Raw genomic sequence first — 57,671 nt, 5'->3', positions numbered from 1 at the left:
TACTAAAGCGACAGCAATACCTAAAAGAGTTTCTAAAAATCTGTGCCAAGCATATATCCAAGGTTGTTGACTATGGCTCAAAATTACGATCGCTGATACATAGCCTGCTAATTTAGCAGCTTCCTGAAATTTCCAGGTGTAAGCCAGAAATATAGTAATAAATACACATATTCCCAAAGACCAGAAATTACTACCCAACAAAATCACGAAGAATGCACCAGCAATAGCACCAATCGCCGTACCTATCAATCGCTGAACGCCCAATTTTAGGGTGCTACCTTGGGTTGATGACATGACGATAATAGCGGCAATGACGGCATAAAAGGGGTAATCCCACTGCAATCTTTGAGCAATTACCAAAGAAACTGTTGAGGCGATGGCGATTTTAAAGGCCATTCGGCTTTGCAGAGTTAATGACAACCCTTGAGGCGTAACAGCCCAAGTTTGCAAATTGAAGAGAATTCTGGAAAAAAGCGATCGCGGTTGATGTTTGATTGGTCTAACCACAGGCGGAGGGTTATCTGGATGTTTTACCATTCCCGTCGGGATAATAATAGCTGATTGTAAGAAATCTAGCGCAAATTGAGTTCTTACTTGTGATTTTTCTTTTTCTTCCAGATTTAGTGGGGAGTGGTGAGTGCTGAGTGGTGAGTGCTGAGTGATGAGTGGTGAGTGCTAAGTGATGAGTGCTGAGTGATGAGTGCTGAGTGGGGAGTGAAATAAATTTTACTCAGCACTACTCAAAATCAGGCTAAAACAGTGGGTTTTGGCGGACTAACTTGTAGTTTTTTGAACATTGATTCCCTTGCTTGCATCGCTAAAGTATCTTCTAAAGGCTGTAAAGTAATTAGCTGCTGATACTTTAGTCGCAATGCTGTTTGAATTAGCCAGTCAGCCACAAAGGGGTTTTTTGGTAATAGTGGCCCGTGGGAATATGTGGCTATGGCATTTTGATAAAACGCGCCTTCTGTTCCATCTTCGCCGTTATTTCCTAAGCCATATATCACTTTTCCTAAAGCTTCAACTTTACCTAATTTAGTGCGTCCGCCGTGATTTTCAAATCCGACTAAATAGGGTTTAGTTCCTGTCATCTCTTCCAAATCTTTGGCGAGTCGGCTGGCTGTAACTTCTATTACTAAGTTACCAATACAACGCTTGGTATTTTCCCCAGGATGAACAGAGACTAAATCGAGAATTCCTAACCCTTCAATACGTTGTCCAATTCCAGGTTCGTAATAATGTCCTAAAAGTTGGGGTGAACCGCAAGTAAATACTCCTGGTGTACCATTTTCGATTTTCTCGCGGATGGCTTCAGCTTTCGCGCCTTGCAAGTCACGCATCACAATTTCTTGTTGTCTATCTTGCGCGCCACCACCTACTATGACATCTACAGATTTAATCTCATCTGCTGTGGCGTTTTGGTCGAGGGGTAATACTTTCACACTATATCCCCGCCATTGGGCGCGACGTTCTATAGTAATCACATTACCGCGATCGCCATAGGTACTCATTAATGTAGGATATAGCCAACCGATTGTTAATTCTAGATTCATAGGGACTGGGGATTGGGGATTGGGGACACTTCGACAAGCTCAGTGCTTCGCTGGGGACTGGGGACTGGGAATTATGGGATCAGGTTTTTTCCTAATACCTAATCCCTAATACCCAGTCCCTAATTTAAAGGATTTTTCTACCTGTGAGAACTTCTCGCACTTCTAGCATGGCTGAGTAAGTGGGGAGGATGTGCAGGGTTTCATTCGGGGGTGTGTGTTCTAAGGCTGTGGCGATCGCTTGCTTTAAGTCTTCTTCGACAATTAAATTTATATTACTTTGGGGCGTTTTTTCGCTGTAACGCAGACGTAAAGCCATATCATAGACGCGATCGCCACTCACTATTAATGTACCGCCACGTTCGACTAGTTTTTCTGTGTCTACGTCCCAAATCCAGGATACATCTGTACCATCGGGGGTGCGATCGTTTAATACCATTAATGTGGTTTTATCGGTGCTTTGGGTGACGACACGAATCGTTTCATTTGTACCGACGGGATTTTTTGATAATAAAATTCTGACACGTTTACCATCAATTACTAAATCTTCTGCACGACCGAAAGCAGCTTGAAAGTTATTAATAGTATTGCGAATTGTATTTTCATCTACACCTAATTCTTTAGCGGCAGTGGCGGCTGCTAAAGTATTGTATTTGTTATATAAACCAACTAAAATTTGTTGCCATTCGCTACTAACTAAGGCTGGTTGACTCTTAGTAAACCCACAACTAGGACAAGTGAAATCGCCTAAGTGAGATAAATACACACCTTGGTAATCTAAAGAATGTCCACATCTGGGACAATATATAGAATCAACAGCATGGGGAATAGCTTCTAAATAATGTTGTGGTTCATTTAAGCCAAAAAATAAGACTTTTTGGGGTAACTGTTGACCGAGATGGGATAAAGTGGGGTCATCAGCATTAGGAATAACAACTGTTTCCGGCGGGAGAGTTGCAATAACTTTTGTCCAGCGTTTACTAATAGTATCAACTTCACCATATCTATCAAGTTGATCCCGAAATAAATTCAAACATAAAATAGCTTTTGGTTGGAGTGGTGTTAATACCTTGGGGACAATATTCTCATCTACCTCCAAAATTGCATAGTCAACATCAAGCGTTCCCACCAAATTGGTACTTTCCAGAAAAGCCGTCATCAAACCATTTTCCAGATTTGCACCCGTGGAGTTATGACAAACGCGGAAGCCTTTATTTTCTAATATCGTGCGTAACAACAACGCCGTAGTAGTTTTACCATTAGTCCCAGCAATGATAATCACGCCATTTTTAACTTGCTGGCTCAACAATTGTAACAGCCTGGGTTCAATACGGCGCGCGATCGCCCCTGGTAATACACTAGCAGCACCCAACCGCAGCGATCGCACCCCAAAGGTGACACTTTTCGCCACCAACACCGCAAACCCTAAACGCACTCTATCTATAAGTTTTATCTTATTACCCACATCTATAACCCTAAATCTTTAGTCAATAGTCAATAGTCAATGGTCAATAGTCATTAGTCAATAGTCAATAGTCATTAGTCAATAGTCATTAGTCATTAGTTTTTGCTACCTTGTCCACCTTGTCCCCAATACCCAGTCCCCAATCCCCAATACCCAGTCCCCAGTCCCCAATCCCCAATCCCCAGCCCCCATTCCCCACAGATCCCACTAGGAGTTATCTTAAAAAATGGTGGACAGCCATAATTACGGCACGTAGCAGGTAAATATGGTACAGAAGTTAAATATACTCTTAACTCTGTTCCGCGTTCCCCGTTCCCTGTTTTATATATCCAGCCCTGGTTGCCTTATTCAGCACACCTAACGATAAATAGTAGCTTGCAAGGTGCTTTTTGATGATTAGTATCAAGTTTCCTGTTTTACATAAAAAAATTGCTGACTGGCGGTGGTTGGTTTCCAAATGTCTGTCATTGCTGATTTGTTTGTTAATTATCGGTATGCAGCCAGCTTGGGCTGGTATTAACGATGATAATTATGATGGCAATATGTTTGTGGTGTATGCGGGTAATGGTTCGTTAGTACCTCCCAGACAAACCCTCGCCCAGTCTTTAGCTGAACATAAACCGACGGTGTTGGCTTTTTATGTGGATGATAGCCGCGACTGTAAGGAATATGCGATCGTGATTTCAAGGGTACAAGAATTTTACGGTCAAGCCGCTGAGATTATGCCCATTAGCGTTGATACCATCCCCAACAAAAAAAGCTATGACCCCACAGAACCAGGATATTACTACACTGGAGGTGTACCGCAAGTTGTAGTTTTAAATCAGTCGGGTAAGGTAGTTTTAAATAAACAGGGTCAAGTACCTTTTGAAGAGATAGATGATAGACTGCGAGAAGTGTTTGATTTACTACCTCGTACCGAGTCAGTGCAGTTGAAACGGCGATCGTTCAATGAGTTCAGTAGTGAGTTAGCTAAATAACAATGAGGGTAGACCAAATTGGTCTGCCCTGAATTTTAGTGCCATTTGTTACTGCATTTTTCATCCTGTAAAAGCTATGTTGAAATTTAGTCCATAGTTCAAAGTCAAAAGTCAAAGGTCAAAAGCAGTAACTAATGACTAATGACTAATGACTGATAACTAATGACCAATGACTAGTAGAGTGGTTGCTGATGTCAAAGGTTTATACTACTGATGAGCTAATTGAAATTTTGGCAGCTGAACGCCAAGCTTGCCTTAAAGGAGAACGTCTAAAATTGGAAGTTAATGTATCTGGTAATCCTGTAATCGATCAGTTTATCAGAACAGAGGGACTGCAAAAATTCACAGCCTATCAAGATTTTAAAGCGGCTATTCACAATTATCAGCAGGAATATCAAGTTTCTGGGATTGTTTGGCGCGAGATGACAGTCAAAGGTAAAACCTTGCGTTACCCAGAAGTGGATACTCAATTAATTGCGCTAGCTAGTGATTTAGAAATTATCAAATCAGCCAAAGATACTATTCTGAATTTTTGGGATGAAGTCACTGCACAGATGGACTTATATTTGAGTTTTAACAACAGCAAACAATATCAAAAAATCACTACATCTGATGTGGAAAGAATAGCTCAAAGAACGGAATGGGCTAGTTTGTGGAAATGGGAAAACCCTAATTTTTTAGAAATGATATTACAGATGGGATGGGGTAAACCAGAAGAAGCTAGTTATAAACGTGGTAGACCACAATCAGGTAGTGAATTTATTCATGCAGTCAACCCTGGTAATCAGCCAATTGGTTGATATGTAGAGTTCCCACTTATTATTATCCTACTCCCCGTAACCGTTACCAGTGACTTTACCTCGGAAAACAATGTATTGGTAAAGGTTATAGAACAACATCACCGGAATTAAAAAGCCGATGAAGATGATCATAATTACCAACGAACTAGGGTCAGCCGCCGCTTCATAAATGGTAATTTGTGGGGGAATAATGTAAGGAAAAACAATCAAACCTAAACCGATAAATGACAACACAAATAATAGAATCGTCCAAATAAAAGGCGCGCGTTCTTCTTTGCGATTCAGACTATTCAAAAGTTGCCAAACTAACCAAACTCCTAAAATTGGAATTACAGCAAAAATATAAACTAGTGGTTGTTGAAATAAACGCACTCTAGCATTTTCATAAATAAATGGTGTGCTAACTGTAATGAAAACTGCACCTATTAAAGTAGTCCATGCAGCAATTTTAGCGGTTTTGTAATGCGTTTCTTGTAATTCTCCTGTGGTTTTCCAGACAAGATAGGTAGAACCAATCAACACATAACCTTGAATCAAAGTTAATGCTACCAATACCGATGGTAAACTGAACCAGTCCCAGGTACTACCAATAAAGTGTCCTGTCTCATCAACTTTAATACCTTTGAGTACCGCACCCAAAGCAAAACCTTGTCCCAGTGCGGCGGTAAAACTTCCTGCACCAAAGGCGAAATTCCAAAACAGTTTGCGTCTAGATAATTCCCGAAATTCAAACGCCACACCCCGAAAAATAAACCCAAATACCATCACCAAAATAGGGATATACAAGGCGTTTAAAATTGTGCCGTAAGCCAAGGGAAATGCACCAAACAAACCCCCACCCATGAGAACTAACCAAGTTTCATTAGCATCCCAAATGTTACTTAAACTAGTCATCAGAATTCCCCGACGTTCATCATCGGAAGATGTGAGAGATAAAATCCCCACGCCTAAATCAAAGCCATCTAGCATGACGTAGAGAAAGAGAAATAAAGCTAAGATGACAAACCAAATTTGTGGAAGAAAATATTGAAGTGTTTCCATAATTAGTCAATAGTCAATAGTCAATAGTCAATAGTCATTAGGTAAAAGATTCTACCTTGTCTACCTTATCTCCCCTGCCCCCTGCCCCCTGCCCTCTACCTCCTCAGTCTCCTACTGCTGCGCCTCCACGGGACGTTCATCGGGGACAAACTCTCCAGGGGTGGTATCAACTGCGGGTTTGGTGACTTCTGTTCCTGGGATGGGTAATTCTAAATTCGGCCCTGTGCGGATGATACGACTACCAAAGTACATGGCTGTAATAAATAAGATGGTATAAACTACAGCAAAACCAGTCAGTGAAACTAATACATTACTTGCAGGTAAACGGGAAGCAGAATCAACTGTGCGAATCTGTCCGTATAGTGTCCAGGGTTGTCTACCTACACAACGCACAATCCACCCAGATTCTACAGCGATGTATCCTAACGGTGCAGCTAATACCCACGCTCGCATTAACCAACGCTGTTGACTAATATTTGTGGCTGCAAGTTTACCACGCAACCATTGCAGGGTACTAAATAACATTAACCCCGCAAAGAAAAAGCCAATACCAATCATGGTACGAAAAGCGTAGTAAATTAAACCTATCATGTGGGGGCGATCGCTTGCTTTCCACTCTTTCAAACCGCGCACAGGTTCGGAAAGGTTCTGCTTAAATTCCAATATGTAACCCAGTGCGTTGGGAATAGTGATTTCCCAATCATTTTTCTCAGCTTTTTCGTTGGGTATTGCTAGTAAACTCCAGTCTGCGGGTTGTCCGGCTGGTGTGCTGTTCCACTGGGCTTCCATTGCGGCGAGTTTTGTGGGTTGATAGTGATAGACTTGTTCGCCGCTTAGGTGTCCGATGTATATTTGTAATGGGGCAACTGCGATCGCAGCTGCTAAGGCAATCTTCAAAGACTTAGCAAAAAACTCCGCGTGGCGTTGCTGAAGAATATACCAAGCACTAATTCCTCCAATCACAAATAAAGATGTCTCCAGTGTGGCAAAAAACATATGCAGCACACTGTTGACCATAAAAGGATTTAAAATGGCTTGAAAATAATCATGAACAATAAACTTACCGTCCACTAATTCCCCGCCGGCTGGAGTTTGCATCCAAGAATTAGCCGTCAAAATCCAAACCGTGGAAAGATTCGCACCCACAGCCACCAAAATAGTAGAAAGATAGTGAATGGCAGGATTTACTCTTTCCCATCCAAATAACATAATTCCTAAAAAAGCCGCTTCTAGCATAAACGCCCAAGAAGCTTCAAAACCAATCACACTCCCAAAAAAGTTACCGACAGCTTCCGAAAAAGGGGCCCAATTTGTCCCAAACTGAAACTCCATCGGGATACCAGTCGCGACACCGATACCAAAATTCAGCACGTAAAATTTTGACCAAAAGCGCGCATGAAGATAATAGTCAGGATTTTTCGTTTTGAGCCAAATCCCTTCCACAATTACTAAATAAATTCCCATCCCCGTAGTCAGGACAGGCCAAAGCATATGAAAAATTGCAGTTAAGGCAAATTGCATCCGTGATAACACCACGGAATCAGATAAAAATTCCATGCTTTATTCCCCTCATTGTGAAAGATTCAGCGTCTTTACAGGTATCAAAAGTTTATACAAATTGTAATTTTATATTGATTTCCGTAAGGATTATTTAAGCATGGAAAGAATTAATTTTCATCAAAATTACTCTTATATAAAAATCATTGATTACAGATAAATTAGGACTTTTTATTAAGAAGAAATTATGATAAGTAGCCCCGTAAATTTCTTTTGTATTTACTTGGTAAACTTTATTTAGTGAATATTACATCTACCTATAGATAGGGAAATTGTGTCTAAATTTTGGGTTGATTGATGATATTTGTCAAAAGACAATTAGTCAAACTTCACAAAAAAAGTCTTGGATTATCTCAATAAATAGAAACCCAAGACCAAATCAAGATTAAAAATAAATTATGAGGCGGTAATTAACTAACTAAATCAGGAAATACTTCCTGCACCGCCGGATGTACTAAACGATGATTCTGCACGTTCAAACCTTTAGCTAAGGCGGGGTTCACGTCTAATGCTTTGAGTCCCAAATTAGCCAACTGCACCACATAAGGTAGTGTACTGTTATTTAAGGCTTGGGTGGCTGTCCAAGGGACTGCTCCTGGCATATTGGGAACGCCATAATGCACTACGCCTTCCTCAATGTATACAGGGTTGGTGTGGGATGTAGCGTGTAATGTTTCTACACAACCGCCTTGGTCAACTGCAACGTCAACTATCACCGAACCTGGGTGCATTTGTCCCACTAACTCGCGGCTAACTAAAATTGGTGCTTTGCGTCCTAATACCAGCACTGCGCCGACAACTAAATCTGCGGCTTTGACTGCTGCTTCAATGTGAGCAGAGCTACTGTAAAGTAATTCTACTCTCGAACCAAAGATTGTTTCTAAGTAAGATAAACGCTCCACATTCACATCTAATATTTGTACCGCCGCACCCATACCAACGGCGATTCTGGCGGCTTCTGTACCCACGACACCACCACCTAAAATTACTACTTTTCCTGGTTTCACCCCAGGAACACCACCCAAAAGCACGCCTCTACCACCTTGTTGACGTTCTAAGTAGCGCGCGCCAAATTGTACGGCTAGCCTACCGGCAATGATACTCATGGGGGTGAGCAGAGGGAGTCTGTTTGCGCCAGGTAACTCTACGGTTTCGTAGGCGATCGCACAAGTGCCAGAATCAATTAAATTCTCTGTTAATTTGCGATCGGCTGCTAAATGCAGATAAGTAAACAAAATCTGCTCTTTTCGCAAAAATTTATATTCACTAGATAATGGTTCTTTGACCTTCACCACTAATTCCCGATTCCACACAGCATCAGCTGTAGAAACAATTTCCGCCCCTGCGCTTTGATAATCTGCATCTGTAAACCCAGCACCACTACCTGCTTGAGTTTCCACAAAAATGCTGTGACCGTTTTCTCGCAAAACCCTGACACTAGAAGGACTCAAGCCAACGCGAAACTCTTGATCCTTAGTCTCTTTGGGAACGCCGATTTCCATACAACGCCTCTGCCTGATTTTTGATTTAATTTAGCCTGCCAGCCTCAAACTGACACTTCCGTATTGAAGATAGCTATTTACATAATTAGTTTTCCCTATTTAATTTCCCCAAACCGCACACTATTTATCCCTTGACGATTGCTTGATTGTTTCTACAATATATAAAGAATAATTACGAATTGTTAACGAGCGATCGCACAACTGTTTAAGTTATCCTTACTCAAGTTCTGCCATTAGCTCAAAACTGATTATTAAGTCCCGTTTGCCGAAAAGAGGTTTTTGTCATATGTCACAAGTACAACCCACAGTCAGCCCCAAACTAGAAGAGCCAAAATTTGGTTTTAACGAATATGCTGAACGCTTGAATGGCCGAGCCGCCATGATTGGTTTTCTGTTGATGGTGGTAATTGAATACGTCACTAATCAAGGTGTACTTTCTTGGCTTGGTCTTAAGTAGTTCTTAGTGTAGAAGTTGTAAGCTAGTAATTAGAAGAGTTGAAACCAGCTGGAACTTCTAGCTGGTTTTTACTGTATTAACTAATAACGGAATACTTAACCCAAATTACCCTCATTAATTTACGAGGCACACTAGAGAGTGTGAGTAATTGCTTCTATTGGCAAATACTTGCTGCAAGGGAGGTAATCACTACACGTAACTGATAACCTTAAAAAATTATAATCTTTTTCAGAATCCTTTTCTGGAGAAGAGTAATTTGCAGATGAGGTATTGTAGTGAGAACATCGGAAATAAATTAGTTGGGAATTCGTTGTTTCGTCAACAAGACTCAATGTAGAGGTGCGTAGTTCACCCAGTACGAGTCAATGCGTACAAAGCTAGTTAAGTAGATTTTGTCTATAAAACGAGTAACTATATTTTAAGTCAGTCAACAAAAGGTAATCTGGATAAACCAAGCTGTGATGAACGCTGTATTACCTCGTTTTTTAAAGTCAGCCTACCGTAGAGAACCCATCGTCAGCATCTTGATAACTATGGGTGTAGTCGATGCCTTAATTGGTGGTTTTGATGATAGTTGGTCATTATTTGCTGTAGGTTTAGGCACAGCAGGCGTAGCACTCGCCTTTAAGTTGTGGCGTAATAGTCAGCAACAACCTCCTCTACCAGAAGAGCCTGTTGTACAACACTACTTACCACCACGTTCATCTAATTCCACTTTGCCTATGCTAACGGTGAATAAGAAAAAACCGCCCTATTAGGGAGTGGTGATTGCTGAGTGGTGAGTGCTGTTAGCGGAAGCGGGGCGTTAGCCCTTGCTGTTAGCGGAATAGCGGCGTTTAGCCGGTGCTGAGTTGGGATAGGTGGTATGGGTTTAAAGTTCAAGGAGATTAACAAGCGGAATTTTGAATCCAAAATCCAAAATCCAAAATCCAAAATTGCTTGTGATTGGTGTATTTGAGCAGGTGAGGGAAAATAGTGAGGAGTCAGAGAAAAAACGACCTGTATTTGATTTTGGCATTTGTGGCGGCGATCGCAGTGCCGATAAATCTTTGGACAGGGTTAAAAATTGATTCGGCTCATGCTAACCCAACTGTCAATACCCCAGAAGCAACGGGAGCATTTACCAATCCCGTTCTCCTTCAAAGGATCATGGCACATCAAAGCAGTGTGAACTCTGTCACCTTTAGTCCAGATAGTAAAATGCTGGTGAGTGGCGGTGCTTACAATGATGGAATTGTCAGGATGTGGAATCCTATCACCGGCAAAAAAATCAGGAGTATCACCAAAGCTCAAACAACTACGGTAGAATCCCTGGTGATTTCCCCTGATGGACAAACTTTAGTAAGTTGTGGTAGTGATAACACAATTAATCTGTGGAATCTCAAAACTAATAAATTTACCCGTTCCTTTGTGGGACATAGTGCTAGTGTTTTATCCTTAGCTGTATCTCCCGATAGCAAAGTGCTAGTCAGTGGTGCTTTGGATGGGATTCGGATGTGGGATTTACTACAGCAACGTCCACTAGCGACATTAGTCAGATTCGATAATACAATTCATGCAGTGGCTATGAATCCCGATGGTCAAACCATCGCCAGTGGTGACAAAAAAGGAGTCATTAAACTGTGGGATTTAAGCACAGGGAAGTTAATCAGGGGATTTATCGCTCACAAGGATGTAGTTACAGGTATTGCGTACACCCCTGATGGACAGAATTTAGTCACATCCAGCCGCGATCGCACTGTTAAAGTCTGGAATCTCACCTCTGGCAAATTAGTTTACACCCTCACAGGACATAACAACTGGGTAAATGCGATCGCTGTTCATCCCAACGGACAAATTTTAGCTAGTGCTGGTAGAGACGGGATCAAAATCTGGGATTTATCTACAGGTGAGTTATTAAATACACTAATTGGACATAGTGATTGGGTAAGTGCGATCGCTTTTAGTCGTGACGGACAAATGCTAGCTAGCGGCGGATTTGACGGAGTAGTCAGCGTTTGGGGTAATCCCTCCCTGGCGGTGCGGAGGAGATAGGAAGCAGGGGTGCAGGGGTGCAGGGGAGAAGTAATGAGTAATGAGTAATAAGTAATGAGTAATGAGTAATGAGTAATGAGTAATGAGTAATGAGTAATGAGTAATGACTATTGACTATTGACTATTGACCATTGACCATTGACTTTTTGAATTTTGTATTGCTTACAATGACTATGGATGCTGGATAATGGGAAAGCTTTGACATTTACCAGTAAATCTAGCTTGGAACAACAGAACTAATAACTATGCGAACTCACTATTGCGGCGAACTCCGAAAAGAAGATATTGGAGATACTGTTACCTTGTATGGATGGGTAGACCGTCGCCGCGATCATGGGGGTGTGATATTTTTAGATTTACGCGATCGCTCTGGAACAGTCCAGATTGTCAGCGATCCGCAACGCACCCCAGATTCCTACGAACAGGCTAACTCTCTACGTAATGAATACGTTGTGGAAATTACAGGCAGAGTCACACAACGTCCAGAAGAATCACTGAATAGCCGTATTCCTACCGGCGAAGTGGAAATTTACGCTGATCACATTAAACTGCTGAATGCTGTAAGGAAGCAGTTACCTTTTCAAGTTTCTAGCGCGGACACGGAAAGCGTGCGAGAAGACTTGCGGCTAAAATATCGTTACTTGGATTTACGACGCGATCGCATGGCGCGGAATATGCAGTTACGTCATCAAGTCGTGAAAGCTATGCGCCGCTATCTAGAAGACATAGAGGGTTTTATGGAAGTAGAAACCCCTGTGCTGACTCGTTCTACCCCAGAAGGTGCAAGAGATTACATTTTACCTAGTCGCGTGAATGAGGGTGAATGGTTTGCACTACCCCAGTCTCCACAATTATTTAAACAAATATTGATGGTATCGGGTATGGATAGATACTATCAGATCGCCCGTTGCTTCCGCGATGAAGACCTACGCGCCGACAGACAGCCAGAATTTACTCAGTTGGACATGGAAATGAGTTTCATGTCCCAGGAAGAGATTATTGCTCTTAACGAAAAGTTAGTTAGTTATATCTTCAAAATCGTCAAAGGGATCGAATTACATACCCCCTTCCCCCGTCTCACCTACGCTGAGGCGATGGAACGTTACGGTAGTGATAAACCAGATACCCGCTACGGTTTAGAATTAGTCAACGTTTCCGATGTGCTGAAAGACTCTGGTTTTAAAGTCTTTCGGGATGCGATCGCCTCTGGTGGTATCGTGAAAATTCTCCCCATCCCCAACGGTAACGAGCAAATTTCTAACGTCCGCATCAAACCAGGTGGCGATTTATTCAAAGAAGCCAGTGAAGCTGGTGCAAAAGGTCTAGCTTATATTCGGGTGCGAGAAAACGGCGAAATTGACACCATAGGCGCGATTAAAGACAACCTGTCTGAAGAACAAAAACAGGAAATCTTACAACGTACAGGCGCGCAAGCAGGACATTTATTACTGTTTGGTGCAGGTGATGTGGTGACTGTCAATAAGACTTTAGATAGATTACGTCAAGTCGTCGCCAAGGAATTCAACTTAATTGATCCCGAAAAAATCAATCTTCTCTGGATTGTGGATTTCCCGATGTTTGAGTGGAATGCCGACGAAAAACGTCTAGAAGCATTACACCACCCCTTTACCGCACCCCATCCCGATGATTTGCAAGACTTAAAAACCGCCCGCGCCCAAGCCTATGATTTAGTCTTTAACGGCTTTGAAGTCGGCGGGGGTAGTTTGCGGATTTACCAACGGGACATTCAAGAACAGGTGTTTGAAGCGATTGGGTTGTCTCCAGAAGAAGCACAAAATAAATTTGGTTTCCTCTTAGAAGCCTTTGAATATGGTACACCGCCACATGGTGGCATCGCCTACGGTTTAGACCGATTGGTGATGTTACTAAGTGGTGAAGAATCCATCAGAGATGTCATCGCTTTTCCGAAGACACAGCAGGCTCGTTGTCTGTTAACTGATGCACCTTCTGGTGTAGATGTCAAGCAATTGAAGGAACTGCACGTTGCTTCTACGTACAAACCAAAGGCTTAAGTCAGTAAATAGTTATTCAGTTATCAGTTAACTTTTGACTGATAACTGTTTACCTATCTGTCTAATCGTCGTATAGCTGACACAATTGATAAAATTATTTTCTGGGAAGATTCTTTATATTTACAGTTATGGTTCAAGCAACAGAGCATCTTTATATTGTCAAAGATGAGCATATTCTGGGTGGTGAGCCAATTATCAAGGGAACTCGGACATCAGTCAGAGCGATAGTTGAAACTTGGCGTATGGGTGTTTCTCCAGAAGAAATTCCCCAGGGCTTACCTCACCTGACTTTGGCACAAGTTTTTGATGCGTTGAGTTATTACAGCGATCATCAAGATGAAATTAACGCTTATATTGAACGTAACCGCATCCCTGATGAATTGATTGACCCATTGGTGCGAGATTTATGAGCAATTTGTTCATTCGCTTGTACTTAGATGAAGATGTCAATGTTTTAGTGGCGGATTTGCTCAGAGCAAGAGGTTTTGATGCTTTAACAGTAAGAGATGCAGGACAGCTTCAGGCAAGCGATGAAGAACAGCTGGCTTACGCTGTTAATCAAAGAAGAACCCTAGTTACTCACAACCGCACCGATTTTGAAGAACTAATACAAGTCTATTTTAATAGGGAACAAAGGCACTACGGTGTAATTTATGCTGTCCGTCGCCCACCTCAAGAAATAGCACAACGATTACTAGTAATTTTAAATCAAGTGACAGCAGATGAGATGGAAAATCAAGTCCGTTACATCTGATACATCAAATCGCCAATGTCCTTTACTGCATTCTATCTATAGTGCGGTATTGGATAGCTTCGGCTACATGATGGGCTTTGATGTCGTCTTCAGCCGCTAAATCTGCGATAGTGCGCGCTACTTTGAGAATGCGATCGCTCGCCCTTGCAGATAAGCCTAACTTATTAATCGCAGCTTCTAGTAAACTCCGGCTAGCGTCATCAAGTTTGCACCATTGTGATAAATGACGGCTCTGCATTTGCGCGTTACAAAGTAGATTTCGTTCTTCTCGAAAACGATGAGCAGCGCGATCGCGTGCTTGTTGTACTCTCTCTAGTACAGCCGCAGAATGTTCTCCTGTGGGTTGTTGGGTAATTTCTTCCGGTTTTAAACGGTTTACTGCTACTTGTAAATCAATTCTGTCCATGAGGGGGCCAGAAAGTTTTGCCCAATATTGTTCCCGTTGTCTGGGAGAACAACTGCACTGCTGAATTGTATCGCCGTAGTAGCCACAAGGACAGGGATTGGTGCTGGCGACTAAAGTAAATTGTGCCGGAAAAGTAACTGATTGTCTGGTGCGTGATATGGTAACAAAGCCGTCTTCTAAAGGCTGACGCAGAAATTCCAAGACATCGCGCTTAAACTCCGTGAGTTCGTCCAGAAATAAGACCCCACGGTGAGATAAAGAGATTTCCCCAGGACGAGGGAAACCACCACCACCGACTAAAGACGGCCCTGATGCAGAGTGATGAGGACTACGAAAAGGGCGATCGCGCACTAATGTACCACGATTTTTTAATAAACCAGCCACAGAATGAATTCTCGTCACCTCCAGAGCCTCTGCAAAGCCCAAAGGGGGCATAATTCCTGGTAAACGGCGGGCTAACATCGTTTTGGCCGCTTCCTGGAGGCCCGACAAAAATTAAATTATGCCCTCCAGCCGCCGCAATTTCTAAAGCGCGCCTTGCATGGGCTTGTCCTTTGACATCCTTTAAATCTGCAACACCTTGAACTGTGTGGGGTAAATTCTTTGCTACATCTAACTTGACGGGTTTGTACTTCCCTGGATTGTTCAGTAAATCCACCACTTCCCCCACATTGTTGCAGCCATACACATCTAAACCTTGGACAATTGCAGCTTCTTGAGCATTATCCACAGGCACGACTAAACCCGCAATCCCCATTTTCTCAGCCGCCGCCGCAATGGGTAAAACACCAGCTACAGGGCGTAAACTCCCGTCTAGAGAAACTTCCCCTAGAAAAATATAATCGCCCAATAAATCTGCACTTACTTGCTCAGAAGCCGCCAAAATCCCCACACTAATTGGTAAATCAAAACAAGGGCCTTCCTTACGTAAATCAGCAGGCGTTAAATTAATCACAATTTTTCGCATGGGAAAGGCAAAACCCGCATTTTTCAATGTGGCTTTAACTCTCTCTTTCGACTCCTGAATCGCCGAATCAGGTAGCCCCAAAACCACGATTCCTGGTAAACCACCTGAAACATCCACTTCTACACCGACTTTTACAGCATCGATGCCGACAATTGACGCACTCCAAACTCTAGCAAGCATTGGTTAAATATTTCTTCTATAGACAGTAAACCTTTAGAATCTCTAGCAGATGAGTAATTACAATCGCATGAGTGAAACCACAGAGACAATTTTTAGTAAGATCATCCGTCGGGAAATACCCGCTAACATCGTTTATGAAGATGATTTAGCCCTAGCTTTCACAGATGTTCATCCCCAAGCCCCTACCCATATTCTGGTGATTCCCAAAAAACCGATTCCCAAATTAGCCGATGCTACACCTGGAGATCAGGCTATTTTGGGTCATTTGTTATTAACTGTCAAAGCTGTGGCCGCAGCCGCAGGGCTAAAAGATGGTTATCGCGTAGTCATAAATACGGGTGATGATGGGGGTCAAACTGTTTACCACCTACATCTGCACATTCTCGGTGGACGACAAATGGCCTGGCCTCCTGGTTGATGAATATCTATGAGTCGCGCTTTGTAATCGCTTTAACCTTACTGATAATTAACTTTTAACTTCTCTGTACGGAGAACATAAAACAGCGTCCCTCTTTAACTGGGACGCTTTTCAATTTTTGAATCTATCATAGGACTGATTAATGCCTAGTCAAAATGTATAAATTTTATGAAAACGAAATTAATGTGTAGTATTTCTACTGTTGATTTAGCCTGAAAAACTCACCTAATATTTACCACATCATTTTTTCTTATGTGAGATATTGTGAAATCTATTCTACAGTCATACTTAGACCAAGAAATCTGGATACTGATACGAGACAAATGGTATTTTGCAAAAGTCATCCGAGTTTGGGATGATTTGTTGTGGTTTCAACACAGGACTCACAACAAAGAAACAGAAGAAGATACCTTGTGGGAAATGGTGGTAAAAATCAATGAAGTGATTGCAATTGACAGAATTATCTCAGTTGTCAGCAGAAAACCAGATGTATTCATGTCAAAATTGCTCGAAACTGATCAACCCACAAATCATCATAAAAAAGAGCATGAAAACTAATTAACTACAATCAACTGTTATTCTAGAAAATTCTGTGTGATGTGTGAGAGTCAGATAATTAATAACCCCAGTTTCACAGGGAACTGGGGTTAGTAATTTGGATGAAAAAAAGCGATCGCCTGCTACCAAAAAGAGCATATTTGTAAATTCTCTACTCCATCTCAACACCTTCTCCCTGTAGTTCCACAGGCTCAAACTTAACCTTGTTATATAAATCCTGTAGGGAAATTTCAAAGGGTATAGTTCCCAGAGATATTTTTTCATCTTCCGCGTCATATTCGCGTAGATTCCATTGTTTTTTACCTATTTTAGAAAACTGTTCTACATAGGGCTTGCTGAAAAAGTCCTTTAGTGGAGGTAGGGAACAGGGAACGGGGAACAGGGAACAGTTTTACCCTAATTTTTTCCAATTTTTTTGCCTCCAAAAAATTGGAGATGCAAACTTTTTCAGCCTCATATCCCAATTCTCTTGCACTTTTTTCCCAAAAATAACCGCGAATTGCTTACTAGTAAAGAGTTTTAAAGTTATTCAACAGACCCTACATAGATTTGGGTTTGATCAACTAATAAATATTCCTGAAATGTAGAAATTGTTCGATAAGCCTGAAATTTATCTTCGTGGTCATAACCTTTAGTAGACTCAGATAAAACTTCCACTATCACTTGTGGATTGAGGATCATATCTTGGCGATTAGGGAAAAATTCTGGTTCACCCACTACAATCATCACATCTGGATAAGTATAAATACGTTTCTCTGGTATCCATAGACGCATATCACTATTGAATACCTCGTAGTTTTGCTGTCTAAATGCAAAGTTCAGCACAGCATAAAAATTACCTGCTATACGATTATGATTTACTGTTCCGCCTGCCATTGGAATAATTTGTCCATCAATATATTCACTTTTGTATTCAGCTACTTCTTCGAGGGCTAAATATTCCTCTGGGGTGTAAAATCGCTGTTGGGTGATTTGCATAGTTTTATGAAATAGCGATCGCCGCCAAAAATCTTGATAATCTTACCCAATAGTTTAACGCAGGAAATACTACTCCCTGCCATACCTGATTATGACGAACGCCAACGCCCCTTTTGAGTTGCAGTCTTTAATTTTCAATTTTAAATTTTGAATTGTTAACCCCAAAGTCTTCTACCAGATTTACCCTTTAATTGCTCATGAGTATCTGCTAATAAATTCGGGATATCTAATTTTTCTGGACATCTAGGTAAACAATCACCACATTCTGTACAACGGTTGGCTTTCATTCCCGGAAACCAATGTCCAGCATTTTCAAACATTCCATAACGATATTGACCGTAATCTTTCATGTCATAGGCTACAGCCAAATTTCTTAGGCGTAAGACTTCAGGAATGTTAATGTTTTCAGGACAGGGTAAACAAGCATAACATTGACTACATTTTTGATTTTCTAAAACTTGCTGTTGATGATTTTCTAACTGTTGAAAGGTGAGAATTTCCGTGGATGTTAACTCACCATTACTATCAGCAACTTGTAAAGGTGCTATTAATTCCTCTGGATTAGCTGCGCCTACACTCAGGGTAGTAATGCGTTGGTCACTTAATAAAAATCGATAGTTTAATTCTAAAGGTGAAAATGGCTGACATAAGTCTTTGAGGGTTTGGGGTGGTGTGTAAAGTTTTCCCCCTTTGTCAGCCGGAGAAATAATAAAAAGCCCCATATCTTTCTCAGTGGCTAACTGAATAGCTGGGGCGTTTCTTTGAAAGAAATAGTAATAATGCAGATTGACAAATGCAAATAAATCTGTGTTGATTGCTGCTTGAATTAACTCTAATGAACCGTGGGTGGAAAAGCCAACGTGTCTAACTCTACCGTCAGCGATCGCTTCTGTGATGGCTTGCATACAACCATCTTTGGCTTGCACCATCTCCAGATGTTCCCAAGTATTTAAACCGTGAATTCCGAGACAATCTAGATAATCTATATTCAATCTAGTTAAAGATTCATCAATACACCGACGCATACTATCAGCATCAGCTGTGGGTGGAATTTTGCTGGTGATGTGGACTTGGGAACGCTGGAGAGATAAGCCATTCGCGATCGCTGCACCCAGATACTCCTCACTTTTACCGTAACCTCTGGCTGTTTCTATGTGATTAATTCCCAGTTCTAAAGCCTTGGCTATGGTTTGCTGTGCAGTTGCGACATCAGCCAAGTAACGCATTGTCCCTAGAGAAAAAACCGAAAGGCGTAGATTTGTTTTGCCAAAGCGTCGGTAGTGCATAAATTCACTGCTGAGTGGTGTTAGCGGTAGCGCGGAGTTTAGCCGATACTAAGTTGTGAGTAGAAACCAGATTAATACTGTCTGTAACAAAATCAAAGCTAAAAAAGAAAGAATCAAGCACTAATTTGATCTTCTTTACTCAACACTCAACACTCAGCACTCAGAACTCTTTTAACTTTCGTCATTACCAAACCGCTTGATTAAATCTTCAGGACGAAGATTAGAAATAAATTCTCGGAAAGCTTGTTGTTCGGCTTCATCAGCATCCCGATCCACAGGGATAGACGCATCAGCAATTACTTCTTCCATTACCCAAATAGGGGTATTAGTCCGCAGTGCGACGGCGATCGCATCGCTGGGACGGGCATCAATTTCTTTTTTGACTTCGCCCTGTTGTACAATCAAGACCGCATAAAATGTATCCTTTTGTAAGGAATGAATAATTACCTTTTCTAGAGTCATATTCCAAGCTTCGAGAATATTGACAATCAGATCATGGGTTAAAGGTCGAGGCGGCTTTTGATTTTCCAAAGGCCCCATAATTGCCCTCGCCTGTTCTTGTCCAATATAAATTGGCAACGCCCGCCGATCTGAGGCATCTTTTAACAAAACTATTGGGCTGCGGGTCATGGCATCTAATGCTATGCCAGCGACTTTCATCTCAATCATTGGCCAACCCTCTACAATCTTTTGCGTGATTAATTGTTAAGTGATAAATAATACCCTCGTTTGGGTAGTTAGGAACGGTAATAAACATAGGCATTGTTCTCTATAATTGCCTCTATTAAACTCCGAATTGTCCGTGAACACCAGAGTAAATGAAAGGGGTCTTTATAAACAATAACCTTCTTCACCAAGTATGACTTGTGAAGGATGTCATTGTGTTAATTACCCTATAATAAAAACAGTCAGGAAATATACCCAGAATTTTCGGCATTCTTGTGAGAATTACCAGTGGATTTTCAGGAAAATTAGGCAATAAATAGAGTTAGTTTTGCGAAATAAACAGTGTTTACAGGATTAATTCAATCATTAGGAACAATCAAACCCTTAAGTGGTGATGCGTGGCAAATTACCTGCGTGAGTCAGCCATCGTTAATTATGCAGGATTTAGCCTATGGTGACAGTGTAGCTGTAGATGGTGTTTGCCTGACAGTAGAAGAAATTTTGCCAACAGGCTTCGTGGCTTCAGCTTCCCCAGAAACTCTGCGCCGCACGACTCTAGGCTATGAGCAAACACAACAAGGCTACGTCAACCTAGAAACTTCACTCCGCGTTGGTGGTAAAGTCGGCGGTCATTTTGTTATGGGTCATGTAGACGGTGTAGGTAGCTTGCTAGAGACGAAACAGACAGCAACTTCTTGGGAAATGACTTTCACAGCACCCGAAGCGATCGCTCGTTACATTGTCCCCAAGGGTAGTATCGCTGTCAATGGCGTGAGTCTGACGGTAGCTGCTTATGAAGTGGATTTATCTCAGTTTACCGTCGCCGTGATTCCCCTGACTTACGCTGATACCAATCTTCGCTATCTGATGTCTGGCAGTTTAGTAAATTTAGAAGGCGATATTCTCGGTAAATACGTGGAAAAATTCCTTCACCCCGGCAAGAGTTATCACAAGACCTCAGATGATGCCGGTTTCAATGATATTACACCCGCATTTTTAGCAGAACACGGATATTTGTAAATAGGGGATTGGGCATGGGGCATGGGGCATGGGGCATGGGGCATGGGGCATAGAAAAAACAGAACGCAGGTATAAAATCTACCTTGTCTACCTTGTCTACCTTGTCTACCTTGTCTACCTTGTCCACCTTGTCTACTTGTTCCCAGTCCCCAGTCCCCAGTCCCCAGTCCCCAATCCCCAGTCCCCAATCCCTACTCCCTCCTCAACGCCTGCGCTGTCTGCACGCCTTGCAATAATTGGCTGAGGGCAACTTGCAATTCTACACCGGGGTCAACAGCCACCCATCCGTTTTGTGTGAGGTGACGGACTTCAAAGTGTAGGTGGGGGCCTGTGGAGTTACCGGTGCTACCTACACGCCCAATTACAGTTCCTGGTTCTACCCATTGTCCTGGTTGCACCAAGATTTCTGACATATGACCGTAGAGGGTTTGTTGAGCCGAACTGTGGTTAAGAATGACGGTTAAACCATAGCCACCTACCCAATCAGCTGTCTCTACTTGACCTCTAGCAGCAGCTAAAATGGGAGTACCTGAAGGTGCGCCCAAGTCAGTACCAGCGTGGAAACGGCGATCGCCTGTAATTGGGTGAATCCGCCAGCCAAATATAGATGTTACTGGTGCTGCTGCGGCTAGGGGATATACCATCCCATTGCCACCACGGTAAGCTAATGTGCTGGTGTAGGGAATTTGTGGTAACACTGAAGCTAAGGGAATATCGTAAGCTACATTACTCTCACGGGGGGCAATGTTCCCTTCTGCCATTGGTGGGGGTAATGTCCCAGCACTGGGTGCAATGGGAGTAGCACTGACTTTCGTGGTAGCGAATTCGCTGGGGTTGGGAATAAAACGGTTGGGTTGAAAAGCTGTTTTATTGCTGCTACCTACAGGTACTTGAGAACCACGCCATCTGCTTTGGCTTGGTGTAGTCGCTAAGGTGCGAACGGGGGATGCTGTAGCTAACTGTGCTGTTTGACTGTTTCTAATCCATGTGGGGGCTGATTTAGCTGTGCGCTGGTTAGATGATGGTGTTTGCGCGCAAGCACTACCAGTTACCCCTTGTCCAGAATTCACAACTGTGCGACAACCGCTAGAACGTTCTGTGAGAATTACAGAATTTGGTGCTTGATAAGTTCCAGTTGTATTGGCACTGTAATCATTGGGATCAATATAAGCGTTGTTATAATCCTGCTTGGGTTGCCTAACTGTAACACTGTTATTGTTATCTGATGCGTTGGATGGTTGGGTAACTACTGGTTTTTTATTATTTAATGACGGTTGAGCAACAGTTGGTTTCTGCTCAGATGTAGTTACTTCCCGTTGGGGTTTAACTTTAGCGTTTGGGGTTGGTGTAACTTGAGAAGCTTCTACTTGGGGTTGTGACTTTCTCACACTAAAAACTGGCTCATTTGCCTCATTTTCAATGCTGGGTTGAGATTGTCTAACGGGCTTTGGTGATTGTGAAACTTCTGATTGACGTAGCCTTTGCTGGAGTTTAGTTTGCCGTGCCGAGAATTTTGGCTGTGATGGCGATGCTGCGGGTACAACAACATCTTTTTTCACAGGAATAACTGGTGCTGCTGTTGGTTGGGAAGTTTCAACAGTAGGAACAATGTTATCGATGGATGTTTCTGTTTGAGCTAACACCAAGCCGCCACTGAGGAGGCTAACACCACCTAACCAACACAGACCTTGTGCTGGTAGAGTGTAGGCTAGGCGTTTCTTCGGATTATGGGCAGAGTGATTGCGCTGCGTCATTGTTTCTCTCAGTTGAGTTGTGTCTTATGTGCCTAAAGAGATGATGCCAGTGGTTTGTCTTACCCAAAGAGCGAAATTGTCAACAAACCTGATATGAATCTTAAGAACTACGATAACCCAAACTAATTCTACCGGGTTCTAGATGAATTTCTGGTGTTTTCATATCAGTTATGCAACCTCTTTCTAAGGATACTCGTAAACTCCCTTGAGGTGTTACGCCCACAACATTACCTGCGAGGTCGTTGACGTAAACGCGATCGCCCATGTTCACCAAAAACTCTAAATAACGAGACACAAGTATATTAATTCCTTCTTCCAAAAGGCAGACCACACCAGATTCTATGCCTAATAGCACTTGACAAATTAAGGTTTCTATATCGGGCATTGGGCATTGGGCATTGGGCATTGGGCATTGGGCATTGTATTTTTCTTCCCCTACTCTCCCTGCGCCCCTGCCCCCTGCCTCTCCTGCCTCCCGCAGCCATGACTGTAAATTAATCCCTGTTTCCGGTACAGGATTACTCCAGTTAATCCCGACACCAACTATTGCTTGTGTGATTTGGCCTTGATTCACTTTGGTTTCTGTTAGAATTCCGCCTAATTTTCGTCTTTCTAAAACTAAATCATTCGGCCATTTAATTCCGACATTAATTCCACATTGACGCAATTGATATGTAATCCCCCAAGCGGTAGCTAACGTGAGTTGATAACTAGCATTAGCTGCTATATGGGGATTAATCGCCACAGAAAGATATAGTCCGCCTGTTTGGGAAATCCACTGTCGTCCCCATTGTCCTTTGCCGGCGGTTTGTTGTGTGGCAATCACTACATTACCTGCTGTCGCGCCTTGGCTAATTAACTCCCAAAGCGTTAGATTAGTTGAGGTAACACAGTCATAAATATGTAGAGTAAAAGGTAAATAACCATACTTGCGCTCAGTGGTGAGGGCAGTTAAGATTTTTTGCTGATCAAGTTTGACAGCCATTAGCCTAAAATTCCGTAGTTCAAGTTAGCATGAATTGGCTGATAAGTTTCTGATTAGGTTTGGTTCAAGATGCACACTTGGCATTGGCATGATTGGGAGGGACTACCATACCTAACTTGTAGTCTCTTAAAGAATTGGCAACACGGCTTTTTTACCCAGCAGTTTTGGCCGCGATCGCCCGACGAGTTAACAAAGGTGCTGCACCCAGAAGCATCAGCATATCGTTTGAAACAGGTACATGGCAATACAGTCCTCACCCCCAGGGAAATAGCTACCAATCTGGATGCAGAAGATGAATTAGCCCTGGCAGATGGATTAATGAGTGAAGCACCCTTACAAGCTGTGTGGGTAGCCAGTGCTGATTGTACACCTGTGTTAATTGGAGATATCAAAACTGGACAGGTAGCAGCACTCCATGCAGGTTGGCGGGGAACAGCAAAGAAAATTGTCCCCCAGGCGATCGCCCGGATGCAAGCCCAAGGTAGTCAACTAGCAGACTTGCGGATTGCTATGGGGCCAGCTATTGCTGGAGAAGTTTACCAAGTTTCTGAGGAAGTCGCAGCAGAAATTGGAGCTAGCATCATACCACATGAGGATAACCAAAAAATTGTTCAGACATTACATGATTTGCCCCATTCCCCATTGTTAGCTGATCCTGAACCTGGAAGAGTCAGGGTAGACGTGCGGCGAGTCAATGCTTTGCAAATGGAAAATTTAGGGATTAGTGCAGAACAAATAGCGATCGCACCCTACTGTACTTACCAAACTCCAGATCATTTCTTTTCCTACCGTCGTGAGCAACAGAAAAAAGTACAATGGTCTGGCATTGTCAGTGTTGTTTAAATCACTGAAACAGTGCTGAGTGCTGAGTAGTGAGTTCTGAGTAGTGAGTGCTGAGTGCTGAGTAGAAAGTGAAATTAGTTGCACGGGCTGAACGTCGTGCTACTACTAACAGCACTTTCAAGTCAGCACTCATGAAATTTGCTTGTGCATTATTCTCTTTAACTTTAAAAGCGATATACCACACATTAATAAGAGATAACTTTTAGGATTTTAAAAATGTTAAAACTCTAAGATTATCAGTATATTTACTATCAAATTAACCATCATTGAAATTCCTATTTATTTTTTGAGTATAACTTCCTATAACCTCTCATTAATTGTTAAAAGTTATCTAAAAAAATACCTTCTTTTCCCCTACACCCCTACACCCTTATACCCCTACGCCCCTATTTATTACTCATTGATGTTCCTAGATGCTAAATGGGAATAATACGTCATATAGATAATTGCGTGAGTAAAAATTTGTATGGCAGTTTCATTAGAGACAAGTTTTGTAATTCCAGGCTATCGCTTCGCAGAGCAAATATACATAGGTAGCAAAACCATTGTCTATCGAGCTATTCGGTCAGCAGATGAAACACCAGTCATCATTAAACTGATGCGGAAAGAAAATCCCAATCTCAATGAAATTGCTCAGTTTCATAATCAATACACCATCACCAAAAATCTAGACATTCCAGGGATTATTAAACCCCTAAATATTGAAAATTATGGCGACCACTACGCCATAGTTCTGGAAGATATGGGCGGAATATCTCTATCAGAATGGCGACGACAAAACGGTATTAGTCTAGAGGAATTCTTCTCGATAGCCATCAAAATAGTCACTATCCTAGAAAAAATACATAAAGCCAGAATTATTCACAAAGATATCAAACCTGCCAATATCTTAATTAACCCAGAAACACAAGAAATTAGAATTATAGATTTCAGTATCGCCAGCTTGCTACCAAGGGAAATTCAATTACTGAAAAACCCCAACGTCTTAGAAGGAACACTAGCGTATATATCCCCTGAACAAACCGGTAGGATGAATCGAGGTGTTGACTATCGTAGTGACTTTTATTCTTTGGGAGTAACCTTTTTTGAACTACTCACAGGAGAATTACCTTTTAGTAGCAAAGATCCAATGGAGTTGGTCTACTGTCATATTGCCAAAATCCCACCAAGATTAGGTCACAAAATTGAAATTCCGCAAGCTCTGGCAGATATTGTCATGAAATTAATGGCAAAAAATGCCGAAGACCGTTATCAAAGTGCCTATGGACTAATTCATGATTTAGAAATTTGTCAACAGCAGTGGCAAACTACAAAACAGATTACACAGTTTAATTTAGCAACTAAAGATATTGCTGACTGTTTTCTTATTCCTGAAAAACTCTATGGTCGTCAAACAGCAGTAGAAAATTTGTTAGCTGCTTTTGAGCGTGTTACCCAGGGGAAAACAGAATTGGTATTAGTTGCGGGTGCTTCTGGAGTAGGGAAAACTGCTGTGGTGAATGAGGTACATAAGCCTATTGTTCGCCAACGTAGTTATTTTATTCAAGGTAAGTTTGAACAATTGCAAAGAGATATTCCTTTATTTGCTTTTGTGCAAGCATTTAAAGATTTAATTGGGCAAATTTTAAGTGAATCTGATGCTCAAATTCAGACTTGGAAAACTCAGATTCTATCGGCTTTGGGTGAACAAGCTCAAGTCATTATTGATCTAATTCCAGATTTGGAACTAATTTTGGGTGAACAGCCTGCGGTGACGGTGTTAGCTGGTAGTGCGGCAGAACATCGATTAAATTTATTATTGCAACGATTTATCCAGGTGTTTACAGCCAATGAACGTCCCTTAGTGCTGTTTTTAGATGATTTGCAGTGGGCTGATGCTGCATCTTTAAAGTTACTACAATTATTAATGTCTCCCTCAGAATCAACTTTGAAGGTGTCTGAGTCTCATCTAAGTGAAAATTCTCACTCCGGTTTATTATTAATTGGTACATATCGTGACTATGAGATTATCCCAGGGCATCCTTTAGAACTGACAATTAATGAAATGCTAAAGTCTGGTGATAGCTTACAAATTATGACTTTAGCTACCTTAACATTTGGAGATTTAACTCATCTTGTCACTGACACATTACATTGCCCAGAAAATCTGGCTATTCCTCTCACGCAAGTTATCTTTGCTACTACTCAAGGTAATCCTTTCTTTACTCATCAATTTCTAAAATATCTATATCAAGAAAATATCATTGAGTTTAATCATCATCTTGAATATTGGCATTGTGACATTAGCAAAGTTGAAGCCTTGCAACTAACAGATGATGTAGTTGAATTTATGAAAATTCAATTACTGAAGCTACCACAATCAACACAGAAAGCATTACAACTAGCAGCTTGTATTGGGCATCATTTTGATTTAAAGACTTTAGCAATCGTTTATGAAAAGTCTTTAGCTGAGACTATATCAGATTTACGTGCAGCGAGATTAGAAGGGATGATTTTACTGCAATCTGAAGTTTATCAGTTATTAGAAGTTAATACTGAACCACAGTATCAGTTAGTTAATTCAGAACAGGACGAATCTACAAATTCTCGTTATCAATCATCTCAATGCCAATTTGTTCACGATCGCATCCAACAAGCTGCCTATTCTCTCATTCCAGAGCAGCAAAAATTATCACTACATTTCAAAATAGGCAAATTACTATTAGATCATACTCCTACTAGTAAATTAGAAGACAATATTTTTGGTATTGTCAATCAATTAAACATGGCAATACAGTTAATTGTAGAGCCTAGTGAACGCATTCAACTAGCCGAGATGAATCTCCAAGCTGGACGTAAGGCTCTAATTTCTACAGCCTATCCCTCAGCTAGAAAATATTTAAATACAGGTATTCAATTACTACCTAACCAACGTTGGGATACTGACTATCATCTCACTTTAGCTTTATATGAAACCGCCACCGAAACATCATATCTAGCTGGTGACTTCGAGCAAATGGAAGCATTAGCACAAGTCGTATTATCAAACGCAAAAACCAAAATAGACCAACTGAAAATTTATGATGTCAAGATTAGAAACTATAGTTCTCAAGGTAAAGCACTAGAAGCCATTGAGATGGCGTTAGATTTCTGTCAGGTTTTAGGCGTGAAATTTCCTGAAAATCCTAGCCAATTAGATGTACAAAAGGAAATTCAAAAAATCTACAGTAATTTAGCTCACAGGTGCATTGAAGATTTAATTGATTTACCAGAGATGCAAGATGTTGAAGCATTAGCTTTGATGCGAGTTCTCGCTAGTGCATTTAGTTCTTTTTACCAAGCTTTCCCAGCCCTGATGCCATTGGTATGTTTAAAACAAATAGATTTATCATTACAGTTTGGTAATTCTCCTTTATCAGCATTTGCATACGCCATTTATGGATTTATGCTTTGTGGTGTAGTTGGTGATATTGCATCTGGTTATCAGTTTGGTAAGTTAGCTGTCAATTTAGCTCACAAATGTAATAACAAAGAAGTCAAAGCCAAAAGTATGGGGACTTTTAACTCCCATATTAGTCACTGGCAAATTCATCTGAGAGACACATTAAAGCACTTCTTAGAAACCTATACAGTTGCCCTAGAAACTGGAGATTTAGAATTTGCAGCTTTTTCGCTACAAAATTACGGTTATTCAGCATTTTTCCTGGGTAAAGAACTAGTATGTCTCCAACCAGAATTAGCCAAATATAGCTCTGCAATCAAGCAAATTAATCAAGAAAAAGTATTTTATTGGCAGGAAATTTATCATCAGACAGTCTTGAATTTGCTGGAAAATAGAGAAAATAGCTCTGATTTATTGGGAGAGGTATACGATGAAGTGAAAATGCTGCCCATCCACCTCAAAGATAATGATGGCATAGCTATTTTACACTTGTATTTATGTAAGACTTATCTCTGCTATCTGTTTCAGGACTATAGCAAAGCCTGGGAAAATACCAAAAAAATGGCAGAGTTCTTACATGGTGGTGTAGGGACTTTAAGTTACACTCAATTTCATTTTTATGATTCTCTAGTACGTTTAGCTGTATATATTGATGTAAGCGCATCTGAACAACAGGAAATTTTGGCGCAAGTCAAAGTTAATCAAGAAAAACTCCAGCATTGGGCAAGTTATGCACCGATGAATTATTTACATAAATTTCATTTGGTAGAAGCTGAGTATCATCGCGTATTAGATAATAAAACAGCAGCAATGGATAACTATGAGCGTGCTATAAATTTAGCTAAAGAAAATGATTATATTCATGAAGCAGCTTTAGCTTGTGAATTAGCGGCTCAATTCTATTTAGCATGGGGAAAACAAAGAATAGTACCCAACTATTTAACTGATGCTTATCGCGCTTATCAACGTTGGGGTGCAGTTGCTAAAGTCAAACACCTCCAAAAACGCTATCCCCAACTACTCGCACCGATAATTCAGCAAGAAATGCTTAAAACTCATGTTGTTAGCAAACGAGAACCAATTACTGTCTCTATGCTGACATCTTTGTCTGCAACTAAAACTAGTGAAACCGTGATTAGTTCTCACACTAGTGTTTCTGAGATGCTGGATTTAGGGAGTGTGATTAAAGCCTCACAGTTACTCTCTGGAGAAATTGAATTAGAACAATTACTTTCTACTTTAATGGCTGTGGTGATGGAAAATGCTGGCGCATCAAAAGCAGTATTGATGTTGAGTGAAAGTGAGACAGATTTCCAAGTAACGTCCGTAAGTTCTAGTGCTGAGAGTGGGAATATCTTGACTGATTTCCCCTCAATTAATTTAGAAGATAGTCAAGATATTCCCCTGACTCTAATTAATTATGTCAAACGCACCAAAGAAATATTTGTCAGTGATCATGCAAAAACAGTAGCATTTTTAGCAGGCGATCGCTATATCCAAAACCAACGACCCCAAAGCCTAGTTTGCATTCCCATTATCAATCAAGGTAAGTTACTAGGCATGATGTACCTGGAGAATAATCTTAGCATTGGGGCATTCACACGCGATCGCATTGAAGTCCTCAAACTCATCACCACCCAAGCTGCTATCTCTTTAGAAAATGCTATTCTCTACGAAAATCTCGCCACCGCCAATCAACGTTTAGAAGAACAAAACCACACCCTAGAACAAAAAGTTGCCCAGAGAACTCAAGAATTAGAAGAGAAAAATCAATATTTACAACAAACTTTACTAGAATTACAACGCACCCAAACTCAACTAGTGCAAAGTGAAAAAATGTCCTCCTTGGGACAAATGGTAGCCGGAATTGCCCACGAAATTAATAATCCCATTAACTTTATTCATGGCAATATTAATCATGCCCATGACTATGTACAAGACTTGCTAGATTTAGTCGATATTTATCAACAAGAATATCCCCAACCCTCTGATGTCATCGCTGAAAAATCTCAAGAAATAGATATTAATTTCCTGGTGCAAGACTTGCCCAAAGTGCTTGAGTCCATGAAAATTGGCAGTTCTCGTATTCGTAATATTGTCATAGGGTTACGCAATTTCTCCCGTCTAGATGAATCAGAGATGAAACCCGTAGATATACATGAAGGTATTGAAAGTACCCTCATGATTTTACAGCACAGACTCAAAGAAAAGAGTGATGCACCAGAAATTTTAGTGACAAAAGACTATACTCAATTGCCATTAGTAAATTGTTATGCAGGGCAATTAAATCAAGTCTTTATGAATATCATTAGCAATGCTATTGACGCATTAGAAGATTCCAGATTACCGGTTACTGAAAAAGTCGAAAATCTTCAAATTAACATTAAAACTGAGTTGTTAGCATCAAATACAGTCAGAGTGAGCATTACTGATAATGGTTCTGGGATGACAGAAACAACCAAACAAAAAATATTTGACCCATTTTTCACTACGAAGCCTATCGGTAGCGGCACAGGTTTAGGTTTATCAATTAGCTATCAAGTAGTAGTAGAAAAACACAAAGGCCAGTTAACTTGTAATTCCATACTGGGTCAAGGAACTGAATTTTTAATTGATATTCCCATTCAATAGACCTGTTTTAAAAATGGGAATTGGGGATTGGGTATGGAAAAATTAATTTTTATTGTTTCGTTGAAAGTAAGTAGAACGGTGTAAATAATTCAAGGTTTGTAGTGAGGACTTTAGTCCTCTAATAAGGACTGAAGTCCTTACTACGAACTAGATTCCAATTTTTTTACATGACTTCACATAGTTTGGTTTTTTCAAGTCGTTCTACTTATAGCTCATGGAATCTTGGGCAAAATTCATGATTATAGTGTCCTTATTGGCATCTTTGCGCCTACTCTAAGATTTCCGTATCGATATGCGCGAAACAAAAAAATACACCCCAGTTTATAGGGTGTATATTAGTTATGACAGTAGAATATAAATTTAAAATACTAATGACTAATGACTAATGACTATTGACTAACACCAACCGTTTCACGAGGCTTGATAGTAAAACTATCCACATAAGAACGCCTTCTTAACTTTAAAGTCTGCCTAATTCGTTGATAGTTAGCTGGAGACATAGGTGAGATATTCTTGAGTATTTGTTGCCAAATTGGTGAATTATCTACTATCCCCATATCACTCATCAATTCATCAATATAATGAAAGCTAAACGGGAATATTGATGTACCATGATGTAAGCCATATTCCCATTCTTGCTTTTTCCATTGCCACTCTAAAGCTATTTCTTCTAACATCTTTTGTGGCGTAGGTAAATTGAGATTACCTTGGAAATATTCCAGTAACCACTGAGAATTAATATCTGATGTTAGGGGACAGAATTTGCTGGAGTTGTAACCCACAAAGCCAAGGTTGGAAATATTAGGGTGAATAATATTGCGGTAAAGTTGAAAATTTCCTTGTTTATCTATTAAAGTCTGACGATCATCTGCTGCTAAAAACGGTACATCTTGACGAAATCCTGTACCGAATACCACAATATCCGCAGGTATATGTTCTCCAGTAGCTAACTCTACACCACCAGCAACAAACCGTTTAATTTCAGTTTTTTTCGCTTGAATCTTCCCAGAAGCAACATACTGATAAAAATTAGGAGTTTCTAAAGCGATAGAAGAAACCACCCATTTAGTCAGGGGTTGATCAGGAATCATTCCGTAAGCATCTAACTTCAATTGATAGCGGAGTAATATTTCATTAATACGCCAAAAAGCCCAGACTAATGGCTTACCAATACTGTGTAATAGCCATTCCATACCCTCTAATTTACGATATGGTAGCCAACTTTCAGCAAAGCGCGTTAACAAAACATACTTAATATTTACTTTTCCCAAGAAGAATTTAGGAATCTTCCAAGGTATTTGACGAAACACCATTGTGCATTTCGCAGATACATTAGCAGATAGAGTGGCGATGTCAGTCGCAGATTTACCCAGACCTACTACAACCACCCGTTTACCTTCCACTATCGAGGCGTTATTAAATTCTGTGGTGTGTAATACTTGACCCCCAGCAGCGATAAATTCTTCTTTTCCAGGTAGAGGAGGTTGGTAAGGAATATTAAAAATTCCAGTACACACAACTACAAAATCAAATTCTAACTGTTCCTGTTGAAGTTCTCCAGAAACCTGATCACGAAACCGAATATTAACTAACCATTTTGGTATTTCTGAAGTTTTTCTGGTGACTTGAGTTACTTCCGTTTGAAAACGGATTCTGGGGGTTACACCAAAATATTCGGCATAAGATATTAAGTAATTGCGTGTTTGCTCTGCGGTCGGCCATTCTGGATAGGATGCAGGCATGGGATAATCAGGGAAGGCATAGGTATCGCGGGGGCTTTGAATAGTCAACCCTGGATAGACTCTAGATTTTTCCCACACACCACCTATTCCCGCTTGTGTTTCAAACACAGTAACTTCATAGCCAGTCTCTATAAAGTTTCTTGCTGTGACTAATCCACTAACGCCAGCCCCAATCACACATACTTTCTTTGTTTGCATTATTAGTTTTGTCCTGTATTCAGAGGGAATAGGGAATAGGGAATGGGGAATGGGGAATGGGGAATGGGGAATGGGAAAAAGCTTTACTACTTCCCTGTTCCCTACCCCCACCAAAGAATTTTTTCCGCAAGCCCTAAGCAAATTAGTTACGACCGGAGTAATGTAATTGACCTTCAACGGGCATAGAAATTTTCAGTGGTGGTTTCTCAGGATTTAAAGAGGCTTTTACCCAACCTTCTAAAGCCATAACTTCTAAGCAGAACATTGTATGCTGGATGGCGACGCGGAGATGTTCGGCGGGGAAGCGGTTCTTGAACAAACTAATGAGGTAATGATAAATTTGCTCAATATCAGATGTACGGCTGAGAATATCAATTAATAAACCATAAAGACCAGTAATCGGTAAGCGATCGCCGTTTTCTCTGCGGTAGCATTTTACTCGTGTAATTTCACCGTTGCTATAAACAGCAACAAATTCTTCTTGGGTATCGTCGATGCTTAACTCAAAGACGTTGTAACCGCTAATTTCCCAAGGTAATTCCTCCTTGGAGAAACGCTGTACCATCTGTTTCATCGCCCCTAAGTCAAAGCCACCAATGACAGCTTGACCAACAATATCATTGGTAAAACCACCTTGGGCTAACCAGCGAAAAGCTTCGGCGGGACTGAGATTTAAGCCGGCTTCTTTGGCGATGGTTTGACAGTGGTCATATAAGTCTGTAAATTGACCGTTGGCAGCATACCAGTAATCTGCAAAGCGGATATGCTGTTGGACGCGACGGCGTTGATTATGGTCGTATTGGCTTTTTAACCAATCTGCATCATATTGATTTTGGAGTAGTGCAGATATGGTGTATGCCAATTCCTTACCTCCCACATGGGTAAGAGTTAAACCCGCAGATAAAATCGGATCAGCAAAACCTGCGGCTTCTCCCACTAAAAACCAGTTTTCCCCTGTGGTTCTCTCTGCGAGGAAAGACCAATCTTTCGTAATCTCAATATTACCTCTACTACTAGCATTAGCCAACAGCTTAGAAATTAGTGGTTCATCTTGGAGTGCTTGATGATAAATCTCTGCGGCTGATTTTTTCGCTTGTTTGTAATAGCTAGCTGGACAAACAAAACCAACACTAGTACGGGTGGGGCTGAGGGGAATAAACCAAATCCATCCGTGTGGTAAGCTCATGATCTGTATGCGAGTCCCACCCACACCAATTTCTACCGCCCACTCTGCATTTTCCCAATAATCCCAGATGGCGACATTTTGCAGTTGTGTAGGACATTCTGTTTGCACACCTACAGCCTTTCGCAATACACCCACATGGCCAGAACCATCAACGTAGTAAGTTGCAGTGATTGTTTCTTCAGTATTTAATTGTAAGGCCGTGATGCGATCGCCCTGTGTATCCACTTTCACAACTGCTGTTTGTTCTCTGACTTCACATCCCACTTCTTCAGCATGACGCAGCAGAATCTCATCATAAACTGCCCGGTCTACTTGAAACGCTGTTTGTTTGCGTTGTCCTGTAAACTTGGCTGGACGAGGTTCATCTTTAAATTCCTCTAGACGTAAAAAGTGAAACTCCCAAGGTTCTGGATCTTTTCCCCAGCGATAGTTACCCCCAACTTTAATGGGGAAATTAGCAGCTTCTACTTTATCCCAACATCCCATCTCATCAAGGATTTCACTAATCTGCGGTAGCTGACTTTCACCCACATGATCCCGTGGAAACTTTTCTTTTTCCAGAATTAATACACGCAATTGAGGATTATACTTCTTCAATAGAGTGCCAGTTGTGCTACCTGCGGGGCCACCACCAACAATTACAACATCATAATGGTTCATAAGAATTTGGGATTTGTGAAGAGTAAATTTTGCACTGCAACAATCACTGTCAAACCATAGACACTTGCTTGCATCTAACTATTAGCTTCTCCATCAAAGAGAGTTTTCTACTTTAATAGAGGATACTGAAAACACACCTACCCATAGGAAAGTTTCAGTATGCTAATAGTTAGACGAGCAATCTAGTTTTTAACTTTGTGCATTGCTCATAGCAGGATGCTTAATATCTAAATTTTCAGTCCAAGTGTGGGAAAATTCTAAATTTTCAGTCCAAGTGTGGGAAATATCCAAATTTTCAGTCCAAGTGTGGGAGATATCTAAATTTTCAGTCCAAGTGTGGGAGATATCTAAATTCTCAGTCCAGGTGTGGGAAATATCCAAATTCTCAGTCCAGGTGTGAACGATGTCAAGGGTTTTTTGTTGTACGTTAGACATGATATTGATCCTCAGTCAGTGGGTAAATTTCGGGTAGGTGCTAAACATAAGAACTCTGCTATATTCAGGCACAACAACTTAGACTACTTTCAAGCATTAACTTGTAGTAATCAATGTATATTGCATATAGTTTGTTAGGGATAAATTTAAATGTCTATGAATTTATCCCCAGATAATAATTCAGTTAAGCGGCTGAGACAGTATTATTGATCTGAGATATCTGCTTCAGTTCTAGCTGCTCATCATGAGTGATGGCATATTGAAAAAGTGCATTGACTAATTCTGTAATTAGGGAAAATATCTTATCTGCCAGTTCTAAAGCAGACTGAGATTGCAATGGTGTCAATTCCAAGCTTTGTAGGGAAGTTTCTATATTATCTGTACCTGTAGTATGACCAGTTTCTACAGCTAGATGGAATCCTCCAAAATACAGATATTTATTTCCTGTGATTAATTGCAGTTCTTGGGCAACTTTCGCAGCCTGAGTAAATACAATATTACCTGTAGATTCTAAGACCTCAATCATTACTAGTTTATGGAGAGGATCTGATTGCCACGCATGAAAAAATAACTGATGAATTACCCATCGAGGTATTTGAGTTTCTTCATCCCACAAGAATTTTACAGTGTCACTGAATTTTGATGAGCAGTCAAAGCCCAGTTTTTCTATGTCTGAAAGAAACCATAGCCAGTGATGATCATCCTCTTCAGTATGTTTATTAATTAGTATCTGAATTGGATCATTACTTGTCAAATCCCGAAAGGCATATTTATTGAGTTCTCCAAATCCCATAATAAAAGGTGTGGCGCAAGGACTCCAAGCCAATCTTTTGATTGGTGATATACTCGTGTCTTGCATCAATTTCAACAAAGGTAAATGGGCAAATTCTTGCTTCTTGACATCAATGAATGCAAGTATTTCCTTCATATTTAATTGCCCTATCTCAGATAAATAATTTAGCTGTGGAAAAATCATGAAAACGTAGCACTCATAATTTTGCTAGTTTTTCTGCTTACTGAATATCTTGAGTGCTAAAAATGGAATCCAGATGAACTTATTAACTATTTTTTAATATTTTTCTTTTAATAAAGATATCCGTGTGATTCGCTATTTTTGTATGTAAAATAGTCTACATTAATACAATGTAACTTTAAACACTAAGTTTTATAAGTTACCGAGGATAAGAATACGAGATTTTCATCAGGTATATATTTTCATTAAGTGTTGTTATTGAACAGAATACACCTCAATCTATTTTATTTTTTCAGAAAATAAAAGTGACACAAAATACAAAATCTATTGTGGATTATACTGTAATATCAATTTTTGATGACAATTAAGAATTTGTGAAATCTGGGCTTTTGCAGATTTTAAGCAAAAAACAAAGCGGAAAATCCTATATTTATGTTTATGTAACCAGCAAATAAGCAACTTGATAGTGTATTAGTTGACGTAGTTGATATTACATATGACATTTTTCTAGTTATTCATATTTCAAGATCAATCAAAAGGTAGATGATAAAAAGTTGAATACTAATTATGCTCTTATTGAGGTTTGTTATTTACCTCTAAAATGTGCGTAAAAATTTAACTAAAAACTTCACACAATAAATTACTATGTTGCAATGCACCATCTATGAGTATTTGGATAGTTCCAGATGAGATTGCCTGACCATTAGTGTAATATTCTATCCAAGTTTGACTAATTAACTGTGGTTCATCTGGTAAATTAACTAAGTCCCAGCCAGGTATCATCAAATCTTCCATTAAACGATTAACTTTGGGGTCATAACTCAAAGCAAAACAGCGACAGCCTTCAGCCGCAGCCATAATTAAACTGTGGAGTCGCATTCCAATCACCATTTCTACATCTCGAAATACGCCTTTTAATATCTGCGGATCTTCAAGAGACAAAATCTGACTGACATCTGCAAGGTGTGGCTGTATAGCTTGAGCAATTTCCAGGTCTTCACTTTTTTGAAATGGTAGCAAAATGATAAAAGTCTGTGTAGCTTTTTGAAACTCTACTAGAGCATGAATTAAATTAGCTAAACGTACTTCTGTTAATTGGGGATGCTTCCTTAAAGTGACAGCAACTCTAGGCTGGGGTAAGTCCCAAATTGCGGGTACTGGTTTAGCAGCTAAAGCCCAGACAGGATCAGGTGCGACGATGTGGGGGATTTGCCAATCAGATAATAAAGCTGCACTGGCGCGATCGCGTACACTGACTTTAGTACAACCAGTAAAATTTTGTCTTGCTAACCATCGAGTTTGGGGACGCAGCAAAGGGCCAATACCCTGCGCCCATGCGATAGTTTTTAAACCCATACTTTGAGCTAACGCCATCAACCCCCCATAGTAAAAGGGGCTTATAGTGCTAGTAACATCCTGAATCAAACTCCCTCCACCCCAAATCAAAGCATCACAGGAACGTAAAGCTTGCAATACAGCCAGGGGTGACATTCGGTCATAGGCTTCTACATTATAGCGATCGCGCGTTTGTTCTGGATTGCCCGACAACACCACAGGCGTGACATGAGATGGTAGCATTTGCAGGAGTGTAGCTAACAAAGCCTCATCACCACCATTTCCTTTACCGTAATACCCAGATAATAGCGATCGCATCTTTACCACAAAAAATTTTGAATGTCGGATTTAAGGTTATCAACTTTTTCACAGTAGTTCACCAAATGTCAGCCATCTTGCTACAAAAAGTTGAATAAGCCTGTGAGAAGATTAAGTGAGTGCTAAGTCATAAGTGCTGAGTCATGAGTGCTGAGTGCTGAGTGCTGAGTTCTGGGTGTTAAAGTCTAATAACTAATGACTAATGACCAATGACTATTGACTAATGACTATTGACCATTGACTAACTTTCTATGCACGCTCTTTCAATTCCCACTTGGATTATTCATGTTTCTAGCGTCATTGAGTGGATGGCGGCGATTTGGTTAATTTGGACTTATGGCGAACTCACCGGAAATCGTAGCTGGTGGGGATTGTCTTTGGGGATGTTACCAGCTTTGGTGAGTGCTATGTGTGCTTGCACTTGGCATTATTACGACAATGCTGAATCTTTAGAATGGTTAGTAACCTTGCAAGCTACCATGACTGTAGTTGGTAATTTTACCCTTTGGGCTGCGGCGGTGTGGATTTGGCGTGAATCCCGTAGTACCAAGACAGAAACAGATTCTTTTGAGCCGAAATCTATTAAATCAGAGCGATGATATCGAAAGACACCCTTTTTGCCTTATCACTGTTTCCTTACCTGGGTTTCTTGTGGTTTATCACCCGCAGTCAACAACTACCCCGTCTAGCATTGTATGGATTTTACGGGACGTTGGTTTTTGTTGCAGTAACAATTCCCGCCGGCATATACGCCAAAATTCATTATGGCGAAGCCTTAGCTAACATCGATTGGCTACATGGTGGTGCAGAAGTTTTCTTGACACTTTCTAATATTTTGGTTGTCTTGGGCTTCCGTCAAGCTGTGATGCAGTTGAAGAAGTAGGGATTGGGGACTGGGCAGGGGGAAGGGGGCAGGGGACAGGGGGCAGGGAGATAAAACTAATGACTAATGACTATACAGGGAAAAATTTACTATGGATGTCATCCCAGCAATTGATTTATTAGATGGTCGTTGTGTGCGACTATATCAGGGAGACTACGATCGCTCTCAGGTTTTTAGTGAAAATCCTGTGGATGTGGCTAAACAATGGGCAGATCAAGGTGCTACTAGATTGCACATTGTAGATTTAGATGGTGCAAAGGCTGGTAAGGTAGTAAACTTGCAGGCGATTGAAGCGATCGCACAAGCAATTTCTATCCCCATTGAAATTGGTGGTGGACTGCGTGACCAAGCTAGTGTACAACAAGTATTTGATTTGGGTGTACGCTGGGCGATTCTCGGTACTGTCGCTGTTGAGCAACCCCAATTAGTACAACAACTTTGTCAAGAGTTTCCTGACAAAATTATTATTGGCATTGATGCGCGCAATGGATTAGTAGCGACTCGCGGTTGGTTGGAAACTTCCCAAGTATTAGCTACCCAACTCGCTGTGCAGATGCAAGAACTGGGAGCGGCCGCAATCATTTACACTGATATTCACCGTGATGGGACTCTCGAAGGGCCAAACCTAGAAGCATTGCGAGAACTCGCTGCTGCAATTTCTATTCCTGTGATTGCGTCTGGGGGTGTTAGTTCAGTGACTGATTTGTTGAGTTTATTGGCTCTCGAACCCCAAGGCGTTACAGGTGTAATTGTCGGGCGCGCTTTGTATACTGGTGATATTTCGTTAAGAGAAGCATTACAAGCGATCGGTTCAGGACGAATTCAAGATATCCCACCTAATTTAGATTTTTCTTCTTTCGCTTAATATTAACTGCCAAATTACTGATTGTCATTTCTGGAAAACGCTCTGGCACCGTTGTAGCTTTAAATATAGAAAGTTAATCAACGGTTTGTCTATCTTTCTTTATTACTGTAACTGCACGGTTGTATAAATGCAGTCAAATTTACTGGTTAATTGCTCTAGTTCTATTTCCTAAATCTAATTGGGTTTCCTTCTCTTAAGAGGCGTAAAATTAATTACGTCTCTTTTTTATTATGTAAAAATTTTAACTATTTTCAGAAAATAGCCATATGCTAGATGTAGATAAACATTGTCTTTAATTACACTACTTCGCCTTATGTCTAGCCAACAACCTAATTCCAAACAACCACCCAATCAAAAAACAACTAACACCAGTAAGACTAGAAAGAAACCCCTCAATAACGGTCGTCCAGATAAAACAGACCATTAAACCCAATAAAATAGTTTGTAGTAAGGACTTTAGTCCTTAGATGAGGACTTCAGTCCTCACTACAAACTTATTCAAAAAACTTCTGCACTCAATTATTTATTTTTAACTTGACTTTTAGCCTGTTCTAAAGCAATTTCTTTCATGGCTTGATAAGAATTAATATTTGCACTTCCTTCAATCGCTTTCACGGCTAAATCCTGAACTTGTCTGAGGGCAGATTCTAGTTGTTTAGAGAGATTTTGTAACCTACTTTCTTGGTTAGAAATTGTTTGTTCTAATGACTGTAAACGCTGTTCATAAAAGCGTTTTTGACCCTCTACTTCTTTGGCATACAAATCAGATTTAACTTTGGCTTGGTAATGAGCTATTCCTTTACCTTCTTCGGTCGCTCTTTTCACAGCCGCTTCTTTTTCCTTGGGAAAAGCCTCTACTTTAGTTTTATACTCATCAAATTGTTTTTCCCTTTCTGCAATTAATTTTTCTCGCTCACTCCACTGTTTTTCTGCTTCTTGCTGCGACGCTTCTAATTCTTGATATAAAACTTTCTGCTGTTGTTCATATTCTTCAATATTGAGTCGGCGTTGTAGTTCTAAATCATATTTATATTCTGCTGTGTCTCTTTGTCTATTCTTATTTAAATTATCGTTTCTTTCTTTGATTGTTATCTGATATTCTTCTTGTTCTTTTTGCCAGGCTGTTTTTTCTGCTAATACTTCTTGTGAGAGTAACTCATAACGCTGCTCAAATTCATCTTGATAAGCTTTAGAATTTTCTTCATAGCTGGTTATTAAAGTATCTAAAGTATCATCATTAATTTCTAAACTATGCAATTGTTTTAACTGCTCAACTTCCGTTTCTACAGAATTCCTAATTCCTTCTAATTTAGATGCTTGTGTAGTTAATTGTTCCGATAATTCATTAGCTGCACTACCAAATCCCAATTGAATTTTTGCTAGACTTTCAATTGTATAATTCATTTTCTGTTGAATAGTAGCAGCCTGATTCATAATTTTATTGGGTTCTGGTTTAGCTTGAGGTTGAGTAGCAGGTGGTTTTTCTTTTGTGGGTTGATTAATTTGTGATTTTAGTGATGATGTCTCCTTGAGTAAATCTTCATAGGCTTGAAGAATCTCGGCTTTGGTATTTTTATCTGTTAATTTCTTAGTAGCCATAAGTACCTCTTTTTACTCACTCGCCTTGAATTAAACATGAACAAACTGCTGATTATTTAGTAGCAGAACTATCAAAAGCTCTCATTGCTAAGTCTTGCGCTTGTTTTAATGTGGATTGTAATTGAGTGGAGATACTTTCTATTTGTTCAACTTGTTTCTGAATAGTCTCTTCTAAAGATTTAATTTTTAATTCATAGCTTTGCTTAGTAGCTTCCCATTCTTTTTCAAATAAGTCAGCTTCTATTTTCGCTTTCTGACTAGTTTCCTTGATTGCTTCTTCCCTAGCTTTTTTAACAGCTTCCTCTAATTCGTTGGGGAAACTAGCTATTTTCTGTTGATATTCAGTAAATAAAGCTTTATTCGCATTTAATACCTTTTCTCTTTCAGTCCAGTCTTTTTCCTTTTGTTGAATTTTTTCTTGGATATCTCTTTCTAAATTGCGTTTTTTCGATTCATAGGCATCTGTGTTGAGTTTACGAGTTGTTTCGAGCTTATATTGATATTCCTCTTGTTCTTGCTGACGTTCTTTAGCTAATAATTCATTATATTTCTGCAATGCTTCTTCGTATGCTAATTGTTCTTTTTGCCAGTCTTTACGTTGATTAGCACTTTCTTTTTCTAAGCTTTCCCGCTTACTGACAGTATCTTGATCTAGTATTCTGAGCTTTTCTTGATGCTCTTGATTTAAAATATCTAGAGTATCAGCAACGATTCTAATTTTTTGTAATTCTTGTAAGGTTTGAGTTTCAATCTCTATAGCTTTATTGAGTTCATCTAATTTAGAATTCTCTTGTGCTAATTTCTCTGATAAAGCACTAACTACACTGCCAAATTCTAGTTGTAAATCTGCTAAACCTTTGACGATACTATCTACAGTATATGTAGAAGCCACTGCTAGAATTTCTTGATTTTTAGCTTTATCAGCTTCTTCTTGTTTAGTGGCTATTTTAGATTCTAATTTTTTCTGCTCATTCAAAATTTGTTGAAATGCTTGCATTAGTTGCTGTTTGCTATCTTTGATGGCAACTGTTGTCATATTTCAACTCCTATGGTGTAGATGTTTGAGAATAGTTAAATGAGTAGCAAGTCATACCAAGTAACTACTCTATGCAGACATTTCAGAGTAGCTTGGAAATGAAGATTATTAATGCAGTGCAATTACTGAAATCCGGTGCCTACCCATACTAAAGTTAAGTATGAGTAGCAAAACCCAACTTGTTGATGTGGTGTTTGGTGCGGTGGTAGCCTTTGCTTGTGTATAGTATTTATGTACTATAAGTATACTCAGATGAGTCTGCTGTTGTCAAGCCTTTTTACCCCTACACACCTACATTTGCCATGAGTTAAAGTAAATGCGATCGCCTGCTTGCAAGTAGAGTAATTTATGATATATGTATTACTGTTACCGGAATTACTTTTTTGCAGCACAATTCACGATAGAGCAAGCGTGAATGCACTGAAGACAGATAATTAACTCAAACATCATATTGATACAAGCACAGGGTTAGACTTTTGTGATATCAATGTACACCAGTGAATCAATCAAATATTCTGCTAGAGCAGACATTGGACAAACAAGCCGTGTTCTGGTGGTAGAAGATGAAGAGCTAATCCAAGAGATGCTAGCCGTAGCATTAGAAGAAGAAGGTTATAGCGTAGTCACAGCCCCTGATGGGCGTGCTGCTATAGAATATCTCAAAAGTTTTGAACCCAATGGCGGCGAGTTTCCCTTTGATTTGGTGATTTTGGACATTATGTTGCCCCAAATCAACGGTTTGGATATTTGCCGTTTGCTGCGTCATCAAGGCAACCCAGTCCCGATTTTAATGCTAAGTGCTAAAGGCAGCGAAACTGACCGCGTCTTGGGTTTAGAAGTAGGTGCAGATGACTATTTAACCAAACCCTTCAGTATGCGGGAGTTAGTCGCCCGTTGTCGTGCGCTGCTGCGTCGCCAACGCCTCAGCACCCTACCACAGCTACCAGTCTTGAAATATAAAGACGTAACTTTAAACCCCCAAGAATGTCGAGTATTGGTACGTGGGCAAGAAGTTAACCTCTCTCCCAAAGAATTCCGTCTATTAGAATTATTTATGAGTTATGCTCGTCGGGTGTGGTCACGAGAACAGCTACTAGACCAAGTGTGGGGGCCTGACTTTGTGGGAGATAGCAAAACTGTAGATGTTCACATCCGGTGGTTGCGGGAAAAACTAGAGCAAGACCCCAGCCACCCAGAATATATTGTGACTGTCAGAGGATTTGGCTATCGATTCGGATAATCTAGTGAGATAGTTGTTAGTTTTTATTAATCACCAGCAACTAACAACTCTTTCCTCAAATGCTCTTATTGGGATTTCTTCTCGGTTTAGCGGTAGGCATTGGATTTTGGATTTGGCAACAGGTTCAGTTAAACCGCTACCTGGAACGCGTACTCCAACCTTCAAATTCCCGCACCGCTAAAGTTAAAACCCCTTTGCTACCACGATTACGGCAAGAAATTGCCATCATCAAACAGCAGGGACAGGATTTACAGCAGTCATTACAAATCTATCAAGATGTGCTGGACTTTGCCCCAGTGGGGTACTTACAGGTAGACGAAGAAAATCAGCTGCTGTGGTGTAATCAACAAGCCCGAAAACTCTTGTACCTGCAAAGATGGCAACCAGGACAGGTACGGCTGTTGCTAGAATTAGTGCGTTCCTATGAACTAGATAGGTTAATTGAGCAAACGCGTGATGAGCAAGTCGCTAAAAATAAAGAGTGGATGTTTCATCCTTCTTGTGATAATCCGGCGGAAATGCCGACAATTAAATCTTTAGCATTGCGGGCTGCTAGTTTACCTTTACCGAATGGTCAAGTCGGCGTATTCTTAGAAAATCGCCAACCCATGCAGGATATGAACCAAGTCCGGGAACGTTCCTTTTCTGACTTGGCGCATGAGTTGCGAACCCCTTTAACTTCAATTCGCTTGGTGGTAGAAACCCTGCAAAATCGTCTAGAACCGCCTCTAAATCGCTGGGTTGACCGCTTAATGCAGGAAGTAGACCGATTAATTAACTTGGTGCAAAGCTGGCTAGAACTCACCCAAATGGAGACTAGTTTAGCGGCACAATTACAAACTGAATCAGTAGAAGTGCGATCGCTGATTTTCTCTGTTTGGGAAACTTTAGAACCCTTAGCACAACGTCAAAACTTATCTTTAGCCTATTCTGGCCCCGAAAGTATCTGGATTAAAGCCGATTCAGCCAAGATTTACCAAGTTTTTCTGAATTTGCTAGATAATAGTATTAAATATAGTCCGCCTGCTGCTGATATTCAAATTCAAACCAAAATATTGCAGCAATCAAATCATCAAGGGGGTGAGATTAATTCCTCTGTTTTAGAAATTAATCTGATTGACTCTGGCACAGGCTTTGCACCAGAAGATTTACCCCATATTTTTGAGCGGTTTTATCGTGGAGATAAAGCCAGAACCCATTCCCCTTTACCAGCAAATAGTCCAGTGGAAAGTATTGTCGGTAATGGCTTAGGGCTGGCGATCGTGCGACAAATTGTCTTAGCGCATGGTGGTTCGATCAAAGCCATGAACCATCCCCAAACCGGTGGCGCATGGATGCAACTCCAATTCCCACAGGTGATGGCAAACTCCCAAAGCCAAGACTATAGTTAAAAATATCTTCACGTTTGAGACTACAAGTGTGAAAGCTGTTATTTATAGCCCTAACTCTGGAAGTCCCCAGTTAGCACGCGCCATCAGGCGTTTAGAACGGGATGTATTACGCATGGGTGCTTTGGTAGAACAATCATGTCGCCTCAGCCACCAGGCTTTATTTGCTCGTGATTTACAAGCGGCTGAGGAACTTCCCCGATTAGATAAAAAAATTGATCGTTTTTATAGACAAATAGAATCAGACTGTACATCTATCATGACCTTACAAGCACCTACAGCGCAAGATTTACGCTGTTTGAGTGCTTTTATGCAGTTAGTTCGCGATTTAGAACGAATTGGTGATTATGCTAAAGATTTAGCTGATATTGCTGTTAAAATCTTTCCCTATCCGCCTCATCAGTCTTTACCAGAAATTGCTATCATGTCCCACCATGCCCAAGCTATGTTAGCAACGAGTTTAGTAGCTTTGGCTGATTTAGATGAAGTTGGTGGGCGGAGCATTAAAAATTTAGATGATACTGTAGATAGTGCATACGATCGCCTTTATCAAACCTTAGCTCAACAACGGGACGTGCCAGGAGTCGTAGAACCAATTATCTTACTGGCCTTGGCGATTCGATGTTTGGAAAGAATGGCGGATCATGCAACAAATATTGGTCAAAGGGTGGCGTACATCGTCACCGGTCAACGTTCCTAATTTACTGAGTAATGAGTGCTGAGTAATGAGTGCTGAGTAATGAGTAATGAGTAATGAGTAATGAGTAATGAGTAATGAGTAGTGAGTGCTGTTAGCGGTAGCGCGGCGTTTAGCCGGTGCTGAGTAATGAGTGCTTTTATACCAATTCATGAAAAACTTGATACAGATGTAAAGCGTGAAAGCTTTGCTGCATTTAAGTTTTTTAGTTGCGTTAGCGTAGCATGACGGGAGCATCGTTGCGTTAGCGTAGCGGGACGTTAGTCCATTGCGTTAGCGTACCACTCCGGGGAAGCAAGCTACGCGTTAGCGTCTCGGAGAGAAGTCCATTGCGTTAGCGGAGCGGGGCGGGAGCATCGTTGCGAATTGCGAATTGGTCTTAGTGGTAGCGCGGCGTTTAGACGGTGCTGAGTGAGGAAATCAATCCACCTTGTCTACCTTACCCACTTTATCCACCTTGTTCAATTTCGTGCTTAAAACCGTTTCATAACCTAATGAAATCATTAAAAGTTACTAAAAGCACATAACCCTTTACTATATCATTACCTTTCCTTAAACTCAGGCAATTAGATTTGGCTGTGAAATCAATAGATATCTCACTTCTAATACTCTGATGAATAGCATCAATAATTATCTATTATCCATAAATAAGATTTAGCAGTAAGATAATACTAAACTCTTACTATAAATTCATGTCTAATTGCTTACTCCTTCGGTCATTTAAGAATTTACATCATAAGTTTGAGCCAAAATAAACAGACATTGACCGAATAAAGTCTTTTGGGCAAGAAAGCTAAATTAACTCAAAGCATAATCATTACTTTAACTTATTAAATAGATTTAATTAACTATTAGCCAAAATCGTCTAATAGTTAATTCTAAATTACTCACAATCCAGTAATTATATTTACAGGAACAGCTCCCACAATGTCTTCGATGATTTTATCCCCAGATTCTACTGCTTTACTAAAAAATAGTCCCTTGGCTGGACAATTAACTCAACGTCTTTTCACTCGTAAAGAGGTCATCGAGCCTTGCAGCGATGTCATGTGGATGATTGAGAGGGGGGCAGTGCGTACACTGACATGGAGCGAAGAAGGAACGTTTATCACCTTGGGCTATTGGGGGCCGGGTGATTTGATTGGATATAACTTAACTAATATCAAACCTTATCAAATTGAATGTTTAACTAGTGTTGAAGTAACTACCGTGCCTCTGCATCTTAGGCATCAATATATAGATGCTTTAATAGCACACATTCAGAATTCAGAAGAGCTTTTACATATAATCAACCGCAAACCAATTTCCTTACGTCTTTGGGAATTTTTGGTGTGGTTAAGTAAAAAGTTTGGGCGCAATTTAGAGCAAGGTTGCCTGATAGAACTATATATTACCCATCAGGAAATAGCAGAAGTTCTAAATACCACTAGAGTTACAATTACACGTTTACTACAAGAATTTGAAACAGCAAAAATGCTGTTACGTCATCAACGCCGGATTATTCTATGTCCACAAGACAAATTACTGAAAAAATCATAAAAATATCAGCAATCCTCTTGTGTTAATCAACGTTAAATATGTATAATCTTTACTGAAATCATGTGTAAATTATTCTACGAAAAATAATTGAGTGGGAAATTTTACCATGAGTGTGAACTCGTTGGTGTGAGCGGAAGTAAAATCATGACAAAACTATTCTGGAACGCTGTCAAAGCAAGTCCAGCAATTCTTGCTGCAACTTTCTTGGCTGCTAATGCTGCTTGGGCTGAAGAAGCGAATCAAAATTTTACCAGTGTTGCCCAATTGACTCAAGCTTCTCAAGATATGGGTCAAGTAACATCTGTATCACAGTTTTCTGATGTTCAGCCTACTGACTGGGCTTTCCAAGCATTACAATCCTTGGTTGAACGTTACGGTTGTATCGCAGGTTATCCTAACCTCACATACCGTGGGAATCGTTCCTTAACTCGGTATGAATTTGCTGCTGGTTTAAACGCTTGTTTAGACAGAGTTAACGAGTTAATTGCTACAGCGACAGCTGATTTGGTAACTAAGGAAGACCTCGCTACCTTACAGCGTTTGCAAGAAGAATTCTCTGCGGAATTAGCCACTTTACGTGGTCGTGTTGATGCACTAGAGGCACGCACTGCTGAATTAGAGGCTAATCAGTTCTCTACCACCACCAAGCTTTCTGGAGAAGTTATCTTCGCGGGTTCTCAAGTATTTGGTGAAGATAGAGCTGATACTGATAACAACCCCAACAACAACGCTGATTTGCAAAGCAATACTACCTTCTCCAATCGGGTACGTCTCACCCTCAATACCAGCTTCACTGGTAAGGACAGACTGCAAACTCGGTTGAATGCAGGTAACATCGTATCCAATACTGGTGTTACTGGTACTAACATGACCCGTTTGGGTTTTGATGTGAGTGACACAAGTAATAACGTTGCAGTTGATAAACTCAACTACAGCTTTAGTCTCAGCGAAGCGATCAGCGTCAAAATTGATGCTGTTGGTGCTGAGTTGAATGAAAACGTCAATGTTTTCAACCCCGACTTTGCTAGTTCTGGTAGAGGCGCACTTTCTCGTTATGGACGTTTCAGCCCCATCTATCGTCAAGGTCAAGGTGGTGCTGGTTTAACAGTTAACTTTAACGCTGGTGGCCCTTTAAGCTTATCTGCTGCTTATTTAGCACCTCGTTCTAACGAACCTGCTGACAGAAATGGGGTTTTTGATGGTTCTAGCACCATCTTTGGTCAAATTGGTTTCAAACCAAACCCAGCTTTCAATATCGGTTTTGCTTACGCCCACAGCTATGTAAATAATGCTGGTGGAAACGTCAATATATTTGGTAGCACTGGCAGTACATTGGCCAATAGACCCTTTGGCGGTGGTATCGCTACATCATCCAATAACTACGGTATACAAGCTACTTTCCAACCAAGCTCAAAACTGACTATTGGTGCATGGGGTGGTTACACAGTTGCTACTGCTGAATCTGGTGCTAACAGAGGTAGAAACGCAGAAGCATACTATTGGGCTGGTAGTCTTGCTGTGAAAGACTTCGGTAGAGAAGGTAACGTCCTCGGTTTAATCTTTGGTCAATCTCCCAGACTCACAGATAACGAGGGCGGCGCAGAAGATCCAGACACCTCCTACCATTTAGAAGGACTCTACAAAATTCAGTTGACTGATAACATTCAAATCACACCCGGTTTGATGGTTATTTTCAACCCCGAACACAACGACAACAACGATTCCATCTACGTTGGTACAATCCGTACAACCTTCAGTTTCTAAATCTAGTGATAGTTTAGTTCAGTCCTAAATAAAACAAAAAGCCCGCTTGAGAGTGGGCTTTTTATTTTCATCTAACTATTCAAACTCAGAATCTTGCTGTTTGATTAAGTCTGAGGGAGGCCGATCGCTACTCCAAGCCCACCACACACAACCACATTGACAATGATAAAATTCCTGCCACTTGCGACGATTACCTTCAGTTAAAACAGGCGATCGCCGATTAATCCAAACTTGCACAGCTTCTAAACTACTAGCACGACAACTAGGGCAGCAAAACTCATAAGCGTGAACTGCCTTATGTGTCCATTCAGGTGGGATGGGAGCAAAAGCGTCCATTAGTATAATTTGTAGTTAGTAATTCGTAATTCGTAATTCAGAAAAATAAGTTTCTTACAATACATCATAGAATACGTTGGTACTGGGGATGGGGATTGGGGATTGGGGATTGGGGATTGGAGACTGGGGAATTGGGAATGGGGCATGGGGCATGGGGAGGAGACAAGGCAGACAAGGTAGAAGAAGTGCTAATGACTAATGACTAATGACTAATGACTAATGACTATTAACCAATGGAATCCAACATAGAGATTCGTCGTTTATTCGATGTGATGCCTGCTTCTGGGCGTATGACTACGAAGATTGTCAGTAAACCAGAACAGCCCAAGGTAATAGATGTGTCATTTCCTTTTCCTTGGAATCGGGAACGACCGATATATATTAACTTTGATTTGTGGGGGCGACTATCAAAGCCTCAACGAGATTTGCTGTTGTTGCAAAAAGTTGCTTGGTTAACAGGGGTGAGATGGTTTAAACCTGATGTTTATCAAGGTGTAGCTTTGGCTGGATTAGTTGGTGCATTTGTGGAGTTAAGCCAATCAGATGTGGTGGGTGTGGCGGTGGCTGGGGGATTAAGTGCGATCGCCATGGTTCGCATTTGGGGGACTAATAAATCTCAAGAATCTGAGATTAATGCTGATTTAGCAGCGATTAAAGTTGCCCAAAGACGGGGTTACACAGAAACCGCAGCAGCTCAACATTTACTCTCTGCCATTGAAACAGTCAATAAAATCGAAGGGAATTCTACTTTAAATTTTATTGACTTAATCCGTTGCCAAAACTTAAGGGCGATCGCTGGTTTATCGCCAATTGGCATACCAGAAAAGTAAAAACAAAAGCATCTTTTCAACTTTTACCTTTTGCATTTTGCCTTTTTCTCCCTATTTCCCAATCATCCGATTGAGAACATTCCGAGTTATGGCCTGTGCATCGGGATTTAAGACAGAGGGGTGTAATTTTGGTGCGTTGTAATCATCTAGACCCCAACTCCACTGTATAGAACCAGTAGCAAATACTAGTGCGCCAGAATCGGCAGTGTATATAGTCATATCTGAGTATCTAGTTTTACCATTGTATCGATAAGGTGAATGGGCTAGACGAATTGTATTAGTTGGGGCGTAGCGAAACATTCGATCAACTTCGTAGCCTAAAAGCCCCTTTAGACGCATTTGGTTAGGGTTGGTTTTTTGACTACTCTGCACCGACATTGCACCATGATTCTGATCTAGTTGTGTGTCAGCTAGTAACCAATCTGGCGCGGTGTTATTTAAAATAATGTCAGCATTCACTTGAAATGTTTCATACATCACTCCAATCAGTGCTTCTTCTGGACGATTCACAGGTTTGCTACGCCAAAGAGTTGTCACTAAAAAATCGTTTGTAGGATTTTTATCTCTGGCAAAAGGATCTAATGCCGCATCTTCTTTGTAAGAAACAATAGTACGGTTCATTTCTTTGGTAATAGCACTAGGTTCTAAACGTATTTGCCAGTAGCACGTATTAGCAGAGAAAAATCCCAAATTTAAGCCATAATCCCTCGCCGTTTCCACATTTTGCCGCATCTGAGATGACCAATATTCATCATGTCCAACGGAAAGAAAGACCTTGTGCAGCCATAGCATGGGCTTGGTAGTATTAATATCTAGAGGATTTTCGTGGGTATCGATGTTTGTAACATAAGTGACATCATAACCAGAACGTTCTAGCCACCTCACCATGTTGTATTCCCAACCTGCACTAGAAGTTCTTCTTTTGGGTTGTAAATTGGTTAAAAACTCTCCTGCACCTACTCCATAGGCTGCGGCTGAGTTGGGACTAGCAGCATAAGGACGGTTAAAGGAAACTTTGAAGGCTTTTTTACCGCGACTGTTCCAGCGATACAGAGACATCCAGCCCCAATTATTGTAGGCTTGATAAGTCGTGACACTGGATTGAAAGAGGATATCAGCAGGGCGAGAGTCATCACGCACCACAAAAATAATGTAACTTTGCTTACCACTTTTACCAGCAGTGAGTTTAGCTAAGTAAAAACCACTAGCCCATTGTGTCGGGTCTTGAGGACTATAGGGGATTTTGAGAATGTATGGATCTTTCCAGTCACATTCAATCAGACCAGTAGCTTGATCGATAATTGGCGGTCGTTGTTTGACTCCTACTCTTTTAATCGCGGCAGCCATTTGCCTACCACCAGCACCACCATACCAACCCATGCGAAAGATTTCTATGGTGTAGTTTGGCTCTCTAGTATTGACAAATAACTTAATTGTATCGCCGCGATTCACACTAGTCAGGGAAGCATAACCCTCTATTTCTCGTCTAGTCGCTGGATTAGTCAATTGCCAAGCTGTAGTCCCAACTTTTTGATTTTCGATAATTATGGGATTGTTTGCTTGATGGGAATTTACCAAATCAGCCGCGATCGCATAGGGTTGATCAAAAAGTGCGATCGTTGCAAGACTTAGCAGACAAGATAATATAACTCTGGTAAAAAACTTTAAGGGATGTCTAGATAACATTACAGTCTCGAAGTAATGTAAGCAATCAAATTTGCACTCTGTTTTGATTGTTTCACGTTGACTGTGACTTGTATATATCAAGACATAGGAAAAATGCTGACAGTTAAAATTTAACTATTTTCCATTTTCCCAAGTTTTAAAAAATTTGAGAATCACAAAAGTTAGGCACGTAGCAATCAAACTTAATGGCCATAACCCACAGCCAGCCACAATTCCCAATGCGGCTGAAACCCAAATGGCTGCGGCTGATGTTAACCCTCGAATTTCCAAACGATGTGATGCTTGGGAAGATTCACGCACAATTTCACCAGCACCCAAGAACCCTACACCCGTAGCCACACCTTGAATAACTCGACTGATCACTTCCGATATCGATGCGGATGTACTGATTTGCAATGGTACTAAAGTCAACATAGCCGCACCAATACTTACCAGCATATGAGTTCTTAATCCGGCTGGTTTTTGACGGATTTCTCGTTCTAAGCCAATGACTGCGCCACTCATTAAAGCTAAACTCAGCCGAAAAATCATGTTGAGTATATCATTAGGTGCAAGTTCGTAAGTGTTTAACACTTTGATTACATATATAAGAAAGACTTTCTTCTAGATTAATTGATGAATTATGATACTTGTTTTATGATCAGCGAATAAGTGTAATTAGGGAGTGGGAGTAGAGAGTTGGGGAAAAGTTACTTCACACTCATTTGCTACTTTTCTTTGATTGAGATAGCCTTTTACTATTGTGTATGGGTATATGAATTTTTCAAAACTTTCCTAGAAAAATTGCGTGCCGTTTGGAAAAGGCTGATTCGTTATAACCTGTTTTCTTTGCCAAAACCAGATTAAAGGTAATAAATAATACAAATAAAATATAAAAAAGCCAAGGGAAAAAGTAAACAAGGATGATTGTTTGCCTTTTAACTTCTACCTTGTCACTTGTGGATGTTGATACCCCTACACCTTGACCAACCTAAATTTTACGCCCCTACTCTCTACTTTCCATTGCCTATTCCTGTTTTAAACTAAATCAATGATCTGCAAAAAATTGAGTGGATAGACTCTACTGGTTAGACCAAATCAAACTACAAGACCGCACCAAGGTAGGTGAGAAAGCATTCTACTTGAGTAGACTCAGACAACGTGGCTACCCGGTAATCTCTGGTTTTGTGGTGTCGGAAGAATTCATGCGACTATTTTTAGAAACCATTAATACCACTGAGTCGTTAGTCGCCAACTTACCCCATTCTTCTTTACACTTAGATGTCGGCAACTGGCGACAACTCCAGCAAGTAGCTAGTCGTTTGCGTCAAGAAATTCTCAGTGCTAATGTACCATCTGACTGGGTGAGTACAATCTTGTCAGCAGCGAACGCATGGCAAACAGAGTATTTAATTTTACGTCCAAGTTTAGCTATACCCAAAGTGCGAAACACTTCAGGATTGCTAGAGTCCAGTTTTTGTCACTGTGATGAAGTGGCGATCGCTAGGGCGTTAAAATCTATCTGGAGTCAATTATTTTCCGCGAAAAGTCTATTTTGTTGGCAACGTCTGGAGATTAATCTACAGCAACTGAATTTAGCTGTTTTAATTCAACCAGTCACAAATGCGGCTGCTAGTGGCGTGCTGAGGGTGAATCCCGCAGGCTGGACAATTGAAGCTACTTGCGGATTAGGAAATGCGATCGCCCAAGGTGAAGTTTTACCAGATACTTACTACATCCAGCCAGATACAGGTGTAGTCTTACAAAAGCATTTAGGGAATAAAATCCTGGCTTATCGCTTGAGTCACGAAACACCAACCTTAAGCATTCACCACAGCATTCCTCAAATCTATTTAGTGGAAGAAGCGCAACAGCAACAATACGCTTTACCAGAAGAATTTTTACAACAAGTCATCACCCTTGGTCATCAACTGGTGAGTGAATTGGGTAATAACTTTACAATTGATTGGACAATTGCAGAGGAAGCCAACAGTCAAAATCTTTACATCACCCAAGTCAACACCCCCCAATTAGCAATTCCCAATTTGCAAACTCTCAAAGGTATAGGTGCTGCGGGAGGCAGGGTGACAGGCTATGCTCATGTAGTCACAAATACCCAATTAAAACCAGAACAAATACCCAAGGGCGTAATATTAGTAGTACCTAAGATTACACCAGACTGGTTGCCACTCTTGCAACAGGCAGGGGGTTTAGTGACAGCACAGGGAGGTTTGACCAGTCATGCAGCAATTTTAGCCAGAGAATTGGCTATTCCGGCTGTAGTGAGTACAACGGATGCTACAGTAATTATTCAAAATGGAGAACGTTTATTAGTGGATGGCAATCGTGGAGAAGTTTATCGCCTCAGAGATGCTGAAATAAGCGAGGAAGAACCTCAACAGCAAACTTCCCCCTTCTTACTCCCCTCGCCTTCCCATCAAACTGTTGTTACTTCTCACTTACCAATGATTGCTACCCAACTGTTGGTTAATTTGAGTCAGTCGAGTTTAATCGAGCAAGTAAAAAAATTACCTGTAGATGGCGTAGGATTATTACGCTCGGAACTCATGCTAGTCCCACTCCTCAAAGGACAACATCCTCATTTTTGGGTGATAGAGGGACGAAAATCAGAATTATTGGCGTATTTAACTGAAAAAATTACAGAATTTGCCCGTGCTTTCGCGCCTAAACCAGTTTTTTATCGCTCCTTAGACTGGCGATCGCACGAATTATCGTCAACTAGTGGATCTTCCACAGTCACCTCAAGTTTAGGCGATCGCGGCACATTCAGCTATATCCAAGACGCGGCTGTATTTGATTTAGAATTGAGTGCGATCGCCAATGTCCAAAAAGCTGGCTATAGCAACATTAACCTACTCTTACCCTTTGTTCGCAGTGTTCCTGAATTTACTTACTGTCAACAAAAAGTTGAGCAAATGGGACTAACTCAAATACCCCAGTTTCAATTGTGGATGATGGCAGAAGTCCCCAGCGTCTTGTTTTTACTACCTGAATATGTCAAAGCTGGGGTTGCTGGTATTTCCATCGGTTCCAATGACCTGACACAATTAATTTTAGGGGTAGACCGCGAACAAACCCAATTAACAAGAGTATTCAATGAACGCCACCCGGCGGTACTAGCTGCAATTGCTCAACTCATCCAAATGTCAAAAGCCGCAGGAATACCTTGTTCTATCTGTGGCCAAGCACCAGCTATTTATCCAGAAATCATTGATCAACTAGTGCAGTGGGGAATTACTTCTATTTCCGTAGAACCAGAAGCCCTAGAACAAACATATCAGGCGATCGCTCGTGCTGAACAGCGTTTACTCTTAGCCGCCGCCCGCCAAAAAATTGAGTAAGGAATTATACTGGTGCCAAATTAACACAGTTAGTTAATTTGTTAATCAAAAACTATTCAGGGACTTTATGGGCGGTAATCCTTGGCATTACTTTGCTTCTTATGATGCAAATATTAACTCCGTTTTACAGACTTTGCGTGAACAAGAATTCCGCGCCGGTCGCTTTGGCAGGGCTGCATGGTTCCATGATGATGCAGCAAATTTGGTGAAAAGTTTTCTCCAAGAATCTAGCAACCCTAGTCAATCGATAAAATCTCCCGAAGAGTTACTTACAGAATACGGTACTGTCGAAAAAGCAATAGAAGCTGTCTGGAATGAATATGGATCTGAAGCTAGAAGTTCTATATTTGACTTAGTGACATGGTCAAAAAGTTGGAGTCCTAGCGAATCTCCCGAAGAGTTAATCGCAAAGTGCAGTAGTGTTCAAGCAGCGATAGAAGCTGTGTTAGATGAATACGCAGAAGAGGGAACAAGTTCTATTTTAGATATGGAGGAAATTTCTATATTTCCCCAGGCTGGGGCTGTTTCTCCTGTATCCGAAAATGAGTTAATTGAACTATTTGGTACTGATAAACCAACGCGAGAAATGGTGATATCTATTCTCATAGAAGAAGCAAACCGAAAAGCTTGGGAAACATTTTGGGACAGTATCAATCGTGGTGAAGGAAGATATATTGTGATGTACATTGAAAATCAACCTGTAGAGATTTTCTTTGCAGGTTACTCTTTTGATTAGCAGCCCCAGCGTCACCCAAAATTCAAAATCCAAGATGTATGGTCGAAAAATTTGAGATTTTAGATTGAATCTAAAATCTCAAATTCGGATGGTCAATCATTCAGTATCTACAACACCATAGAATTGTAGACGGGCAGTACCTAGCCCATAGTTACTGGTTTGTTTGTCTGCGGCTAGACTCTGGACTCGAAATTGATATACCCCTTCGTACTGAGGATTACGTAAAGGTTTGAGTGCAATAGTGACTGTTTGTCCTGGGGCGATCGCTTGGTTGAGATTGACAATCACTGTTTGGGGTTGACTACCTTTAGCTAGGGAAATTCCCAGTTTTTCACCTTGGCGATCGCTTGTCCCAGTAAAGGCGTAACTTGCTTGCGAATCAAAATCAATCGCTTCTAAACCTGTAATTTGAGTCAGGGCGATCGTTTGTAATGGGGTAGCAGTAGTTGGTACTGTAACGGTGAAATAATAAGTTGAGTCCCAAGCACTCGTATGATTATAAGTTGTAGCCGTAGACAGCAGTTTTGGTGTTTGCGCTAAGGCTAATATTGCAGATCCAGGAACAGCAAATAAACATATTCCTGTAGTAACCAATAAGGTTTTACACAGATGTGAAAGGTTATTCATGTCAATTGGGGATGGTTATAGAAAATCGGACTTTTTTGTGAAATGACTCAACAAAAAAGTTTTTACTGATGGCTACTGCACAGATAGGAAGTAAATTTATATAGCCGCAGCAATATACATGAATCAATTTCCCAGTTGGATGCCATGAAATTGAATCATTTATATCTTAGGGAATATAAAATTTATTCCTCTACTATTTGAGTACCTACTGTTTTAATATAACCTGTCAAAAGTGACAAGATTATGTCTAAATAAAATATTTTTTGGTGAATTAAAATAGCACTAAAACGATGTGATTATGTGCTTTTTATCCAAATAAATCTCTTGTAAACCATATTTATTGAATAACAGATTTAGATATTTTTAATTTCAAACAAATCAATAATTAACTGATTAAATATCAATAAATATCATTCAGCAAGCCCGACATAAATATCCCATCTCTAGGTTGTGCGTCAGTCAGAAGACTCGTTAACATTCCGAGAAACTATTTGTACTGACGCAATGAGTTAGGATTTATACATCAACGTTAATCTGTTCTATCTGTCTAGCTGCTTTTTCCCAAAGTTTGGCAGATGTCTCATCTTGCCAGTGATTACGTAAATTTTCTGCTTTTTTATGACAAATGCGCTCTAACATCTCTAAAATGGCAGATAATGTTAATTTATCAATTAAAGCTTCTAAAACATCCATATTGTCTTTCATATCGTTAAATCAGTAAACATCCTTGATCCATCTATATGTTCAAGGTAAGCAAAGAAATTGAAGAACTTGTGAGGAGGAAATAGCAACGGGCGTTTGAGGTTTGGGAATGCTTAACTGTCTTAGTTTTTAGAGTCAATTATTTTTGTGGCGATGGGTACTATGAAAAGTACCTTGAAATATCAGGTAAGAGTTAAACACAGCCAACCTATCCCAACTATTAGTTTTAATGGCTTATGCCCTTTTATCCCATGAAGACAAATCAGCAACCATCATCCAGCTTAAATAATGTGATAGACCAGATACATCCCGAACTTCGAGAAGATTCCGAAGAAATTGATGTAGATTATGAAGTGATTGAGTCTAGTATATTAACTACTGTTGTTCCAGAATGGTACGCGGAACAAGCACAACAGACTATGAGGGCATTAAATTTTGACTTGCACTTGGCAGTATGTGAGAGAGAAATAAAAAATGGTATTAGTGCAAGTTTAGAACCAATACCACTGCCTGATCCCCGACAAATAGAAGTGACAATTTATAATTTAAACGCCATTTTAGACGGATATTAAAGCAGCTATCAGTTTTAATGGCGTTATGGTGTGGAGAGTAGACAAAAATTTACACCAATGGGTTTGGTGTTTTGCTAGTGTGATTTTACTCAACTGTGTTGATTGTTGACTGTTAATAGTCAACAATCAACATGATTACAACTTAGTTCCGCACTCAGAACAGAAGTTATGATTGGAGGCGTTTTTGGTGCCACAATGGCTGCAATACACTGCTTCGATGTTGTCTTTTGGTGGCTGTTTGGGTAGACCAATCATTTGAGCATTGCTCTTGCCTGGGGCTACCATTGGATAGCAGTTTTCGTCTTTGGTGACGTGGACATCTAGAATTACAGGCCATTATGGGCTAACATTTGGGCGATCGCATCTTGTAATTGCTCGCGTTTTGTGACTATGATTCCCTTAATTCCGTAGGCTTGGGCTAATAATTCAATGTCTGGCATCCCAACTTCCATGTTGGAACATGAGTAACGTTCGCCGTGGAAGGCTTGTTGCCACTGACGTACCATTCCTTGCCAGCCATTATTCACAATAATGGTCTTGACACCAATACCATATTGTGCAGCAGTTCCCAATTCTTGCAGACACATTTGGAAACTAGCATCACCGCTAATACAGACGACTTGCTCATCTGGGAAAGCCACCTTAGCACCAATGGCTGCGGGTAGACCAAAACCCATTGTTCCTAAGCCTGCGCTAG

General features: G+C 40.6%; 49 protein-coding genes and 3 pseudogenes (1 of these 52 running past the window's edge). 25 read left to right on the top strand and 27 right to left on the bottom strand.

What is annotated here, in order from left to right; translation table 11 throughout:
* From CV014_RS09570 to CV014_RS09560, 3 genes are all read right to left on the bottom strand, one after another.
* A protein-coding gene (locus CV014_RS09570) for an FUSC family protein (RefSeq protein WP_236141808.1) crosses the window boundary here: on the bottom strand, window positions 1-537 show its beginning. Its footprint begins 609 nt before the window's first position; only the first 537 of its 1,146 coding nucleotides appear in the window; the start codon lies at window positions 535-537; the stop codon falls past the left edge of the window.
* Between the two features lie 209 nt (window positions 538-746).
* The gene (locus CV014_RS09565) at window positions 747-1,553 is read right to left on the bottom strand and encodes a type 1 glutamine amidotransferase (RefSeq protein ID WP_236141807.1); all 807 of its coding nucleotides are present in this window, start codon (window positions 1,551-1,553) and stop codon (window positions 747-749) included.
* A gap of 124 nt (window positions 1,554-1,677) precedes the next feature.
* Window positions 1,678-3,015: a Mur ligase family protein gene (locus CV014_RS09560; RefSeq protein ID WP_236141806.1), complete on the bottom strand. Its 1,338-nt coding sequence runs from the start codon at window positions 3,013-3,015 to the stop codon at window positions 1,678-1,680.
* A gap of 392 nt (window positions 3,016-3,407) precedes the next feature.
* Here CV014_RS09560 and CV014_RS09555 point away from each other — a divergent pair, with 392 nt between their 5' ends.
* A complete protein-coding gene (locus tag CV014_RS09555; protein ID WP_236141805.1) occupies window positions 3,408-3,995 on the top strand; it encodes a thylakoid membrane photosystem I accumulation factor in 588 nt (195 codons plus the stop codon).
* A gap of 191 nt (window positions 3,996-4,186) precedes the next feature.
* Window positions 4,187-4,795, top strand: coding sequence for a hypothetical protein (locus tag CV014_RS09550; protein WP_236141804.1), 609 nt, complete (start codon window positions 4,187-4,189; stop codon window positions 4,793-4,795).
* A gap of 27 nt (window positions 4,796-4,822) precedes the next feature.
* Here CV014_RS09550 and cydB read toward each other — a convergent pair whose 3' ends face one another.
* The 3 genes from cydB to ald form a co-directional block, all read right to left on the bottom strand.
* Window positions 4,823-5,836 (bottom strand): cytochrome d ubiquinol oxidase subunit II, encoded by a 1,014-nt coding sequence (gene cydB / locus CV014_RS09545; RefSeq protein ID WP_236141803.1) that lies wholly within the window; start codon window positions 5,834-5,836, stop codon window positions 4,823-4,825.
* A 111-nt stretch (window positions 5,837-5,947) separates the two neighbouring features.
* Window positions 5,948-7,393, bottom strand: a complete 1,446-nt coding sequence (locus CV014_RS09540) for a cytochrome ubiquinol oxidase subunit I (protein ID WP_236141802.1) — start codon at window positions 7,391-7,393, stop codon at window positions 5,948-5,950.
* Window positions 7,394-7,803: 410 nt separating this feature from the next.
* Window positions 7,804-8,895: an alanine dehydrogenase gene (gene ald, locus CV014_RS09535; RefSeq protein ID WP_236141801.1), complete on the bottom strand. Its 1,092-nt coding sequence runs from the start codon at window positions 8,893-8,895 to the stop codon at window positions 7,804-7,806.
* A gap of 286 nt (window positions 8,896-9,181) precedes the next feature.
* Here ald and CV014_RS09530 point away from each other — a divergent pair, with 286 nt between their 5' ends.
* The 6 genes from CV014_RS09530 (at window position 9,182) to CV014_RS09505 (ending at window position 14,173) form a co-directional block, all read left to right on the top strand.
* The gene (locus CV014_RS09530; RefSeq protein WP_157943303.1) at window positions 9,182-9,352 is read left to right on the top strand and encodes a chlorophyll a/b-binding protein; all 171 of its coding nucleotides are present in this window, start codon (window positions 9,182-9,184) and stop codon (window positions 9,350-9,352) included.
* A 461-nt stretch (window positions 9,353-9,813) separates the two neighbouring features.
* Window positions 9,814-10,110: a hypothetical protein gene (locus CV014_RS09525; protein ID WP_236141817.1), complete on the top strand. Its 297-nt coding sequence runs from the start codon at window positions 9,814-9,816 to the stop codon at window positions 10,108-10,110.
* A 217-nt stretch (window positions 10,111-10,327) separates the two neighbouring features.
* Window positions 10,328-11,386 carry a WD40 repeat domain-containing protein gene (locus CV014_RS09520; RefSeq protein WP_236141800.1) on the top strand — a complete coding sequence of 353 codons (1,059 nt, stop codon included), beginning with the start codon at window positions 10,328-10,330 and terminating at the stop codon, window positions 11,384-11,386.
* Between the two features lie 245 nt (window positions 11,387-11,631).
* Entirely contained in the window at window positions 11,632-13,419 is a 1,788-nt protein-coding gene (gene aspS, locus CV014_RS09515) for an aspartate--tRNA ligase (RefSeq protein WP_236141799.1), read from the top strand.
* A gap of 128 nt (window positions 13,420-13,547) precedes the next feature.
* On the top strand, window positions 13,548-13,829 hold the full coding sequence (locus tag CV014_RS09510) for a DUF433 domain-containing protein (RefSeq protein ID WP_103139068.1): 282 nt from the start codon (window positions 13,548-13,550) through the stop codon (window positions 13,827-13,829).
* Complete coding sequence (locus CV014_RS09505) at window positions 13,826-14,173, top strand: DUF5615 family PIN-like protein (RefSeq protein WP_236141798.1); 348 nt, start codon at window positions 13,826-13,828, stop codon at window positions 14,171-14,173. Before CV014_RS09510 ends, CV014_RS09505 begins: the two co-directional genes overlap by 4 nt.
* A gap of 22 nt (window positions 14,174-14,195) precedes the next feature.
* Here the strand turns inward: CV014_RS09505 and CV014_RS09500 are convergent.
* Window positions 14,196-15,726: pseudogene (locus tag CV014_RS09500) on the bottom strand (YifB family Mg chelatase-like AAA ATPase).
* A gap of 67 nt (window positions 15,727-15,793) precedes the next feature.
* Between CV014_RS09500 and CV014_RS09495 the strand changes: the two are divergent.
* Both CV014_RS09495 and CV014_RS09490 read left to right on the top strand, forming a co-directional pair.
* Window positions 15,794-16,144, top strand: coding sequence for a histidine triad nucleotide-binding protein (locus CV014_RS09495; protein WP_236141797.1), 351 nt, complete (start codon window positions 15,794-15,796; stop codon window positions 16,142-16,144).
* A gap of 264 nt (window positions 16,145-16,408) precedes the next feature.
* On the top strand, window positions 16,409-16,702 hold the full coding sequence (locus tag CV014_RS09490) for a DUF6679 family protein (RefSeq protein ID WP_236141796.1): 294 nt from the start codon (window positions 16,409-16,411) through the stop codon (window positions 16,700-16,702).
* A 540-nt stretch (window positions 16,703-17,242) separates the two neighbouring features.
* On the opposite strand, the pseudogene CV014_RS09480 reads toward CV014_RS09490, so the two are convergent.
* The 3 genes and pseudogenes from CV014_RS09480 to CV014_RS09470 all read right to left on the bottom strand — a co-directional run.
* Window positions 17,243-17,680 (bottom strand): annotated as a pseudogene (locus CV014_RS09480) (Uma2 family endonuclease); the annotation flags it as partial.
* Between the two features lie 155 nt (window positions 17,681-17,835).
* On the bottom strand, window positions 17,836-18,966 hold the full coding sequence (locus CV014_RS09475; RefSeq protein ID WP_236141795.1) for an aldo/keto reductase: 1,131 nt from the start codon (window positions 18,964-18,966) through the stop codon (window positions 17,836-17,838).
* A 171-nt stretch (window positions 18,967-19,137) separates the two neighbouring features.
* Window positions 19,138-19,635, bottom strand: a complete 498-nt coding sequence (locus tag CV014_RS09470; RefSeq protein WP_236141794.1) for a bifunctional nuclease family protein — start codon at window positions 19,633-19,635, stop codon at window positions 19,138-19,140.
* A gap of 339 nt (window positions 19,636-19,974) precedes the next feature.
* On the opposite strand from CV014_RS09470, the gene CV014_RS09465 reads away from it, so the two are divergent.
* Window positions 19,975-20,652, top strand: a complete 678-nt coding sequence (locus CV014_RS09465; protein WP_236141793.1) for a riboflavin synthase — start codon at window positions 19,975-19,977, stop codon at window positions 20,650-20,652.
* Here CV014_RS09465 and CV014_RS09460 read toward each other — a convergent pair.
* The 3 genes from CV014_RS09460 to CV014_RS09450 form a co-directional block, all read right to left on the bottom strand.
* A complete protein-coding gene (locus tag CV014_RS09460) occupies window positions 20,580-20,840 on the bottom strand; it encodes a hypothetical protein (RefSeq protein ID WP_236141792.1) in 261 nt (86 codons plus the stop codon). The genes CV014_RS09465 and CV014_RS09460 overlap by 73 nt on opposite strands.
* A gap of 3 nt (window positions 20,841-20,843) precedes the next feature.
* A complete protein-coding gene (locus CV014_RS09455; protein WP_236141791.1) occupies window positions 20,844-22,406 on the bottom strand; it encodes a peptidoglycan DD-metalloendopeptidase family protein in 1,563 nt (520 codons plus the stop codon).
* A gap of 100 nt (window positions 22,407-22,506) precedes the next feature.
* On the bottom strand, window positions 22,507-23,391 hold the full coding sequence (locus CV014_RS09450; RefSeq protein ID WP_236141790.1) for a biotin--[acetyl-CoA-carboxylase] ligase: 885 nt from the start codon (window positions 23,389-23,391) through the stop codon (window positions 22,507-22,509).
* A gap of 69 nt (window positions 23,392-23,460) precedes the next feature.
* Between CV014_RS09450 and pgeF the strand changes: the two genes are divergently transcribed.
* The gene (gene pgeF / locus CV014_RS09445; RefSeq protein ID WP_236141789.1) at window positions 23,461-24,234 is read left to right on the top strand and encodes a peptidoglycan editing factor PgeF; all 774 of its coding nucleotides are present in this window, start codon (window positions 23,461-23,463) and stop codon (window positions 24,232-24,234) included.
* A gap of 1 nt (window position 24,235) precedes the next feature.
* Here the strand turns inward: pgeF and CV014_RS29950 are convergent, their stop codons facing one another.
* On the bottom strand, window positions 24,236-24,367 hold the full coding sequence (locus CV014_RS29950) for a hypothetical protein (RefSeq protein WP_268964574.1): 132 nt from the start codon (window positions 24,365-24,367) through the stop codon (window positions 24,236-24,238).
* Between the two features lie 333 nt (window positions 24,368-24,700).
* Here CV014_RS29950 and CV014_RS09440 point away from each other — a divergent pair, with 333 nt between their 5' ends.
* Complete coding sequence (locus tag CV014_RS09440; protein ID WP_236141788.1) at window positions 24,701-30,286, top strand: trifunctional serine/threonine-protein kinase/ATP-binding protein/sensor histidine kinase; 5,586 nt, start codon at window positions 24,701-24,703, stop codon at window positions 30,284-30,286.
* 389 nt (window positions 30,287-30,675) lie between these two features.
* Here CV014_RS09440 and CV014_RS09435 read toward each other — a convergent pair whose 3' ends face one another.
* From CV014_RS09435 to csaB, 5 genes are all read right to left on the bottom strand, one after another.
* Window positions 30,676-32,226, bottom strand: coding sequence for a flavin-containing monooxygenase (locus tag CV014_RS09435; RefSeq protein ID WP_236141787.1), 1,551 nt, complete (start codon window positions 32,224-32,226; stop codon window positions 30,676-30,678).
* Between the two features lie 142 nt (window positions 32,227-32,368).
* Window positions 32,369-34,072, bottom strand: a complete 1,704-nt coding sequence (locus CV014_RS09430) for an NAD(P)/FAD-dependent oxidoreductase (RefSeq protein WP_236141786.1) — start codon at window positions 34,070-34,072, stop codon at window positions 32,369-32,371.
* A gap of 189 nt (window positions 34,073-34,261) precedes the next feature.
* The gene (locus CV014_RS09425; RefSeq protein ID WP_236141785.1) at window positions 34,262-34,507 is read right to left on the bottom strand and encodes a hypothetical protein; all 246 of its coding nucleotides are present in this window, start codon (window positions 34,505-34,507) and stop codon (window positions 34,262-34,264) included.
* A gap of 184 nt (window positions 34,508-34,691) precedes the next feature.
* On the bottom strand, window positions 34,692-35,435 hold the full coding sequence (locus CV014_RS09420) for a hypothetical protein (protein ID WP_236141784.1): 744 nt from the start codon (window positions 35,433-35,435) through the stop codon (window positions 34,692-34,694).
* A 660-nt stretch (window positions 35,436-36,095) separates the two neighbouring features.
* Entirely contained in the window at window positions 36,096-37,133 is a 1,038-nt protein-coding gene (csaB, locus tag CV014_RS09415; protein ID WP_236141783.1) for a polysaccharide pyruvyl transferase CsaB, read from the bottom strand.
* 251 nt (window positions 37,134-37,384) lie between these two features.
* Here csaB and CV014_RS09410 point away from each other — a divergent pair, with 251 nt between their 5' ends.
* From CV014_RS09410 to hisA, 3 genes are all read left to right on the top strand, one after another.
* Window positions 37,385-37,732 carry a DUF2499 domain-containing protein gene (locus CV014_RS09410; RefSeq protein WP_103139086.1) on the top strand — a complete coding sequence of 116 codons (348 nt, stop codon included), beginning with the start codon at window positions 37,385-37,387 and terminating at the stop codon, window positions 37,730-37,732.
* Window positions 37,729-38,016, top strand: a complete 288-nt coding sequence (locus tag CV014_RS09405; protein WP_103139087.1) for a DUF3593 domain-containing protein — start codon at window positions 37,729-37,731, stop codon at window positions 38,014-38,016. Before CV014_RS09410 ends, CV014_RS09405 begins: the two co-directional genes overlap by 4 nt.
* A gap of 91 nt (window positions 38,017-38,107) precedes the next feature.
* Window positions 38,108-38,881: a 1-(5-phosphoribosyl)-5-[(5-phosphoribosylamino)methylideneamino]imidazole-4-carboxamide isomerase gene (gene hisA / locus CV014_RS09400; RefSeq protein WP_103139088.1), complete on the top strand. Its 774-nt coding sequence runs from the start codon at window positions 38,108-38,110 to the stop codon at window positions 38,879-38,881.
* A gap of 519 nt (window positions 38,882-39,400) precedes the next feature.
* Here hisA and CV014_RS09395 read toward each other — a convergent pair.
* Together CV014_RS09395 and CV014_RS09390 are read right to left on the bottom strand one after the other, a co-directional pair.
* Window positions 39,401-40,480, bottom strand: coding sequence for a hypothetical protein (locus CV014_RS09395; RefSeq protein WP_236141782.1), 1,080 nt, complete (start codon window positions 40,478-40,480; stop codon window positions 39,401-39,403).
* 52 nt (window positions 40,481-40,532) lie between these two features.
* Window positions 40,533-41,516, bottom strand: coding sequence for a hypothetical protein (locus CV014_RS09390; protein ID WP_236141781.1), 984 nt, complete (start codon window positions 41,514-41,516; stop codon window positions 40,533-40,535).
* Window positions 41,517-42,003: 487 nt separating this feature from the next.
* On the opposite strand from CV014_RS09390, the gene CV014_RS09385 reads away from it, so the two are divergent.
* The 5 genes from CV014_RS09385 to CV014_RS09365 all read left to right on the top strand — a co-directional run bounded on the left by CV014_RS09385 (window position 42,004) and on the right by CV014_RS09365 (window position 48,144).
* Window positions 42,004-42,756 (top strand): winged helix-turn-helix domain-containing protein, encoded by a 753-nt coding sequence (locus tag CV014_RS09385; protein ID WP_103139091.1) that lies wholly within the window; start codon window positions 42,004-42,006, stop codon window positions 42,754-42,756.
* 59 nt (window positions 42,757-42,815) lie between these two features.
* Window positions 42,816-44,147 (top strand): sensor histidine kinase, encoded by a 1,332-nt coding sequence (locus CV014_RS09380; RefSeq protein ID WP_236141780.1) that lies wholly within the window; start codon window positions 42,816-42,818, stop codon window positions 44,145-44,147.
* A gap of 28 nt (window positions 44,148-44,175) precedes the next feature.
* Entirely contained in the window at window positions 44,176-44,844 is a 669-nt protein-coding gene (gene phoU / locus CV014_RS09375; protein ID WP_236141779.1) for a phosphate signaling complex protein PhoU, read from the top strand.
* A gap of 924 nt (window positions 44,845-45,768) precedes the next feature.
* The gene (locus CV014_RS09370; protein WP_236141778.1) at window positions 45,769-46,380 is read left to right on the top strand and encodes a Crp/Fnr family transcriptional regulator; all 612 of its coding nucleotides are present in this window, start codon (window positions 45,769-45,771) and stop codon (window positions 46,378-46,380) included.
* A gap of 144 nt (window positions 46,381-46,524) precedes the next feature.
* Window positions 46,525-48,144 (top strand): iron uptake porin, encoded by a 1,620-nt coding sequence (locus CV014_RS09365; RefSeq protein WP_236141777.1) that lies wholly within the window; start codon window positions 46,525-46,527, stop codon window positions 48,142-48,144.
* A 75-nt stretch (window positions 48,145-48,219) separates the two neighbouring features.
* On the opposite strand, the gene CV014_RS09360 is transcribed toward CV014_RS09365, so the two are convergent.
* The gene (locus tag CV014_RS09360; RefSeq protein ID WP_236141776.1) at window positions 48,220-48,480 is read right to left on the bottom strand and encodes a hypothetical protein; all 261 of its coding nucleotides are present in this window, start codon (window positions 48,478-48,480) and stop codon (window positions 48,220-48,222) included.
* Between the two features lie 233 nt (window positions 48,481-48,713).
* Here CV014_RS09360 and CV014_RS09355 point away from each other — a divergent pair, with 233 nt between their 5' ends.
* On the top strand, window positions 48,714-49,310 hold the full coding sequence (locus CV014_RS09355; protein ID WP_236141775.1) for a DUF3318 domain-containing protein: 597 nt from the start codon (window positions 48,714-48,716) through the stop codon (window positions 49,308-49,310).
* Between the two features lie 51 nt (window positions 49,311-49,361).
* Here the strand turns inward: CV014_RS09355 and CV014_RS09350 are convergent, their stop codons facing one another.
* Window positions 49,362-50,996, bottom strand: a complete 1,635-nt coding sequence (locus tag CV014_RS09350; RefSeq protein ID WP_236141774.1) for a N,N-dimethylformamidase beta subunit family domain-containing protein — start codon at window positions 50,994-50,996, stop codon at window positions 49,362-49,364.
* Between the two features lie 114 nt (window positions 50,997-51,110).
* Window positions 51,111-51,569: an MgtC/SapB family protein gene (locus CV014_RS09345; RefSeq protein WP_236141773.1), complete on the bottom strand. Its 459-nt coding sequence runs from the start codon at window positions 51,567-51,569 to the stop codon at window positions 51,111-51,113.
* Window positions 51,570-52,045: 476 nt separating this feature from the next.
* On the opposite strand from CV014_RS09345, the gene CV014_RS09340 reads away from it, so the two are divergent.
* Window positions 52,046-54,337, top strand: a complete 2,292-nt coding sequence (locus CV014_RS09340; protein ID WP_236141772.1) for a putative PEP-binding protein — start codon at window positions 52,046-52,048, stop codon at window positions 54,335-54,337.
* Between the two features lie 67 nt (window positions 54,338-54,404).
* The gene (locus CV014_RS09335; RefSeq protein ID WP_236141771.1) at window positions 54,405-55,073 is read left to right on the top strand and encodes a hypothetical protein; all 669 of its coding nucleotides are present in this window, start codon (window positions 54,405-54,407) and stop codon (window positions 55,071-55,073) included.
* A 96-nt stretch (window positions 55,074-55,169) separates the two neighbouring features.
* Here CV014_RS09335 and CV014_RS09330 read toward each other — a convergent pair whose 3' ends face one another.
* A complete protein-coding gene (locus tag CV014_RS09330) occupies window positions 55,170-55,700 on the bottom strand; it encodes a DUF2808 domain-containing protein (protein ID WP_236141770.1) in 531 nt (176 codons plus the stop codon).
* Window positions 55,701-56,216: 516 nt separating this feature from the next.
* Window positions 56,217-56,405, bottom strand: a complete 189-nt coding sequence (locus tag CV014_RS09325) for a hypothetical protein (RefSeq protein WP_236141769.1) — start codon at window positions 56,403-56,405, stop codon at window positions 56,217-56,219.
* A gap of 248 nt (window positions 56,406-56,653) precedes the next feature.
* Here CV014_RS09325 and CV014_RS09320 point away from each other — a divergent pair, with 248 nt between their 5' ends.
* On the top strand, window positions 56,654-56,974 hold the full coding sequence (locus tag CV014_RS09320) for a hypothetical protein (RefSeq protein ID WP_236141768.1): 321 nt from the start codon (window positions 56,654-56,656) through the stop codon (window positions 56,972-56,974).
* Window positions 56,975-57,109: 135 nt separating this feature from the next.
* Here CV014_RS09320 and CV014_RS09315 read toward each other — a convergent pair.
* A pseudogene (locus CV014_RS09315) lies at window positions 57,110-57,671 on the bottom strand (thiamine pyrophosphate-dependent enzyme); the annotation flags it as partial.

Origin of the sequence: Nostoc sp. CMAA1605 (assembly GCF_021596505.1) — a bacterium.
Taxonomy (GTDB): Bacteria; Cyanobacteriota; Cyanobacteriia; order Cyanobacteriales; family Nostocaceae; genus Trichormus.
This window is presented reverse-complemented; position numbering and strand designations above follow the sequence as displayed.

What these genes read in the sequence shown, in the direction of transcription:
- CV014_RS09565 (WP_236141807.1), bottom strand. Translation starts at nt 1,553, where the DNA reads ATGAATCTAGAATTAACAATCGGTTGGCTATATCCTACATTAATGAGT.
- CV014_RS09555 (WP_236141805.1), top strand. Translation starts at nt 3,408, where the DNA reads ATGATTAGTATCAAGTTTCCTGTTTTACATAAAAAAATTGCTGACTGG.
- CV014_RS09550 (WP_236141804.1), top strand. Translation starts at nt 4,187, where the DNA reads ATGTCAAAGGTTTATACTACTGATGAGCTAATTGAAATTTTGGCAGCT.
- cydB (WP_236141803.1), bottom strand. Translation starts at nt 5,836, where the DNA reads ATGGAAACACTTCAATATTTTCTTCCACAAATTTGGTTTGTCATCTTA.
- CV014_RS09540 (WP_236141802.1), bottom strand. Translation starts at nt 7,393, where the DNA reads ATGGAATTTTTATCTGATTCCGTGGTGTTATCACGGATGCAATTTGCC.
- ald (WP_236141801.1), bottom strand. Translation starts at nt 8,895, where the DNA reads ATGGAAATCGGCGTTCCCAAAGAGACTAAGGATCAAGAGTTTCGCGTT.
- CV014_RS09530 (WP_157943303.1), top strand. Translation starts at nt 9,182, where the DNA reads ATGTCACAAGTACAACCCACAGTCAGCCCCAAACTAGAAGAGCCAAAA.
- CV014_RS09525 (WP_236141817.1), top strand. Translation starts at nt 9,814, where the DNA reads ATGAACGCTGTATTACCTCGTTTTTTAAAGTCAGCCTACCGTAGAGAA.
- aspS (WP_236141799.1), top strand. Translation starts at nt 11,632, where the DNA reads ATGCGAACTCACTATTGCGGCGAACTCCGAAAAGAAGATATTGGAGAT.
- CV014_RS09510 (WP_103139068.1), top strand. Translation starts at nt 13,548, where the DNA reads ATGGTTCAAGCAACAGAGCATCTTTATATTGTCAAAGATGAGCATATT.
- CV014_RS09505 (WP_236141798.1), top strand. Translation starts at nt 13,826, where the DNA reads ATGAGCAATTTGTTCATTCGCTTGTACTTAGATGAAGATGTCAATGTT.
- CV014_RS09495 (WP_236141797.1), top strand. Translation starts at nt 15,794, where the DNA reads ATGAGTGAAACCACAGAGACAATTTTTAGTAAGATCATCCGTCGGGAA.
- CV014_RS09475 (WP_236141795.1), bottom strand. Translation starts at nt 18,966, where the DNA reads ATGCACTACCGACGCTTTGGCAAAACAAATCTACGCCTTTCGGTTTTT.
- CV014_RS09470 (WP_236141794.1), bottom strand. Translation starts at nt 19,635, where the DNA reads ATGATTGAGATGAAAGTCGCTGGCATAGCATTAGATGCCATGACCCGC.
- CV014_RS09455 (WP_236141791.1), bottom strand. Translation starts at nt 22,406, where the DNA reads ATGACGCAGCGCAATCACTCTGCCCATAATCCGAAGAAACGCCTAGCC.
- CV014_RS09450 (WP_236141790.1), bottom strand. Translation starts at nt 23,391, where the DNA reads ATGGCTGTCAAACTTGATCAGCAAAAAATCTTAACTGCCCTCACCACT.
- pgeF (WP_236141789.1), top strand. Translation starts at nt 23,461, where the DNA reads ATGCACACTTGGCATTGGCATGATTGGGAGGGACTACCATACCTAACT.
- CV014_RS29950 (WP_268964574.1), bottom strand. Translation starts at nt 24,367, where the DNA reads ATGAGTGCTGACTTGAAAGTGCTGTTAGTAGTAGCACGACGTTCAGCC.
- CV014_RS09440 (WP_236141788.1), top strand. Translation starts at nt 24,701, where the DNA reads ATGGCAGTTTCATTAGAGACAAGTTTTGTAATTCCAGGCTATCGCTTC.
- CV014_RS09435 (WP_236141787.1), bottom strand. Translation starts at nt 32,226, where the DNA reads ATGCAAACAAAGAAAGTATGTGTGATTGGGGCTGGCGTTAGTGGATTA.
- CV014_RS09430 (WP_236141786.1), bottom strand. Translation starts at nt 34,072, where the DNA reads ATGAACCATTATGATGTTGTAATTGTTGGTGGTGGCCCCGCAGGTAGC.
- CV014_RS09425 (WP_236141785.1), bottom strand. Translation starts at nt 34,507, where the DNA reads ATGTCTAACGTACAACAAAAAACCCTTGACATCGTTCACACCTGGACT.
- CV014_RS09420 (WP_236141784.1), bottom strand. Translation starts at nt 35,435, where the DNA reads ATGAAGGAAATACTTGCATTCATTGATGTCAAGAAGCAAGAATTTGCC.
- csaB (WP_236141783.1), bottom strand. Translation starts at nt 37,133, where the DNA reads ATGCGATCGCTATTATCTGGGTATTACGGTAAAGGAAATGGTGGTGAT.
- CV014_RS09410 (WP_103139086.1), top strand. Translation starts at nt 37,385, where the DNA reads ATGCACGCTCTTTCAATTCCCACTTGGATTATTCATGTTTCTAGCGTC.
- CV014_RS09405 (WP_103139087.1), top strand. Translation starts at nt 37,729, where the DNA reads ATGATATCGAAAGACACCCTTTTTGCCTTATCACTGTTTCCTTACCTG.
- hisA (WP_103139088.1), top strand. Translation starts at nt 38,108, where the DNA reads ATGGATGTCATCCCAGCAATTGATTTATTAGATGGTCGTTGTGTGCGA.
- CV014_RS09395 (WP_236141782.1), bottom strand. Translation starts at nt 40,480, where the DNA reads ATGGCTACTAAGAAATTAACAGATAAAAATACCAAAGCCGAGATTCTT.
- CV014_RS09390 (WP_236141781.1), bottom strand. Translation starts at nt 41,516, where the DNA reads ATGACAACAGTTGCCATCAAAGATAGCAAACAGCAACTAATGCAAGCA.
- CV014_RS09385 (WP_103139091.1), top strand. Translation starts at nt 42,004, where the DNA reads ATGTACACCAGTGAATCAATCAAATATTCTGCTAGAGCAGACATTGGA.
- CV014_RS09380 (WP_236141780.1), top strand. Translation starts at nt 42,816, where the DNA reads ATGCTCTTATTGGGATTTCTTCTCGGTTTAGCGGTAGGCATTGGATTT.
- CV014_RS09370 (WP_236141778.1), top strand. Translation starts at nt 45,769, where the DNA reads ATGTCTTCGATGATTTTATCCCCAGATTCTACTGCTTTACTAAAAAAT.
- CV014_RS09365 (WP_236141777.1), top strand. Translation starts at nt 46,525, where the DNA reads ATGACAAAACTATTCTGGAACGCTGTCAAAGCAAGTCCAGCAATTCTT.
- CV014_RS09360 (WP_236141776.1), bottom strand. Translation starts at nt 48,480, where the DNA reads ATGGACGCTTTTGCTCCCATCCCACCTGAATGGACACATAAGGCAGTT.
- CV014_RS09355 (WP_236141775.1), top strand. Translation starts at nt 48,714, where the DNA reads ATGGAATCCAACATAGAGATTCGTCGTTTATTCGATGTGATGCCTGCT.
- CV014_RS09350 (WP_236141774.1), bottom strand. Translation starts at nt 50,996, where the DNA reads ATGTTATCTAGACATCCCTTAAAGTTTTTTACCAGAGTTATATTATCT.
- CV014_RS09335 (WP_236141771.1), top strand. Translation starts at nt 54,405, where the DNA reads ATGGGCGGTAATCCTTGGCATTACTTTGCTTCTTATGATGCAAATATT.
- CV014_RS09330 (WP_236141770.1), bottom strand. Translation starts at nt 55,700, where the DNA reads ATGAATAACCTTTCACATCTGTGTAAAACCTTATTGGTTACTACAGGA.
- CV014_RS09325 (WP_236141769.1), bottom strand. Translation starts at nt 56,405, where the DNA reads ATGAAAGACAATATGGATGTTTTAGAAGCTTTAATTGATAAATTAACA.
- CV014_RS09320 (WP_236141768.1), top strand. Translation starts at nt 56,654, where the DNA reads ATGAAGACAAATCAGCAACCATCATCCAGCTTAAATAATGTGATAGAC.